This window comes from Planococcus sp. TJ-302 (genome assembly GCF_058268455.1).
In genome coordinates this window covers 1-50,270 of record NZ_JBZDOI010000007.1, presented here as the reverse complement: position 1 = coordinate 50,270, position 50,270 = coordinate 1, and the positions used below count along the sequence as shown (strand labels likewise).

Annotated in this window: 46 protein-coding genes, 1 tRNA gene and 2 rRNA genes; 44 read left to right on the top strand and 5 right to left on the bottom strand. The window is 49.0% G+C overall.

The features are described from left to right. The 12 genes from rrf to rsmI form a co-directional block, all read left to right on the top strand. A 5S ribosomal RNA gene (gene rrf / locus AC4EHB_RS16945) occupies positions 1 to 94 on the top strand; the annotation flags it as partial. 154 nt (positions 95 to 248) lie between these two features. Then, positions 249 to 1,679 (top strand): aminotransferase class I/II-fold pyridoxal phosphate-dependent enzyme, encoded by a 1,431-nt coding sequence (locus AC4EHB_RS16940; RefSeq protein WP_490982099.1) that lies wholly within the window; start codon positions 249 to 251, stop codon positions 1,677 to 1,679. A gap of 64 nt (positions 1,680 to 1,743) precedes the next feature. Then, the gene (gene ppx, locus AC4EHB_RS16935; protein WP_490982101.1) at positions 1,744 to 3,276 is read left to right on the top strand and encodes an exopolyphosphatase; all 1,533 of its coding nucleotides are present in this window, start codon (positions 1,744 to 1,746) and stop codon (positions 3,274 to 3,276) included. 70 nt (positions 3,277 to 3,346) lie between these two features. Then, positions 3,347 to 5,458 carry an RNA degradosome polyphosphate kinase gene (locus AC4EHB_RS16930; protein ID WP_490982098.1) on the top strand — a complete coding sequence of 704 codons (2,112 nt, stop codon included), beginning with the start codon at positions 3,347 to 3,349 and terminating at the stop codon, positions 5,456 to 5,458. A 113-nt stretch (positions 5,459 to 5,571) separates the two neighbouring features. After that, a complete protein-coding gene (gene tmk, locus AC4EHB_RS16925; RefSeq protein ID WP_490982097.1) occupies positions 5,572 to 6,207 on the top strand; it encodes a dTMP kinase in 636 nt (211 codons plus the stop codon). Between the two features lie 87 nt (positions 6,208 to 6,294). After that, the gene (darA, locus tag AC4EHB_RS16920) at positions 6,295 to 6,624 is read left to right on the top strand and encodes a cyclic di-AMP receptor DarA (protein WP_135502387.1); all 330 of its coding nucleotides are present in this window, start codon (positions 6,295 to 6,297) and stop codon (positions 6,622 to 6,624) included. 105 nt (positions 6,625 to 6,729) lie between these two features. After that, positions 6,730 to 7,722 (top strand): DNA polymerase III subunit delta', encoded by a 993-nt coding sequence (gene holB, locus AC4EHB_RS16915; RefSeq protein WP_490976704.1) that lies wholly within the window; start codon positions 6,730 to 6,732, stop codon positions 7,720 to 7,722. A 4-nt stretch (positions 7,723 to 7,726) separates the two neighbouring features. Next, the gene (locus tag AC4EHB_RS16910; RefSeq protein WP_490976705.1) at positions 7,727 to 8,539 is read left to right on the top strand and encodes a PSP1 domain-containing protein; all 813 of its coding nucleotides are present in this window, start codon (positions 7,727 to 7,729) and stop codon (positions 8,537 to 8,539) included. A gap of 10 nt (positions 8,540 to 8,549) precedes the next feature. Continuing rightward, positions 8,550 to 8,906: a DNA replication initiation control protein YabA gene (yabA, locus tag AC4EHB_RS16905; protein WP_416143808.1), complete on the top strand. Its 357-nt coding sequence runs from the start codon at positions 8,550 to 8,552 to the stop codon at positions 8,904 to 8,906. 107 nt (positions 8,907 to 9,013) lie between these two features. Next, positions 9,014 to 9,751, top strand: a complete 738-nt coding sequence (locus AC4EHB_RS16900) for a tRNA1(Val) (adenine(37)-N6)-methyltransferase (protein ID WP_490976706.1) — start codon at positions 9,014 to 9,016, stop codon at positions 9,749 to 9,751. Further along, complete coding sequence (locus AC4EHB_RS16895; protein WP_490982096.1) at positions 9,738 to 10,007, top strand: GIY-YIG nuclease family protein; 270 nt, start codon at positions 9,738 to 9,740, stop codon at positions 10,005 to 10,007. The genes AC4EHB_RS16900 and AC4EHB_RS16895 overlap by 14 nt, the downstream gene beginning before the upstream one ends. Then, the gene (gene rsmI, locus AC4EHB_RS16890) at positions 10,004 to 10,873 is read left to right on the top strand and encodes a 16S rRNA (cytidine(1402)-2'-O)-methyltransferase (RefSeq protein WP_490976708.1); all 870 of its coding nucleotides are present in this window, start codon (positions 10,004 to 10,006) and stop codon (positions 10,871 to 10,873) included. The genes AC4EHB_RS16895 and rsmI overlap by 4 nt, the downstream gene beginning before the upstream one ends. A gap of 50 nt (positions 10,874 to 10,923) precedes the next feature. Here the strand turns inward: rsmI and abrB are convergent, their stop codons facing one another. Next, positions 10,924 to 11,202: a transition state genes transcriptional regulator AbrB gene (gene abrB, locus AC4EHB_RS16885; protein WP_135502400.1), complete on the bottom strand. Its 279-nt coding sequence runs from the start codon at positions 11,200 to 11,202 to the stop codon at positions 10,924 to 10,926. Between the two features lie 332 nt (positions 11,203 to 11,534). Between abrB and metG the strand changes: the two genes are divergently transcribed. From metG to AC4EHB_RS16795, 18 genes are all read left to right on the top strand, one after another. Continuing rightward, positions 11,535 to 13,496 carry a methionine--tRNA ligase gene (gene metG / locus AC4EHB_RS16880; RefSeq protein WP_490982095.1) on the top strand — a complete coding sequence of 654 codons (1,962 nt, stop codon included), beginning with the start codon at positions 11,535 to 11,537 and terminating at the stop codon, positions 13,494 to 13,496. A 180-nt stretch (positions 13,497 to 13,676) separates the two neighbouring features. Continuing rightward, entirely contained in the window at positions 13,677 to 14,444 is a 768-nt protein-coding gene (locus tag AC4EHB_RS16875) for a TatD family hydrolase (RefSeq protein WP_490976710.1), read from the top strand. An 89-nt stretch (positions 14,445 to 14,533) separates the two neighbouring features. Beyond that, a complete protein-coding gene (locus AC4EHB_RS16870) occupies positions 14,534 to 15,901 on the top strand; it encodes a ubiquitin-like domain-containing protein (protein WP_490982094.1) in 1,368 nt (455 codons plus the stop codon). A gap of 154 nt (positions 15,902 to 16,055) precedes the next feature. Continuing rightward, positions 16,056 to 16,616, top strand: a complete 561-nt coding sequence (gene rnmV / locus AC4EHB_RS16865; RefSeq protein ID WP_490976712.1) for a ribonuclease M5 — start codon at positions 16,056 to 16,058, stop codon at positions 16,614 to 16,616. Continuing rightward, the gene (gene rsmA, locus AC4EHB_RS16860; protein WP_490976713.1) at positions 16,613 to 17,494 is read left to right on the top strand and encodes a 16S rRNA (adenine(1518)-N(6)/adenine(1519)-N(6))-dimethyltransferase RsmA; all 882 of its coding nucleotides are present in this window, start codon (positions 16,613 to 16,615) and stop codon (positions 17,492 to 17,494) included. The genes rnmV and rsmA overlap by 4 nt, the downstream gene beginning before the upstream one ends. 159 nt (positions 17,495 to 17,653) lie before the next feature. Continuing rightward, entirely contained in the window at positions 17,654 to 17,917 is a 264-nt protein-coding gene (gene veg, locus AC4EHB_RS16855) for a biofilm formation stimulator Veg (protein ID WP_071152415.1), read from the top strand. A 148-nt stretch (positions 17,918 to 18,065) separates the two neighbouring features. Next, complete coding sequence (gene ispE, locus AC4EHB_RS16850) at positions 18,066 to 18,929, top strand: 4-(cytidine 5'-diphospho)-2-C-methyl-D-erythritol kinase (protein WP_490976714.1); 864 nt, start codon at positions 18,066 to 18,068, stop codon at positions 18,927 to 18,929. A gap of 56 nt (positions 18,930 to 18,985) precedes the next feature. Beyond that, positions 18,986 to 19,813, top strand: a complete 828-nt coding sequence (purR, locus tag AC4EHB_RS16845; RefSeq protein ID WP_490976715.1) for a pur operon repressor — start codon at positions 18,986 to 18,988, stop codon at positions 19,811 to 19,813. 1 nt (position 19,814) lies between these two features. Then, the gene (locus tag AC4EHB_RS16840; RefSeq protein WP_490976716.1) at positions 19,815 to 20,192 is read left to right on the top strand and encodes a RidA family protein; all 378 of its coding nucleotides are present in this window, start codon (positions 19,815 to 19,817) and stop codon (positions 20,190 to 20,192) included. Positions 20,193 to 20,421: 229 nt separating this feature from the next. Continuing rightward, positions 20,422 to 20,706 (top strand): septation regulator SpoVG, encoded by a 285-nt coding sequence (gene spoVG, locus AC4EHB_RS16835; protein WP_135502416.1) that lies wholly within the window; start codon positions 20,422 to 20,424, stop codon positions 20,704 to 20,706. A gap of 193 nt (positions 20,707 to 20,899) precedes the next feature. Continuing rightward, entirely contained in the window at positions 20,900 to 22,273 is a 1,374-nt protein-coding gene (gene glmU / locus AC4EHB_RS16830) for a bifunctional UDP-N-acetylglucosamine diphosphorylase/glucosamine-1-phosphate N-acetyltransferase GlmU (RefSeq protein WP_490976717.1), read from the top strand. Between the two features lie 15 nt (positions 22,274 to 22,288). Then, a complete protein-coding gene (locus AC4EHB_RS16825) occupies positions 22,289 to 23,257 on the top strand; it encodes a ribose-phosphate diphosphokinase (protein ID WP_135502420.1) in 969 nt (322 codons plus the stop codon). 120 nt (positions 23,258 to 23,377) lie between these two features. Continuing rightward, positions 23,378 to 24,025, top strand: coding sequence for a 50S ribosomal protein L25/general stress protein Ctc (locus AC4EHB_RS16820; RefSeq protein WP_490976718.1), 648 nt, complete (start codon positions 23,378 to 23,380; stop codon positions 24,023 to 24,025). Positions 24,026 to 24,139: 114 nt separating this feature from the next. After that, positions 24,140 to 24,703 carry an aminoacyl-tRNA hydrolase gene (gene pth / locus AC4EHB_RS16815; protein ID WP_490976719.1) on the top strand — a complete coding sequence of 188 codons (564 nt, stop codon included), beginning with the start codon at positions 24,140 to 24,142 and terminating at the stop codon, positions 24,701 to 24,703. Between the two features lie 76 nt (positions 24,704 to 24,779). Further along, positions 24,780 to 28,313: a transcription-repair coupling factor gene (mfd, locus tag AC4EHB_RS16810; RefSeq protein ID WP_490982093.1), complete on the top strand. Its 3,534-nt coding sequence runs from the start codon at positions 24,780 to 24,782 to the stop codon at positions 28,311 to 28,313. Between the two features lie 39 nt (positions 28,314 to 28,352). Next, positions 28,353 to 29,945, top strand: a complete 1,593-nt coding sequence (locus AC4EHB_RS16805; protein ID WP_490982092.1) for a putative polysaccharide biosynthesis protein — start codon at positions 28,353 to 28,355, stop codon at positions 29,943 to 29,945. Positions 29,946 to 29,951: 6 nt separating this feature from the next. Further along, positions 29,952 to 31,415: a bifunctional methyltransferase/pyrophosphohydrolase YabN gene (gene yabN, locus AC4EHB_RS16800; protein WP_490982091.1), complete on the top strand. Its 1,464-nt coding sequence runs from the start codon at positions 29,952 to 29,954 to the stop codon at positions 31,413 to 31,415. Between the two features lie 2 nt (positions 31,416 to 31,417). Beyond that, the gene (locus AC4EHB_RS16795) at positions 31,418 to 31,708 is read left to right on the top strand and encodes an RNA-binding S4 domain-containing protein (protein WP_490976723.1); all 291 of its coding nucleotides are present in this window, start codon (positions 31,418 to 31,420) and stop codon (positions 31,706 to 31,708) included. Positions 31,709 to 31,807: 99 nt separating this feature from the next. Here AC4EHB_RS16795 and argF read toward each other — a convergent pair whose 3' ends face one another. From argF to AC4EHB_RS16780, 3 genes are read right to left on the bottom strand one after another with little or no spacing between them, the layout of a single operon-like run. After that, positions 31,808 to 32,752 (bottom strand): ornithine carbamoyltransferase, encoded by a 945-nt coding sequence (gene argF / locus AC4EHB_RS16790; RefSeq protein ID WP_490982100.1) that lies wholly within the window; start codon positions 32,750 to 32,752, stop codon positions 31,808 to 31,810. A 2-nt stretch (positions 32,753 to 32,754) separates the two neighbouring features. Beyond that, positions 32,755 to 35,850 carry a carbamoyl-phosphate synthase (glutamine-hydrolyzing) large subunit gene (gene carB, locus AC4EHB_RS16785; protein ID WP_490982090.1) on the bottom strand — a complete coding sequence of 1,032 codons (3,096 nt, stop codon included), beginning with the start codon at positions 35,848 to 35,850 and terminating at the stop codon, positions 32,755 to 32,757. Then, positions 35,843 to 36,913, bottom strand: coding sequence for a carbamoyl phosphate synthase small subunit (locus AC4EHB_RS16780; protein WP_490976725.1), 1,071 nt, complete (start codon positions 36,911 to 36,913; stop codon positions 35,843 to 35,845). Before AC4EHB_RS16780 ends, carB begins: the two co-directional genes overlap by 8 nt. A gap of 279 nt (positions 36,914 to 37,192) precedes the next feature. Between AC4EHB_RS16780 and AC4EHB_RS16775 the strand changes: the two genes are divergently transcribed. Both AC4EHB_RS16775 and AC4EHB_RS16770 read left to right on the top strand, forming a co-directional pair. Further along, complete coding sequence (locus AC4EHB_RS16775) at positions 37,193 to 37,615, top strand: FtsB family cell division protein (protein ID WP_490982089.1); 423 nt, start codon at positions 37,193 to 37,195, stop codon at positions 37,613 to 37,615. Positions 37,616 to 37,746: 131 nt separating this feature from the next. Then, positions 37,747 to 38,178 (top strand): S1 domain-containing RNA-binding protein, encoded by a 432-nt coding sequence (locus AC4EHB_RS16770; protein ID WP_490976727.1) that lies wholly within the window; start codon positions 37,747 to 37,749, stop codon positions 38,176 to 38,178. A 166-nt stretch (positions 38,179 to 38,344) separates the two neighbouring features. On the opposite strand, the gene AC4EHB_RS16765 is transcribed toward AC4EHB_RS16770, so the two are convergent. Next, positions 38,345 to 38,418: transfer RNA gene (locus AC4EHB_RS16765), tRNA-Met, on the bottom strand. A 122-nt stretch (positions 38,419 to 38,540) separates the two neighbouring features. On the opposite strand from AC4EHB_RS16765, the gene tilS reads away from it, so the two are divergent. From tilS to AC4EHB_RS16705, 12 genes are all read left to right on the top strand, one after another. Next, entirely contained in the window at positions 38,541 to 39,950 is a 1,410-nt protein-coding gene (gene tilS / locus AC4EHB_RS16760) for a tRNA lysidine(34) synthetase TilS (RefSeq protein WP_490982088.1), read from the top strand. 14 nt (positions 39,951 to 39,964) lie between these two features. Next, positions 39,965 to 40,516, top strand: coding sequence for a hypoxanthine phosphoribosyltransferase (gene hpt / locus AC4EHB_RS16755; RefSeq protein WP_490976729.1), 552 nt, complete (start codon positions 39,965 to 39,967; stop codon positions 40,514 to 40,516). A gap of 120 nt (positions 40,517 to 40,636) precedes the next feature. Then, positions 40,637 to 42,646, top strand: a complete 2,010-nt coding sequence (gene ftsH / locus AC4EHB_RS16750; RefSeq protein WP_490976730.1) for an ATP-dependent zinc metalloprotease FtsH — start codon at positions 40,637 to 40,639, stop codon at positions 42,644 to 42,646. Positions 42,647 to 42,760: 114 nt separating this feature from the next. Next, positions 42,761 to 43,540, top strand: coding sequence for a type III pantothenate kinase (locus tag AC4EHB_RS16745; RefSeq protein WP_490982087.1), 780 nt, complete (start codon positions 42,761 to 42,763; stop codon positions 43,538 to 43,540). 1 nt (position 43,541) lies between these two features. Continuing rightward, entirely contained in the window at positions 43,542 to 44,423 is an 882-nt protein-coding gene (hslO, locus tag AC4EHB_RS16740; protein WP_490982086.1) for an Hsp33 family molecular chaperone HslO, read from the top strand. Then, on the top strand, positions 44,407 to 45,354 hold the full coding sequence (locus AC4EHB_RS16735) for a peptidyl-prolyl cis-trans isomerase (RefSeq protein ID WP_490982085.1): 948 nt from the start codon (positions 44,407 to 44,409) through the stop codon (positions 45,352 to 45,354). Before hslO ends, AC4EHB_RS16735 begins: the two co-directional genes overlap by 17 nt. A gap of 129 nt (positions 45,355 to 45,483) precedes the next feature. Then, positions 45,484 to 46,422: a cysteine synthase A gene (cysK, locus tag AC4EHB_RS16730; protein ID WP_490976733.1), complete on the top strand. Its 939-nt coding sequence runs from the start codon at positions 45,484 to 45,486 to the stop codon at positions 46,420 to 46,422. Positions 46,423 to 46,548: 126 nt separating this feature from the next. Continuing rightward, positions 46,549 to 47,355: a dihydropteroate synthase gene (gene folP / locus AC4EHB_RS16725; RefSeq protein ID WP_490982084.1), complete on the top strand. Its 807-nt coding sequence runs from the start codon at positions 46,549 to 46,551 to the stop codon at positions 47,353 to 47,355. Next, on the top strand, positions 47,355 to 47,720 hold the full coding sequence (gene folB, locus AC4EHB_RS16720; protein ID WP_490976735.1) for a dihydroneopterin aldolase: 366 nt from the start codon (positions 47,355 to 47,357) through the stop codon (positions 47,718 to 47,720). The genes folP and folB overlap by 1 nt, the downstream gene beginning before the upstream one ends. After that, a complete protein-coding gene (folK, locus tag AC4EHB_RS16715) occupies positions 47,717 to 48,205 on the top strand; it encodes a 2-amino-4-hydroxy-6-hydroxymethyldihydropteridine diphosphokinase (RefSeq protein ID WP_490982083.1) in 489 nt (162 codons plus the stop codon). Before folB ends, folK begins: the two co-directional genes overlap by 4 nt. Before the next feature lie 138 nt (positions 48,206 to 48,343). Beyond that, the gene (gene lysS, locus AC4EHB_RS16710) at positions 48,344 to 49,828 is read left to right on the top strand and encodes a lysine--tRNA ligase (RefSeq protein WP_490976737.1); all 1,485 of its coding nucleotides are present in this window, start codon (positions 48,344 to 48,346) and stop codon (positions 49,826 to 49,828) included. A gap of 380 nt (positions 49,829 to 50,208) precedes the next feature. Beyond that, positions 50,209 to 50,270 (top strand): 16S ribosomal RNA (locus AC4EHB_RS16705); the annotation flags it as partial.

Here is a 50,270-nt window from a genome sequence, read left to right as displayed (position 1 = left end):
CCACACCCGTTCCCATCCCGAACACGGCAGTTAAGCTCTTTTGCGCCGATGGTAGTTGGGGGTTTCCCCCTGTGAGAGTAGGACGTCGCTGGTCTAGAGAAAGAAAACCGTTGCCTTAACCGGCAACGGTTTTTTTGTGCGTCCGGACATCATCCGGGTAACTAAGTGCCTAACGGTCCGCTGCGTTAGTGTAAAATATGCGGATTCGATATAATGGACATATTACGAACCACAGAAGGATGAAACCTATGACACAGCGAAGACCTTTAGTTGATGCTTTGGTGAATTTTCAGCAGCAGCATCCGATTTCCTTTCACGTGCCGGGCCATAAGAACGGCACGCTTTCTGGACTTCCCGACGCGTTCAAGTCTGCGCTTGCATATGACTTTACGGAACTTACGGGTCTGGACGATCTCCATTATCCCGAAGAAGCGATAGATGAGGCACAGAAGCTCCTGGCAGAGGCTTATGGGGCACAACAGAGTTTTTTCCTGGTTAATGGATCGACCGTCGGCAATTTCGCGATGGTCTTTGCGGTATGCGAAAAAGGGGACATGCTCCTCGTACAGCGAAATTCGCATAAATCGGTATTCCATGCACTTGAATTGGCTGGCGTCGAGCCAGTTTATCTGGCCCCGGAATGGAACGCCGATTCCTTGTCAGCGGGCTCTCTGCGGCTGGAAGACGTGAAGAAAGCAGTAGAAGCCTATCCAAAGGCGAAAGCCCTTATGCTAGCGCATCCCGATTATTACGGCATGGCAGCGGCAGACCTGGGCGCGATCATCCTGTATTGCCATGGGAAAGGCATGCCAGTATTGGTTGACGAGGCGCATGGCGCCCATTTCCTGGCGGGTCAGCCTTTTCCAGAATCTGCGTTAACTCTCGGAGCTGATGCTGTCGTCCAGTCAGCCCATAAGACCTTGCCGGCAATGACGATGGGGTCATTTTTGCATGTGCAGGGGAACTTGGTGGCAAGCCGGAAAATCAAAAAGTATTTGCGGATGCTGCAGTCAAGCAGCCCTTCCTATCTCATAATGGCATCGCTTGACGATGCGCGGGCATACATCGAAAATTATTCGCAGCCCGACATGCGCAGCTTTTTAGAAAAACGTGAGCTATTTGTGGAAGCGCTAAAAAGCATTCCGCAGCTTGAAGTGTATGAACCTGACGATCCGCTGAAGTTGATGCTAAGGGTTGCGCACCACAGCGGATTTCAGCTGAAAGAGCAGCTTGAAGAAATGGACATCCACGCGGAATTGGCGGATCCGTACCAAGTGCTGCTGATTTTGCCTTTATTGAAACAAGTGCATTCGTATCCTTTTGCGGAAATACGGAGCCGTGTGAAAGAGGCGGTCCGGGCTGTACTGCAGGAAGAGCGGAAAACAGTAGGCATGGCAGTGCCAGAATTGCCGAAAATCAGCATACCGGATATGCCGTTCGGCGCTCTCGATATGGAAGAGACGGAATGGATTCCTTATGCAAAAGGGCTTGGACGGATTTCAGCGGAGATGGTTGTGCCTTATCCGCCCGGAATTCCACTGGTGCTGCCAGGAGAACGATGGACGCTTGATAAATTGGAAATCTTGGCTGATTATTTGGCAGCGAGCGCTCAAATTCAAGGTGAACACCGCCTTGAAGAAAAATTAATCTGTGTACTGACGGCTGAGAAAGGCCGCTAAACCTATAAATTCGGGTAAAGTAAGGTATATCGAAATTTCAACAGGTCAGGATGTGGGGAACATGATGGATAAGGATAAATACGCAATCGTCGATATCGGCTCCAATACAATGCGTCTGGTTATTTACACGCGTGACAAAAGCGGACGGCTGACAGAAACAGAAAACGTCAAAGCGGTGGCCCGCCTGCGCAGCTACCTGTCAGAATCAGGCAGTATGGAAGACGAAGGAATTGATGTACTGGTGGATACATTGAAAAGTTTCCAAGAAGTGACGAGGCACCATAATTTGGATGAAGTTAAATGCGTCGCGACAGCGGCCGTTCGGCAGGCCAATAACCAGCAGGACATAGTGGCGCGTGTCAAAAAAGAGACGGATTTCGACATTCGGGTGTTGTCTGAGTATGAAGAGGCCAATTACGGCTTTTTGGCTGTAGTCAACTCGACGCCGTTTGAAAGTGGAGTTACCGTGGATATCGGGGGAGGCAGTACAGAGCTGACGTTCTTTGATAACCGCAAATTAATTTATTTTTATAGTTTTCCGTTCGGCGCATTGTCGTTGAAAGAGCAGTTTGTCAAAGGCGATATGCCGACAGGGGATGAGCTTAAAAAGCTGCGTGCTTTTTTGAAAGAACAGTTCCAGACCTTGCCATGGCTGAAAGATAAAAAACTGCCGCTTATCGGCATCGGGGGAAGTGCGCGGAATATGGCGCAGGTCCATCAGGAATACATTGAATATCCGCTCGCAGGCGTCCATCAATACAAGATGTCAGCGGCCGACGTTAAAATGGTCAATAAGATGCTGCTGTCGATGGATTTTCAGGAGATCCAGCGCGTGGAAGGATTGTCGAAAGACCGTGCCGATATCATCATTCCGGCTATTGAAGTGTTTACGTACTTGATGGATTACATCAAGGCGGATGTGTTTGCTTTAAGCCGCAAGGGGCTGCGGGACGGCGTCTTCTACGAGCAGCTGACAAAAGATTTCGAGATGCCGATTTTCCCGAATGTCGTTGAGGAAAGTTTTTATGAGCTGGCCATCGATTACGACATCAATTTAAAGCATGCCTCGCAAGTTAGTACGAATGCGATGATGATGCTGCATGAACTGGAAAAGCACGGAATCGGTCCGATGAGCCAAAAAGATGAAAAGTTTATCCGGTTAGGCAGTTCGCTGTACAATCTCGGTTCTTATATCGATGCAGAAGCGAGCCATCAGCACACATTTTATCTGCTTGCGAATCGTACGATTGACGGATTATTGCATAAAGAACGCCTGACGGTAGCGCTGATCGCCTCGTTCAAGAACAAGGAACTCTTCAAGCGCAATGCAACGATTTACCAGGACTGGTTCGGGAAAGATGAGCTTTCGAAATACAGCTTGTTCGGCTCGATTGTCAAATTGGCCTATAGCTTGAATGCCACTAAACGTGACATCATCCAATCGATTTCCGTAGAGCCCGAAGGCGGCGATTTGGTATTCCAGATCCTATGTGACAACGATTGGGGACCGGAGCAATACCAGGCGGAAAAACAGAAGAAACATTTGGAAAAACAGCTGAAGAAATCCATTGAGCTAAAATTCATCCGGAAAAACTAGCCGTACCGCCCGGTCAGGATTGATTGGTGGGATGAACGATGGGAATTTCAAATAAAAGGTGGTGGAATTTGTGGGTACGACCAATAAACAGGCTGTCGACTTGAACGATCCTTCCTATTACAATAACCGCGAACTTAGCTGGTTGGCGTTCAATGAACGCGTGCTGCAAGAAGCGCTGGATGAGCGGAATCCTTTGCTGGAACGAATGAAATTTTTGGCGATTTTCAGTTCGAACCTTGATGAATTCTTCATGGTGCGTGTGGCAGGGCTGCAGGATCAAGTGAAGGTTGGATTCAACAAGCCGGAAAACAAGGCGGGCATGACGCCTCAGCATCAATTGAAGGACATCGCCAATACGACTCACCAGTTAGTGGATGTGCAATATGAGACATGGAACAATGTGCTGCTTCCGCAATTGAAGGAACAAGGAGTCAGGTTTCTGAAAATCGCTGAATTGAGTTCCAAAGAACTGAAAGATGCGGAAGCTTATTTTGACGAACAGATTTTCCCGGTGCTTACGCCTATGGCAATTGACGCTTACCGGCCATTCCCCATGCTGCTCAATAAAAGCATAAACTTGGCGATTGTGCTGAAAGACAATGACCATGAGGCGGAAATGCGCTTTAAAACCGCCATTGTCCAAATGCCTGCTGTATTGGACCGGCTGGTGATTTTGGGAGGGAAAGCGGGAAAAGAGCGCATCGTCTTGCTTGAAGACATCATCGGCCATTTCATCGGCAAGCTGTTTCACGGCTTTTCGGTTTTTTCCGTATCGGTATTCCGCATCACCCGCAACGCTGACATGGCCATTCATGAGGAAGGCGCGCGGGATTTGCTGAAAGAAATCGAGAAAGAGCTGCGGAAACGAAAATGGGGCGCTGCAGCGCGGCTTGAAATACAAAAAGAGGGCTTTGATCCGGAAGTGCTTGCCTACCTTATCGACGAACTGGAAATAGACCAAAAAGATGTCTATGAAGCCAAAGGACCAATCGATTTGACGCTGTTTTTTAATTTTTATAAGAAAATGGCTAAAACCCATGGCAAGCTTGTGTTTGAAAATCGGATATCCCAGCCTTCCCGCGACTTGGAGTCTGACGAAAACATTTTTGACAAAATAATGGAACAGGACATCTTTCTCCACCATCCGTACATATCGTTTGAACCGGTCGTGGAGTTTGTTTCCGGGGCTGCAGATGATCCGGACGTCTTGGCGATTAAGCAGACGCTGTACCGCGTCAGCGGGGATTCCCCAATCATCAAGGCGCTGAAAAGAGCGGCGGAAAACGGCAAGCAAGTGACCGTGCTTGTGGAGCTGAAAGCCCGCTTTGACGAGGAGAACAACGTCCAATGGGCGAAAGAGCTCGAACAGGCGGGCTGTCATGTCATTTACGGCATGACGCATTTGAAAACACATAGCAAAATCACCTTGGTGGTACGCAAGAAAAACGATCAAATCGAGCGCTTTGTACATCTAGGCACTGGCAATTACAACGATCAGACAGCGAAAGTCTATACCGATATGAGCTTGTTCACGTCAAAAAGAGAGTTTGGGGTCGATGCCACGAACTTCTTCAACTTTTTGAGCGGCTATACCGAAAAGCCGGAATTCCACCATTTATCGGTTGCGCCGTTCACAATACGAAAAGATTTTGTGCGCCTGATAGCGGAAGAAATCGATTACCACACTAAATACGGCAACGGCCGCATCATCCTGAAGATGAATTCATTGACGGATAAAACATTGATCAAGCGCTTGTACGAAGCTTCGATAGCAGGCGTCCAAATCGATTTGATCGTACGGGGCATCTGCTGCTTGCGCCCAGGGATCAAAGGCATCAGCGACAATATCCGTGTGCGCAGCATTGTGGGCCGTCTGCTCGAACATAGCAGGGTCTTTTATTTCTATCACAACGGCGAAGAAAAGACCTATTTGTCATCCGCGGATATGATGACGCGCAATATGGAAAACCGTATCGAAATTCTATTCCCTGTCTATGACGCCAAGATTAAAGCGGAAGTGAAGCACATCCTGATCATTTCTCTGAAAGACAATGTCAAAGCGCGTGAACAAGACAATAAAGGGCAATACCAGTACGTCAAACGCAAAGGCGGAGAAAAAGAGATCAACTCCCAGGTGATCCTATACAACGAAGCCTATCAAGTCGCGGAAGATGAAGAATAATGCTGGGGAAGGGCGCCTAATTGGCGCTTTTTTATTGCAGGCGGGCGAAAAAAAACGGCAATTGCTGTATAGTTGAAAGAGTTTAGAACAACAGGAAAACAGGTGAAGACAGAATGGGTTATTTGATCACACTGGAAGGCGGAGAAGGTTCCGGCAAAACCAGTATTTTAAAATTAATGGCGGACATTCTCGCACAGCAAGGGCATCCAATTGTCTGTACGCGGGAACCGGGCGGCATTGAAATTGCCGAACAGATCCGCCGGGTCATCCTTGACCGCAATAATTCAAGCATGGATCCGCGCACCGAAGCGCTGCTTTATGCAGCGGCGCGCCGCCAGCATCTTGTAGAAAAAGTCATACCGGCGCTGGAAGCCGGAAAAATCGTTTTATGCGACCGCTATATCGACAGCAGCCTCGCCTATCAAGGGTATGCTAGAGGCCTTGGCATCGAGGAAATCTATACGGTCAATAAGTTTGCCATCGATGACTACATGCCGGATTTGACGCTGTATTTTGACGTCGAACCGCAAGTGGGGCTAGCGCGGATTGAAAAAGATGCGGGGCGTGAAATCAATCGGCTGGATGTGGAATCGATGAAATTTCACGAAACCGTGCGGGAGGGCTATCAAATTCTGGTCGGCCAATATCCAGAGCGCATCCAGGTCATTGATGCCGGCAACAGCATCGGAAAAGTCCTCGAAGATGCCCTTGCCGTTGTAGCGGATTTTATGGGCAGCCGGAAGAACTGATAACACGCCGGAAAGATATACAGCGTAAGTATTTGTTCATGTTATAATAGAGAAAGTAGAAAACATTTCTTAAGGGAGTGAGTGCTGATGAAACTCGTCGTAGCAGTCGTGCAGGATCAAGATAGCAACCGTCTATCCAATGCGTTAACAAAAAATGATTTCCGGGCTACCAAACTTGCCAGTACGGGAGGTTTTTTACGCTCAGGAAATACGACTTTCCTAATTGGTGTCGATGACGGGCTCGTGCCGAAATTGATGGATTTGATCCGCGATAATTGCCGTGCGCGCGAGCAGATGGTAGCACCTGTTTCTCCGATGGGCGGCAACGCCGATTCGTATATTCCGTACCCGGTGGAAGTGGAAGTTGGCGGAGCGACGATTTTCGTCTTGCCAATCGAGCAATTCCATCATTTCTAAACTTTGCAACCACACATCACCGGCCCTTTTCAAGCCGGTTCATGACACGCCCGTGCTCCATTTGGAACACGGGATTTTTTACAACGTAAGGATGAAGGTGACATTGTGCAAAAAACGATAGAAGAGCTGCAAGAAATTCAGCCCGTGGTCATGAAGAGACTGCAAGGCGCTTTTGAAAAAGACCGCCTTGCCCATGCATTTCTTTTCGAAGGTCCCGCCGGCTCCGGCTTAACGGAAATTACACACTTTTTCGTCAAACTCCTGCTGTGCGAAACGCCTTCGCAAAATGTTCCATGTGAAACATGTCGAAGCTGCCATTTATATAATACAGGAAACCATCCGAACATCGTTTTCATCAAACCGGATGGCCAGAACATCAAAATCGACCAGATTCGTGAGTTGATTTTTAGCATGAATAAGACGGGCTTTAGTTCGGGCCGTAAAATATATGTCATCGAAGAAGCGGATCGCATGAACAACGCGTCCGCTAACGCACTGCTGAAATTTTTAGAGGAGCCGGAATTCAATGTGACGGCGATCCTACTGACTGAGCGGGTCAATGCCATCATGTCGACGATCCGTTCGCGCTGCCAGCTCGTGTCATTCCAGCCGTTATCGAGGCCGAAGCTGATTGAGCAATTGCTCGCAGGCGGAATGACGGGTTCAATGGCGGCGACGGTGAGTATGCTGACACAGAGCGAAGAAGAGGCCGTTGAGCTAAGCTTGGATGAAGCATTCATCCAGCAGCGCAAGACTGTGTTAAAATTAGTGGAAACCGTCAATGGCAATGTCCACGAAGCTCTTTTATTGCTGCAGTCGGAATGGCTTCCGCTGTTTAAGGAAAAAGAAGATGCCGAAAGAGGGCTGGACATGTTATTATTTGCATATCGGGACATCGCTTCGGCAAAAGCGGATCTTGAAACCGCTCGGACGTATCCGGATATGGAACAAACTTGGAAGCAGATGGCGCTTCAGCGTTCTTTTGCGGTATTGTCCAAGCAATTGCAGGCCATTTTATGGGCCAAGCAGCAATTGCCGCGCAATATGAATCGGACGCTGCTGATGGAGCAATTGATGCTGAATCTGCAGGAGGGGTAAGCGAGTGTATAATGTCATAGGTGTCCGCTTTAAAAAAGCGGGTAAAATATATTATTTTGACCCAGGTGAATTTGCGATTGAAAAAGACGATTACGTCATCGTTGAAACGGCTCGGGGAGTGGAATACGGCAAAGTGGTCGTACCGATGAAAGCAGTCGGGGAAAACGATGTGGTATTGCCGCTTAAGCAAGTGGTGCGCGTAGCAAGCGGCCGCGACCGCCAGCAAGTGGAAGAAAACCGCCTAGAAGCGGGGCGCGCTTTTGAAATGGGAACGGACAAGATTGAAGAGCATAAGCTGGACATGAAGCTCGTGGATGTTGAATATACATTCGACCGCAATAAAGTGATCTTTTACTTTACTGCTGAAGGGCGCGTCGATTTCCGCAACTTGGTGAAGGATTTAGCGTCGATTTTCCGGACGCGCATCGAGCTTCGCCAAATCGGCGTGCGCGATGAAGCGAAAATGCTTGGCGGCATCGGCCCTTGCGGACGCATGCTTTGCTGTTCGACATTCCTCGGCGATTTTGAGCCGGTGTCGATCAAAATGGCAAAAGACCAGAACTTGTCGCTGAACCCGTCCAAAATTTCGGGTCTATGCGGCAGGCTTATGTGCTGTTTGAAATACGAAAACGATGAATATGAATTAGCGAAAAAAGAAATGCCGGATGTCGGCAGCCGTGTGGGGACACCGGATGGCGACGGCCGCGTGGTCAGCATGAACATTTTGGAACGTGTATTGAAAGTTCGTCTGGCTGAGCAGGAACAGACACTTGAATACGCATTAAGTGAGATAATGGACCAAGGAACGAGAGCGTGAGGTGGTTTAAGTGAAAGATAAGAATTTTTTAGATACGGTCATGGAATTCGAGCAGCAATTGGAATCGATGCAAGAGCAGTTCCGGGAATTGAAATCGGTCGTGGCGCATACGATGGAAGAGCATCATGCGCTGCAGCTGGAAAATCATCACCTGCGTGCCCGTCTGGATGAACTTCATCAGGCGGTGCCGGAAGCTGTTGCAGATCCGGTGAAGTTGAAAAAAGCGGTCATGGATATCGGCGAAGGCTATGATAACCTGGCGCGCCTGTACCATGAAGGCTATCACGTCTGCAATGTACATTTCGGCAGCTCGAGAAAAGGCGACGATTGCCTGTTTTGTTTATCTTTTTTAAACAAGCAAAATTAAGGCTGGATTTGCTGAGCGCTTAAAGCACCAGCACGGCTGACCAATAAGAAAGGCTTCCGACACCTTGCGTGGCGGCAGCCTTTTGTTATGTAAGAGGAGTTGGAAAGATGTTATTGGACGACGAAAGGCTCGATTATTTATTGGCGGAAGATTTGCGGATTATTCAAAGCCCCTCGGTCTTTTCCTTTTCGCTTGATGCGGTGCTGCTGGCGCGGTTTGCGTATGTGCCGCTGAAGCGCGGGGCGATTGTGGATTTGTGCACTGGTAATGGGGCCATTCCGCTGTTTCTCAGTGCACGGACGGAAATGCCGATTATCGGGGTGGAGCTGCAGGAGCGCTTGGCCAATATGGCAAAGCGCAGCATCGACTATAACGGGCTCAGCCACCGGATCGACATCATCCAAGGCGACGTCAAAGAAATACCAGCGCAGTTGGGCATTGAAAAATTTGATGTAGTGACTTGCAACCCTCCGTATTTCCCGGCGCATGAAATGAGCGACAAGAACATCAGCGAGCATATGGCGATTGCGCGCCACGAACTGCACCTGACACTCGATGAATCGGTTGCTGCCGCGAGCAAGCTGCTGAAGCAGGGAGGCAAAGCGGCATTTGTCCACCGTGCGGGGCGTCTTATTGACATCATCACAGCAATGCGCGCCAATCGGCTGGAGCCGAAGCGGGTTCGGCTGGTTTACCCGAAAGCCGGAAAAGAGGCGAATACGCTACTGATTGAAGGCATTAAAGACGGCAAGCCGGATTTGAAAATTCTGCCGCCGCTGATTGTCTACGGCGATGATGGGGAATACACAGAAGAAGTGAGAGCGTTGCTATATGGAAGCCAATAAGCATTATTTTTACGTGCTGGAATGCGCGGATGGTTCCTATTACGCCGGGTACACCAACGATTTGGAGAAGCGCCTGGAAGCCCACAATTCGGGCAAAGGCGCAAAATACACACGGGCGAGAGGGCCTGCTGCTTTGATTTACCAGGAGCAGTTTGAAACGAAGCCGGCCGCGATGAAAGCGGAGTATGCATTCAAGCAATTGCCGAAACCGAAAAAAATCCGCTATATCGCGGACAGAAAGGAAGACGGCCAATGAAATCGCAAAAAAGTTTCCAGGAAGACCAAGCGACCTTGTATCTCGTAGCGACGCCGATCGGCAATCTGGAAGATATGACCGTGCGTGCTATCCGGATTTTGAACGAAGTCGCAGTTATCGCGGCGGAAGATACACGCAATACAAAAAACCTCTGCAATTATTTCGATATCCAGACAAAGCTCGTCAGCTACCACGAACACAACCAGGAAAGCGGCGGCTATAAGATCCTGTCGTACTTGCGGGAAGGGAAGTCGGTGGCATTGGTCAGCGACGCTGGCATGCCATGCATTTCAGACCCCGGAGAAGACATCGTCAAGCGTGTACTTGAGGAAGATTACCCGGTCGTGCCGGTACCGGGTGCAAATGCAGCACTCAGTGCGTTGATTGCTTCCGGCATTGCGCCCCAGCCGTTTCTGTTCTACGGATTCTTGTCCCGCGGAAAAAAAGACCGCCTCACTGAATTAGAGGCATTGAATCAGAAATCGGAGACCCTGATTTTCTATGAAGCGCCGCACCGCTTGAAAGACAGTTTGAAGAGCATGCAAAAAGCATTTGGCGATGAACGGCGAATCGTGCTGGCACGCGAAGTGACGAAGAAATTCGAAGAATTCCTGCGCGGCACGGTCGGCGAAGCGGTGGAATGGGCGGATGAAAATACAGTCCGCGGTGAATTTTGCGTCGTTGTCGAAGGCAATGCTGAGCCTGATGTGGTGGAAACTGAGAAATGGTGGACGCATCTGCCGATTGCGGAGCATGTTGCCGAAGTGATGGAGAAAAAGGATGTCTCATCGAAAGAAGCGATCAAAGAAGTGTCAGTTGAGCGGGGCCTCTCCAAAAGGGAAGTGTACCAAGCGTATCACATATGAAAAAACCGGAGTGCACAGGCACTCCGGTTTTTTACGATAATAGCTGGGTTTTATTTTTTTAAGTGGCCTTGAATTTCTTTGACAAGCATTTCTGCGCCTTCAGGGCTTAAAATCAATTTTCCGCCTACAAGTTGCATGTTTTCATCTGACACTTCGCCAGTAACTGCACAAGTCATATTCGGCAAATACTTTTTCAAAATAATTTTATCGTCATCTACATAAATCTCCAAAGCGTCTTTTTCAGCGATTCCTAGCGTGCGTCGCAATTCGATTGGAATTACCACTCGTCCTAGTTCGTCTACTTTACGTACAATACCTGTTGATTTCATATCATTCTCTCCCCTCAAATTTGTCGGATGTTTTCGCCAAAATTCGACAATTACCACTTCCTGTCATAAATCATACCAAGTAATGGCAATTGGGTCAATAAAAAACTATCGCTCTCATAATAAATTTTACAAAAATGTGACGCTAAATTGATAAAAATACTTTTTATCTACTATTAATTTCCAAAATAACTAAATTTGCTCTTTATTTAACAGAAAAATAAATAATCTGAAATATGAGATATTGTCGAATTGACATTCTGATATGAAATATTGTACAAAATTGGCTCTTTCGTTAAAATAAGAACTATACCAAAAAACTGGAGGAATTTTTCGTGACTGCTAAAAACAATACTTTTTATATAACGACCCCGATTTATTATCCAAGCGGAAAATTCCACATCGGTACGGCTTATACAACCGTCGCTTCTGATGCAATGGCTCGCTATAAACGCTTGAAAGGTTTCGATGTCCGGTTTCTTACAGGAATGGATGAACATGGCCAGAAGATTGAGGAGAAGGCAAAGGAAGCCGGCAAAGCGCCTCAGGCTTATGTTGACGAAATGGCGGAAGCTGCAAAAAAAGTATGGTCAATCATGGACATCAGCTATGATGACTTTATCTGCACGACCGAAGAGCGCCATAAAAAAAGCGTCGAAAAAATCTTCCAAACGTTCTTGGACAACGGCGACATCTATAAAGGGGAATATGAAGGCTGGTATTGTACGCCGTGCGAGTCTTTCTATACAGAAGCTCAGCTTGTCGACGGCAATTGTCCGGATTGCGGGCGCCCGGTCCATAAAGTGAAAGAAGAATCGTATTTCTTCAATATGAAGAAGTATGCAGGCCGTTTGCTGGATTATTATGAAAACCATGCAGAATTCATCGAACCGGAATCGCGCAAAAATGAAATGATCAATAATTTCATCAAGCCGGGCCTTGAAGATCTATCGGTATCCCGCACGTCGTTCGACTGGGGCATTCCGGTTCCTGGAGATCCGAAGCACGTTATCTATGTGTGGGTCGATGCGCTATCGAATTACATTACGGCGCTTGGCTACGGTTCCGAAGATGACACGCTGTTCAATAAATACTGGCCGGCAGATGTCCACGTGGTCGGCAAAGACATCGTCCGTTTCCATACAATTTATTGGCCGATTTTCTTGATGGCACTTGATCTTCCATTGCCGAAGAAAGTTTTTGCCCATGGTTTTATCATGATGAAAGACGGCAAAATGTCGAAATCAAAAGGCAATGTCGTATATCCGGAAATGCTTGTGGAGCGTTACGGTTTGGACGCGACGCGTTATTTCCTCTTGCGTGAGCTGCCATTTGGTTCGGACGGCGTGTTCTCGCCGGAATCATTTGTGGAACGCACAAACTACGATTTGGCGAACGATCTCGGAAACTTGTTGAACCGCACCGTCTCGATGATCAATAAATACTTCGACGGCGAAGTGCCGCAAATTAAAGGGCATGTCACTGAATTTGATGCAACGCTTCAGCAAGTGGCGAAGCGCACGGTCGGCGTCTACGAAGAACATATGGAAAAAATGCAGTTCAGCATCGTGCTAAGCGAAGTGTGGACATTGATTTCGCGCACCAATAAATATATAGATGAAACGCAGCCGTGGGTTTTGGCGAAAGATGAAAGTTTGAAAGCGGAATTGGCTTCTTCGATGGCTCATTTGGCGGAGAGCCTGCGCATGGCAGCCGTTATGCTGCAGCCGTTCCTGCCGAACGCACCGAAGCAGATTGCAGAGCAGCTTGGTTTGTCCCAAGACGCGCTAGCATGGGAGACATTGGAGCATTTCGGCTTTATCCCCGAAGGCATCAAAGTTGTTTCCAAAGGGACGCCGATTTTCCCGCGCCTTGAAGTAGAGCCGGAAGTGGCGTATATCCGCGATCAAATGCGCGGGGATATAACACCTGCAGAACCGGAGCAAGCAGCAGAAGAACTGCCGGAGCAAGAGCCGGAGATCAGCATTGATGACTTTATGAAAGTGGATCTTCGCGCAGCGACGGTAATCGCTTGTGAAGCGGTGCCGAAAACGTCGAAATTGCTGAAATTGCAGCTCGATATGGGGTATGAACAACGCCAAGTGGTGTCGGGCATTGCCGAGCATTACAAACCGGCCGAATTGGTCGGCAAAAAAGTGGTGGTGGTCGCTAATTTGAAGCCGGTGAAATTGCGCGGCGAATTGTCTCAAGGGATGATTTTAGCAGGTCAAAAAGACGGGTTCTTAACGCTGGCGGCAGTGGATGAAAACCTGCCAAATGGCGCGAAAATAAAATAAACATTATATTGGTTGCTCTTCTTTTTACTAGGAGAGCGCCTTTTTTATTTGTATTTTATTAGGCGAATATTAGTAAAATGATATATAAAAAACATGTTTTGTTATACAAATGTAATGTTGGTGTGAAGAAAGACACGGAAAAAACAATTAAAATAAGGTTTAATGTGAGGAGAATGCTTGATGTTCGTTGATACCCATGTACATTTGAATGCAGACCAATATGATGAGGATTTACAAGAAGTCATCGATAGAGCTTTAGAAAATAATGTTACTAAAATGATTGTGATTGGGTTTGATCGCAAGACGATCGAACGAGCCATAACGCTTGCTGAGCAATACGATTTTATATATGCAGTTGTCGGCTGGCATCCAGTTGACGCAATCGACTGCACCGAAGAAGATTTGCGCTGGATCGAAGAGCTGGCGGCACACGGCAAGGTTGTCGGAATCGGAGAGACTGGCCTGGATTACCATTGGGACAAATCACCGAGAGACATTCAGCAAGAAGTGTTCCGAAAGCAGATTCGCCTCGCGAAAAAAGTGAAGTTGCCGATTATCATACATAATCGAGAAGCTACGGAAGATGTACTCCGGATATTGAAAGAAGAAGGCGCCGAAGAAGTCGGAGGCGTTATGCATTGTTTCGGAGGCAGCGTAGAAACTGCGCGTGAAAGCATTGCAATGAACTTTATGATCTCGCTCGGAGGGCCGGTAACGTTCAAGAACGCTAAAAAGCCGAAAGAAGTGGCGGAAGCGATTTCTTTGGACCATCTGCTGATTGAAACAGATGCGCCTTATCTGGCTCCCCATCCATATCGCGGAAAACGCAATGAACCATCTTATGTCCCACTTGTCGCGGAAGAAATCGCTCGGCTGAAAGGCATTTCAATTGAAGAAGTGGCAGCCGCCACAACCAAAAATGCCGAACAGTTTTTCAAACTGGCATAGAAAATCATCCAAGAGGTTCAGAATTGCTTGGATTTGCGCCTTGAATTCGGGTCTTTACAATCACTCAAGTGAAAGAGGAGGAGTTATTTTTGACGAAGTCATCAACTAATGGGAAGTCTGTAAATGCGCTAAAGGGTAAATCAATTGTTGTCGCCATTGCTACGGTTTTGATGTTTGCAGCTGTTTTAACGTTCGCGATTTATGAAGGAACTAAAAACACGGTGTCCATCACGGCTAATGGTGAAACGACAGAAGTGAAGACCCACGCAGAAACAGTTGGGGCATTCCTGAAAGAGCAGGAAATCAAAGTTTCCGAACATGATTATTTGAGCCATACTGCCGATACGGCAATTGAGAAAGATATCGCGCTCGAATTTGAGCAGGCGAAAGAATACACAGTAAATGTTGATGGCAAAAAAGCTGCGGCATGGACAACAAACAATACCGTAAGAGAGATCTTGAAGAAAGCGGCTATTGAAATTACCGAACATGATAAAGTGTCACCTGAATTAGATGAAGAAATAGATGCGGATACAGCTGTTTCTGTAGAAAAAGCTTACGAGGTTACAGTCCTTGATGGTTTGGAAGAGAAAAAAGTATGGTCCACTTCGACTACTGTCGCTGACTTTTTAAAGCAAAACAAGATTTCTTTAAGCGAACTTGATCGAGTTGAAAACGGAATGGATGAAATGGTTCTTCCGAATTCAGAAGTTAAAGTTGTTCGTGTAGAAAAGGTCACCGATGTAGTTGAGGATTCTGTAAAGTTTGCTGTTGAATCGAAGAAAGATTCTTCAATTCTTAAAGGCAAAGAAAAAGTTGTCCAAAAAGGCCAAAACGGCGTTGTTTCAAAAACTTATGAAGTGATCAAAGAAAACGGCAAAGAAGTAAAACGTGAACTTAAAAACAAAAAAATAGTAAAAGAGCCGAAAAAACAGCTGACGGCTGTCGGCACTAAAGTTATTGTTGCAAGCGTGTCGCGTGGAGCAAGAACAAAAGCTGAGGCGCCAGCGCCAAAAGCAGCGGCGCCAGCGCCAAAAGCAGCGGCGCCAAAAGTAGCGGCACCAAAAGCTGCTGCACCAAAAGCATCCGCGCCAAAAACAGCGGCACCAAAAGCGGCAGCACCGAAAACAGCTTCAGTAGCAGCTTCAGCACCTGCTGAGCCGGCTGGCAGAACTTTGATCGTGTCTGCAACAGCTTATACAGCTAGCTGCACAGGATGCTCGGGCATTACAGCTACAGGCATCAACTTGAAAGCGAACCCTGGATTGAAAGTCATCGCTGTAGACCCTAACGTAATTCCCCTAGGCTCTAAAGTGTATGTGGAAGGCTACGGCTATGCTGTCGCTGGAGACACAGGCGGCGCAATCAAAGGAAATAAAATCGATTTGTTCATGGCGAAGCAATCTTCGGCAATCGCCTTCGGACGCCAACAAGTAAAAGTAACAGTTTTAAATTAATTCAAAAACACCAAAGGCTTTCCCGGGTGCTCCCCGGGAAAGCCTTTTACATGTTTAGCAGCGCAGGTGTAAAATAGAAGGAAACTTCAGTGGAAAGCCTCTTGCCGGGAAATCGGAAGGTGGCGAAATACGATGCTTGAAATGAGGAAAATAGATGAAGATCAAAGAAATAATCGTGGTGGAAGGCAAAGATGATACAGTAGCTGTCAAAAGGGCAGTGCATGCCGACACCATTGAGACGAACGGTTCGGCCATTTCGAAATCGACGCTTGAGCAAATTGCGCATGCCCAGAAAAAACGGGGAGTCATTGTTTTTACCGATCCGGATTATCCGGGCCGTCGGATCCGTGCTATTATTGAAGAACATGTGCCGGCGGTCAAGCATGCTTTTTTAGCGAAAGAAAAGACCATAGCGAAAAATGGCAAAGGTCTTGGCATCGAGCATGCAGCGGATGAAGACATCCGCGAAGCCTTGTCAGCGGTCTACACAACGATTCAAAATGGCGAAGCACCGGAAATCACCATGGAAGATTTGATTGAAGCGGCGCTGGTTGCGCACCCGCGTGCTAAAATGCGGAGAACACAGCTCGGGGAGATGCTGCAGATTGGCTATACCAATGGCAAGCAGCTGCAGAAAAGGCTCCACATGTTCGGCATCACGAAACAGCAATTCATCGAAGCGGTAATCGCTTTAAACCAGGAGGAACACGAATGAACAAAGATATAGCAACACCGATCCGTACCCAGCAAATAATGGCCAAGCATGGTTTGACTGTCAAAAAGAGCCTGGGGCAGAATTTTTTGATCGATCCTAATATCCTGCGCAATATTGTCGGCAAAGCGGAGCTGACGAAAGAATCGGCGGCTATTGAAATCGGCCCAGGCATCGGCGCGCTAACGGAACATTTAGCGCGTGCCGCAGGCAAAGTCCTGGCGTTTGAAATCGATCAACGGCTCTTGCCAGTTCTGGAGGATACGCTATCGCCTTACGATAACATCTCCATCATCCATTCCGACATCCTTAAAGCTGATGTGGAAGCGGCCATAGAGAAAGAGCTGGCGGGTTATAAAGACATCGTGGTGGTAGCCAATCTGCCTTATTACGTGACGACGCCGATCATTATGAAATTATTGCTGGAAAAATTGCCGATCCGCGGCTTGGTGGTCATGCTTCAAAAAGAAGTCGCTGAACGCATAACGGCAAAGCCAGGAACAAAAGCGTACGGTTCGCTGTCGATTGCCATCCAATACTATACCGATGCGGAAATGGCGCTGACTGTACCGAAAACGGTGTTCATGCCACAGCCTAACGTAGACTCTGCTGTCATTCGTATGGCGAAGCTGCCTGAGCCCCGCGTGAAAGTCATCGATGAGGATTTTTTCTTCACCGTAACGCGAGGATCATTTGTCCAGCGCCGCAAAACCATTTTAAACAACCTTCAAAGCGCTATGCCAAATGGCAAAGAAAAGAAAGAGCTGGTTTTAAAAGCGTTGGAAGAGGCAGGAATCGAGCCTTCACGCCGCGGAGAGACATTATCGATTGCGGAATTTGGGCTGTTGGCGGATAAATTGTATCCTTATTTCGCGCAATAAGGGAGAATCTGTTACAAAAATGGCACATATAACCCGTTTTTTGAGATATTTCGGATAAAAAAATATTGACATTATCAGTAGAACGCTGATAAAATTAGAAATTTGCTTGACTAAAGGGTCAAATTCTGTTAAACTTTGTCTATAGTGAGGTGTAGACAAATGCCCAAAACTTTGGCGGATATTAAAAAATCGTTAGACCTGCATTTAGGGAAACGATTGCTTTTAAAGGCAAACGGAGGACGCAAGAAAACGGTCGAACGCGCCGGAATCCTGCGCGAAACGTACCACTCCGTGTTCGTAATTGAGCTTGATCAAGATGAGCATGCATTTGAACGCGTGTCTTACAGCTACGCAGACATCTTAACAGAAGCAGTAGAAATTACTGTGTATGAAGGAACAGAAGACGCACTCGTTGTTAAATAATGAACTATATCCATAATTTTCTTTAAAAAACTCACCGCCTGTTGCACTCAACAGGCGGTGAGTTTTTTTGTTTATTTACCCCAACCCTCCTGAAGCGTGCCCCGTGTGTTAAAATAGTTTTCATTAGACTATAAAAGGAGGCAGTGGGATGCTCTACGTAAAGGCACCTGCCAAAATCAACTTAACCTTGGACGTTTTATACAAGCGGCCAGACAATTACCACGAAATTGAAATGATCATGACCACAGTCGACTTGGCTGACCGGATTGGCCTAAAAGCGACCGAAAGCGGCATACATATTGAATCCGCCGACCGTTTCGTGCCGAACGACTCGCGCAATCTAGCGTATCAGGCTGCCCAATTATTGAAAGATACATTCAACATCAAATCGGGCGTCATCATTTCGCTCGATAAGCAGATTCCGGTAGCTGCAGGCCTTGCAGGCGGCAGCAGCGACGCCGCAGCGACATTAAAAGGCCTTAACCAATTGTGGCAGCTGAACTTGTCGTTGGATGAGCTGGCGGAACTCGGCGCTAAAATCGGTTCGGACGTTTCGTTCTGCGTTTATGGCGGCACGGCCCTGGCGAAAGGCCGCGGCGAAATCATCGAACACCTTCCCGCTCCGCCACATTGCTGGGTCGTCTTGGCAAAACCGACGATCGGCGTTTCCACAGCAGACGTTTACGGTGCGTTCAAGCCTGCCAATGCAGAACATCCGGACACAGGCAAAATGATCGAAGCGCTGGAGCAAGGCGATTACCAGGCAATGTGCGATCATTTGGGCAATGCGCTGGAAAGCGTAACGCTGGAAATGCATCCCGAAGTGGCACAAATCAAAGAACAGATGAAAAAATTCGGTGCAGACGCTGTATTGATGAGCGGCAGCGGACCAACCGTCTTCGGACTGGTACAGCAGGAAGCACGGATCCCTCGCATCTATAACGGCTTGCGCGGCTTTTGCGGCGAAGTCTATGTGGTGCGCTTGATCGGTGAACGGGAGACACTTGCCTAAAGACGTACATTTATGGTAAGTTTTCTATAAATTATTCGTGTTTAGGAGAGTGCAAAATGAAGTGGAAGCGCAGTGAACGGTTAGTTGATATGACACATTACCTTTTAGACCATCCGCACAAGCTCATCCCGCTGACTTATTTTTCAGACCTCTACGATTCCGCTAAATCCTCGATCAGCGAGGATTTGGGAATCATCAAAGAGACGTTTGAAGAACGCGGGATCGGCTTGTTGATGACAGTGCCGGGAGCGGCTGGAGGCGTTAAATACGTTCCGAAGCTTCAGGCAGACGAAATCAAAGGCATTATGGCTGAATTGATAGAAGAACTGGGCCATTCCGATCGGCTGTTGCCAGGCGGCTATCTTTACATGACAGACGTTTTGGGCAATCCGGGCATCATGAACCGGGTAGGGAAAGTGTTCGCTACGGCATTTGCTAATGAGAAAATCGATGTCATCATGACGGTGGCGACAAAAGGCATTCCGATTGCCCATGCGATTGCCCGCCATTTGAACGTGCCAGTCGTTATCGTCCGCAGAGACAGCAAGGTGACAGAAGGATCGACCGTCAGCATCAACTACGTCTCAGGCTCTTCCCGCCGCATCCAGACGATGGTACTGTCCAAACGCAGTATGAAAAGCGGCCAGCGTGTGCTGATCACCGATGACTTCATGAAAGTCGGCGGAACGATGAACGGCATGAAAAATCTGCTGGAAGAATTCGATTGCACACTGGCCGGCGTAGCAGTGCTCGTCGAGGCGCAGCATTCTGATGAACAGCTTGTAGAGAAATACCTATCACTCGTCAAATTGCACGAGGTCAGCGAAAAAGAACGGACCATCGCATTGGAAGAAGGAAACTATTTTACTAATGGAGGTTTTTGATATGGAATTTGTAGCAACGGATAAAGCAGCGGCAGCCATTGGACCTTATTCACAAGGGGTCATTGCGGGAGATATGTTTTACAGCTCAGGCCAGATCCCATTGACGCCAGAGGGCAGCATGGTCGAAGGTGCTATCGGCGAACAAGCGCATCAAGTGTTTGCCAATCTGCAGGCAGTTTTGGCGGAAGCAGGTTCTTCGCTAGGGCAAGTGGTGAAAACGACGGTCTTTATCAAAGACATGAACGATTTTGCTGAATTGAACAAAGTGTATGCTTCTTATTTCGGCAGCCACAAGCCGGCGCGCTCAACTGTAGAAGTGGCGCGCTTGCCAAAGGACGCAAAAGTTGAAATCGAAGTCATCGCGTTGATCGCGAAGTAAATCTAATCGAGTACAAGAAGCTGCCGAGAAAATTCTCGGCAGCTTTTTTCGTCTAAATATATTGAATAACTTGAACTAGAGAAGTTGATGTTACGTGCAACTCCGGACGCTCTATCCCAATTAATTAATTTTTCTAATAAATTATGTAATTTTTAAAGGAGTTTAGTCCTTGAAAGCGAATTAGTTAATTAGCAATAAAAAAGCATCTTAGACGAAAGGTGGTGAGAAAATGGAAGTAACTGATGTCAGGCTTCGCCGGGTCCAAACCGACGGCCGCATGCGGGCGATCGCTTCCATCACGCTGGACAACGAGTTCGTCGTGCATGATATCCGGGTGATTGACGGCAACGAAGGGCTTTTTGTAGCAATGCCGAGCAAACGCACACCGGATGGAGAATTCCGGGACATTGCGCATCCGATCAATTCGGGTACCCGCAATAAATTGCAGGAAGCGATTTTGGCTGCATATGAACAAAGTGAAAATGAGCCGGTTTTTGAGGAAGCTGGCGTATAAATGTGAGACCTCTAGAGCCTTCTGTTATTAGAATAGGCTCTTTTTTTATTGGGCAGCTTTTTGTCATTGTATTGTCATGCTCTGAAACCTTGAAAAATCAAGGTTTTTCCGCTATAGTCAAGAAGGAAATAGTGACAAGATCTACTATAGAGAGAAAATAGATAATACATTTCACGTTAGGAGGAGCACCCAGATGACCAATACATATGCAGTGATTTTAGCAGCAGGGCAAGGGACGCGCATGAAATCGAAGCTTTATAAAGTGCTTCACCCTGTCTGCGGCATGCCGATGGTGGAACATGTCGCAAATAACGTCAGCCGGTTGGGCGTAGAAAAAATCGTCACGATTGTCGGCCACGGCGCTGAAAAAGTACAGGAACAGCTCGGCGCGAAAAGTGAATACGCGCTTCAGGAGGAACAGCTTGGAACGGCGCATGCCGTGCAGCAGGCCGCTTCAATGATTGAAGGGCTGCCAGGGACGACATTGGTTGTTTGTGGGGACACGCCGTTGATCCGCACGGAAACGATGGAAGCTTTGCTAGCACACCATAAAGAACAACAAGCAAAAGCGACAATTTTGACAGCGATTGCAGACAATCCGTCAGGCTACGGCCGCATTATCCGTGGCGAAGCGGGCGAAGTTGCGAAGATTGTTGAGCAAAAAGACGCTTCTGCGGAAGAACAGCAAGTAAAAGAAATCAATACAGGAACTTATTGCTTCGATAACGAAGCGCTTTTTGAAGCGTTGAAATTGGTATCGAATAACAATGCCCAAGGCGAATATTATTTGCCGGACGTTATTGAAATCCTTCAAAAACAAGGTGAAGTTGTCGCTGCCTACGCAACGGACAGCTTCGATGAAACACTCGGCGTCAATGACCGCGTCGCGTTGAGCGAAGCGGAACGCTTTATGCGTGCACGCATCAACGAAAAGCATATGAGAAACGGCGTGTCGATCATCGATCCCGCAACAGCCTATATCGGCGCTGAAGTGGAAATCGGGCGCGACACCGTGCTTCAGCCGAACGTCATCCTTGAAGGCCGTACGGTCATCGGAGAAGATTGCTTTATTTCTTCGGGGACCACGATCTCCAATAGCGCAGTCGGCGACCGTACAAGCATCCGTTCATCGCATGTCTATGACAGCTCGATTGGACAAGACGCGGCAGTCGGTCCATTCGCGCATCTGCGTCCGGAAACGGAACTCGGCAACGAAGTGAAAATCGGCAATTTCGTCGAAGTGAAGAAAGCGACACTCGGCAATAAAAGCAAAGTCTCCCACCTGAGCTATATCGGAGACGCGAAAGTCGGAACCAACGTCAATATTGGCTGCGGCACCATTACAGTCAATTACGATGGCCAAAATAAATTCCTCACTACTATTGAAGATGACTCGTTTATCGGGTGCAACTCGAACCTAATTGCGCCCGTAACAATAGGCCAAGGCTCTTATGTCGCTGCGGGATCTACAATTTCCAAAGATGTGCCAAGCGAAGCGCTTGCCATCGCACGTGCCCGCCAGGAAAACAAAGAAGGCTATGTTAACAAACTACACCTTAAAAAATAGGAGGCTACACACAAGATGAGTTATCAAATTGATCCAGCAACTACAAAAATGAAAATTTTTGCTTTGAATTCCAACCAGGAACTAGCGGAGGAGATTGCCAAAGAAGTCGGCTTGCCGCTTGGAAAAAGCTCGGTAACCCATTTCAGCGACGGTGAAATCCAGATCAATATTGAAGAAAGCATCCGCGGCTATGACGTCTTTATCGTCCAATCGACTTCACAGCCAGTAAATGAAAACTTGATGGAGCTTTTGATCATGATTGATGCGGTCAAACGCGCTTCTGCGCGGACTGTCAATGTGGTTATGCCTTATTACGGCTATGCCCGCCAAGACCGCAAAGCGCGTTCACGCGAGCCGATCACTGCTAAACTCGTGGCAAACCTGTTGGAAACTGCTGGCGCTACACGCGTCATTGCACTGGATCTTCATGCACCTCAAATTCAAGGGTTCTTTGATATCTTGATTGACCATTTGTTGGCCGTTCCTCTTATTTCGGATTATTTCCTGAAAGAAAGCGGCATCGACCTTGCCAATGTCATTGTCGTATCGCCAGATCATGGCGGAGTGACACGCGCGCGCAAAATGGCAGACCGCCTGAAAGCGCCGATTGCCATCATCGACAAACGCCGTCCGCGGCCGAATGTGGCTGAAGTCATGAACATCGTCGGAAATGTTGAAGGCAAGACGGCCATCATCATCGATGACATTATCGATACAGCTGGAACAATATCCATCGCTGCCAGCGCTTTGATCGAAAGCGGTGCGAAAGAAGTCTACGCTTGCTGTACGCATCCTGTACTTTCAGGTCCTGCAGTCCAGCGCATCAATGATTCTGTCATCAAGGAATTGATCGTAACGAACTCGATCGCGCTTCCGGAAGAAAAGCGTTCACCTAAAATCAAGCAGCTTTCCGTAGCGAAATTATTGGCGGAAACGATTGTCCGCGTACACGAGCAGAAATCCGTCAGCACGCTCTTCGACTGATAGCTGGACGGCATCTGGAACTTCCAAAGGTTTGAATTAGCAGCTGGAAGGGTACTTCACTATATATGACTATATAATGGTATACTGAACATGAACAATATAACTGGAGGATGAGAACATATGGGTACAAAATTATCAGCACAACAAAGAGAAAGCAAAACACCAAATTCACAATTAACGGAACTTCGCGGTAAAGGCGATGTGCCGGGCGTAGTATACGGATACCAGACTGAAACACTTTCGGTTTCTGTATCTGAAGCTGATTTGATCAAAACATTGCGTGAATCAGGACGCAACGGCGTTATCAACTTGGAATTAGGCGGAAAAACTTTGAATGTCGTATTAAGCGATTTCCAACGCGATGCTTTGAAAGGCAGCTTCAAGCACGTTGACTTTTTAGCGGTTAACATGAGCGAAGAGCTTGAAGTAGCAGTAGCAGTCCACACAACTGGCGAAGCAGCTGGCGAAAAAGAAGGCGGCGTTGTGAACCAGCCAAATCGTGAAGTTAATGTAAAAGTGAAGCCTTCGGATATTCCGGATTCACTTGAAGTTGATGTATCGGCACTTGAAATCGGCGACCATTTATCTGTCGGCGACATCCGCGACAAAGTATCTTATGAAATTTTAGATGAAGACGACTTCCTATTGGTTTCTGTTACAGCACCGACTGTAGAAGCAGAGCCTGAAGAAACGGAAGAAGGCGCTGAAGGTGAAGCTGGAACTGAAGCAGCTGAAGGCGAATCTACTGACGAGTCAAAAGAAGCGTAAGCGAATCTGCATCATTGAAAACAAGGGGCTGTCATCTGACAGTCCCTATTTTTCTGCTTTAAAGCGCCTTTATGGTAAAATGGTAGACAGCGAAAAAGCAAAGGAAGATTAATGATGAAATTAATTATCGGCTTGGGCAATCCAGGCAAGGCATATGAACAGACACGCCACAACATCGGGTTCAAAGTGATCGATTACTTGGCAATGAAATGGAACGCTCCGCTCACGCAGTCGAAATTCAAGGGCATGTATTCCGTCATTCATCGGCCTGAAGGCAAAGTGATGCTGTTGAAGCCGCTGACGTTCATGAACCTGTCCGGTGAAAGTGTCAGCGCCTTGATGGATTATTATAATATAGATATAGACGACATTGTCGTCATTTACGATGACCTGGATTTGCCGACGGGGCAATTACGGCTGCGCCAAAAAGGCAGCGCTGGTGGCCATAATGGCATCAAGTCGCTGATTCAGCATCTCGGATCGCAGCAATTCAACCGGATGCGCATCGGCATCAGCCGTCCGCCAACCGGTATGAAAGTGCCCGATTACGTGTTATCGCGGTTTTCTGACGCCGAAATTCCTGAGATGGTGCAAGCCGTGGAAAAAAGTGCGGACGCTTGCGAATTGTGGCTGTCCAAACCTTATGTAGAAGTCATGAACCAGTTTAACGGCTCATAAAATTGCTTTGGCGCAAAATGCGTACAGAGCTTTTTGTTGTTTGCCGACCAATTGCATGTTGAAAGGAGGAATCTTCATGGATCCGATATTGCAGGTGTTTTCAGAGGATTCTCATACGCAGAAATTCATTACGGACTTGCAGAATGGCCAAGACCATCAGCTCATTTCCGGACTTTCCGGCAGCGCACGTCCGGTATTTTACCAGACGGTCTGGGCGCAGACACAAGCGCCGCTGCTGATTGTCACACCGAACTTGCTGCATGCGCAGCGCGTCTATGACGATTTGACGAAATTGATGGGCGACGAAATGGTGCACCTTTATCCGGCAGATGAATTGATTGCAGCGGATGTATCATTTTCAGGACCGGAATTGCGTGCCCACCGCATAGATACGCTTGACCACATGGCGAGCAACGGCAAAGGCATTTACATCACACCAGTAGCAGGCATGCGCAAATTGATGCCATCGCATAAGCAGTGGGCAGATTCCACATTGCGCGTCAAAGAAGGCGAAGAGCTTGATACGGAACAATGGATGCTCAAACTGGTGGCAATGGGATACTCGCGCACGCCAATGGTGACGACACCTGGAGAGTTTGCGCTGCGCGGCGGAATCCTCGATATCTACCCGTTGAACTTTGAGCATCCGGTACGTATTGAATTGTTCGACACGGAAGTCGATTCAATCCGCTCATTCTCTGCGGAAGACCAGCGTTCGCTCAAAAAGGTCAAGTCGCTGTGCATCCTGCCGGCGTCTGAATTGGTCTTATCGAAGCCGCAGCGTTTGCAGCTTGCCGACAAGATTGAAGCGCAGCTCGCGAAATCGCTGAAAACAATCAAAGCAGAAGATACGAAAGAAGCATTGCTGCTGCATATCCAGCATGATATCGCAATGCTGCGGGAAGGCAATGTGCCCGACCAGGTAGCGAAATATGCGGCGCTTGTGGAAACGCAATCGGCCTTTTTGGCGGATTATTTCCCGGCAGACGGCTTTATCTTTTTTGATGAGCTCGGACGCATCCAGGAAATGACCGAAACGCTGGAACGCGAAGAAGGCGACTGGATCGTGTCGCTGCTGGAAGAAGGCAAATTCCTGCATGACCTGAGGCTGTCTTACACGTTCCGGGAAGTGCTCCAAAAAACCAAGCAAAAAGTGACGTTCCTTTCGCTGTTTGTCCGGACATTCCCATCCGTTCAGATCAAAAAGTCAATCGTCTTTTCGTGCAAACCGATGCAGTCGTTCCATGGCCAGATGAATTTATTGAAAGCGGAAATGGAACGCTGGCAGCTCGCGAAATTCCAGACCTTCATCATTGCGGAAGGCAGTGAACGTTTGGAAAAAGTGCGTTCGGTGCTCGAAGATTATGGTATGGAAGCGGAAATTTTCAATCTGCAGACAGAAGTGCAGGGCGGCCATATCTATTTGGTCGACGGTGATTTGTCGTCTGGTTTTGAAATGCCGCTGCAGCGGATTGCGGTCATTACAGACGCAGAGATGTTCAAGCAGCAGGCGAAGAAAAAGAGCCGTCCGCAAAAGCTGACGAATGCTGAGCGCATTAAAAGCTATTCGGAAATAAAACCCGGGGATTACATTGTCCATGTCCACCATGGCATTGGGCGCTATGTTGGCATCGAGACGCTTGAAATCGGGGGCACCCACAAAGATTACTTACACATCATTTACAAAGCCGATGATAAATTATTTGTTCCGGTCGACCAGATCGACCTGATTCAGAAATACATCGCTTCGGAAGAAAAAGAGCCGAAGCTCCATAAGATGGGCGGGGCGGAATGGCAGAAGACGCGCAGGAAAGTATCGGCTGCCGTCCAGGACATTGCAGATGACCTCATCAAATTATACGCGGAACGCGAAGCCCAGAAAGGCTACGCGTTTGCCGAAGAGCAGGACATGCAGCGCCAATTCGAGGCGGAATTCCCATATGAGGAAACTGTCGACCAGCAGCGCTCAATCAATGAAGTAAAGCGCGACATGGAAAACGAACGGCCGATGGACCGGCTTGTCTGCGGCGATGTCGGCTATGGCAAGACCGAAGTGGCGATCCGCGCGGCATTCAAAGCCGTGCTTGACGGCAAGCAAGTGGCCTTCTTGGTGCCGACGACGATTCTTGCGCAGCAGCATTTCGAGACAATGACTGAACGCTTCAAGGATTATCCGATCACGGTAGGGCTCATGAGCCGCTTCCGTTCGAAAAAACAGCAGGCGGAGACGTCTAAGGGCTTGAAGAACGGCACTGTCGATGTCGTAGTCGGGACGCACCGGATCTTATCGAAAGACATTGCCTACAAAGACCTAGGCCTCTTGATTGTCGATGAAGAGCAGCGTTTTGGCGTAACCCATAAAGAAAAGATCAAACAAATGAAAACCAATGTCGATGTGTTGACGCTGACGGCAACACCGATTCCGCGCACGCTTCACATGTCGATGATCGGTGTCCGTGATTTGTCTGTCATTGAAACGCCGCCGGCAAATCGCTTCCCTGTGCAGAGCTATGTCATGGAGCATAACGGTGCATTGGTGCGCGAAGCCATTGAACGCGAAATGGCGCGCGGCGGCCAGGTGTTTTATTTGTATAACCGCGTTGATGATATGACCCGTAAAGTGGAGGAAATCCAGGCGCTCGTGCCGGAAGCTCGTGTTGGCTATGCGCACGGGCAGATGTCGGAATCGGAACTGGAATCGACGATTCTCAGCTTCCTGGACGGCGAATATGACGTCTTGGTGACGACGACGATCATTGAGACGGGCATCGATATTCCGAACGTCAATACGCTCATCGTCTACAACGCCGACCGCATGGGCTTGTCGCAATTGTACCAATTGCGCGGCCGCGTTGGCCGTTCGAACCGTGTTGCGTATGCGTATTTCATGTACCAGCGCGATAAAGTGCTGACGGACGTCGCTGAAAAAAGGCTGATGGCCATCAAGGAGTTCACAGAACTGGGCTCCGGCTTTAAAATCGCCATGCGCGATTTGTCGATCCGCGGAGCGGGCAATCTGCTCGGTTCGCAGCAGCATGGCTTTATCGATTCGGTCGGCTTTGACCTTTATTCGCAGATGCTTGAACAAGCGATTGAAGAGCGCCGCACGGGCAATAAGAAGGAAGTGGTACCGGAAATTGAGATTTCACTCGATGTTGATGCCTATATTCCGGACAGCTATATCGGCGACGGCTACCAGAAAATCCAGATGTACAAGCGCGTAAAAGGCATTACCGACGTCGAAGAAGTGGCGGAGCTGCAGGATGAGCTCATTGACCGTTTCGGCGACATGCCGATCGAAACGGACCGCCTGCTGCGCGTCGCCCGCATGAAAGTATGGGCACGTGTTGCGGGAGTAGAATCGATTAAGCGCACTAGCACAATCACGACGGTCAAACTGACCGAAACCGGCACGACTTCGATCAACGGCGGCAAATTGGTGGAACAATCCGCTGTATTTGGCCGCGCCGTCGGCTTCAGAATGGCGGGCCAGCAATTGGCGATGTCGATTGATGACGCGAAGACCGGCAAAATACATCCATTCGATGTTCTTGAAGGCATGATCAAACTGCTTCCAGAATCATTGAAAGAAGAAAAACCAGTCGGTTAATTCGAATGAATGTTAAAACGAAGAAATGGGTGGAGCCCGTTGAACAATGAAGGAACGATGAAAACATTCATGAAAGGCGCTGTGCTGCTGACGCTAGCGGGCTTCGTCGTTAAGTTGCTCAGTGCGGTCTACCGGGTGCCGTTCCAGAACATGGTCGGCGATCAAGGCTTCTATATTTATCAGCAAGTGTATCCGTTCATCGGAATTTTCGCGGCTTGGACATCGTACGGTTTTGCTGTCGCGGTGTCGAAAGTGCTGGCAGATGCATCTGACGGCGACCAAGGCGGGATTTTACGCATCGCGTTCGGCTTTATCGCGGCCGTTTCGATCCTGGTGTTCGGAGGGCTGTATTTCGGCGCTGGCCGCTTGGCAGACTGGATGGGCGATCCCTTGCTTGCACCGCTTCTGGAAGCTGGTGCTTTCGCCGTGCTGCTGATGCCTGTGCTCGCCGTGCTGAAGGGGCTCTTCCAGTCGCGCAACGACATGGCGCCAGTCGCCTATGCGCAAGTGGCGGAACAGGCGGCCCGTGTGTCGGTGATTCTGATCGGTACATGGATTGTAGTCGCAAACGGCTTTTCGCTGTATGTCGCCGGCCAGACAGCAATGTTCGGAGCGGCAGCCGGCGGTATTGCCGGTGCACTCTTGCTGGCCGTCTTTTTCAGAAAAAGGCTCATTCCTTTCCCGCGGGCGTCCGCTTTAAAAAAATGGCCGATCATCAAAGCTTTAGTGGCTGTATCGCTCAGTGTCAGCATGAGTTCACTGATTTTATTGTTTTTTCAGCTCGCGGATTCATTTATGGTATTCCGTTTGTTGACGGAAAACGGCATGGGGCGCATGGCGGCGATGGAACAAAAAGGGGTTTACGACCGCGGCCAGCCGCTCGTCCAATTCGGCTTGCTGATTGCGTCGTCGCTGGCGCTCGCAATCGTGCCGCTCGTCGCCCATATGGCGAAAAAGCAAGGCGGCCGTTCGGCGGAAGTCTATGCGCAGCTCGCATTCCGCATTTCGTTTCTGTTTGCGGTGGCCTCAGCGGCAGGCTTGGCATTTGTTATGCCTTATGTTAATGAAATGCTGTTTCAGACGCGTGACGGCTCGGCGGCATTGATTGTTTTCAGCTGGCAAATCGTCTGGATGTCGCTCATCCTCGTCATTGCCGCCATGCTGCATGGACTCGGTAAAGTGAAAGTGCCGGCCCTGCTATTGGCAGGTGGCCTGGCGGTGAAAGTTATTGGCAACGCCTTGCTGGTGCCGTTATGGGGAGTGTCCGGTGCAGCGCTGGCGGGTAATATCGGCTTAGCGGCAATTGTTGCAGGCTTGTTCTGGTATTTTAAGCGGGTCTGGCCGATCCGTTTTGCGCCGCGCCGCTATTACGGCTGGATTTTTCTGGCTTCAGCTGCGATGGGAGTGATTGTCACAGGCTGGGCTTTGTTTGCGGACATGGTTCTGTTTGATGCTTTTTCCAGCCGCATGCAAGCGCTTTGTACGGCATTGACAGCAGTGGCCCTCGGTGCAGCCGTATTCATGGCGTTGATTGCGAAAAGCCGCATCATCACGGAAAAGCAATGGTACATCATGCCATTCGGCCGTAAAATAGCGGGGCTCCAGTTACTGATCAGAAAACAGAAAAGGTGATGACAAATGAACACCATACATGTAATCGGCCTCGGCGCTGGAGATTTGGACCAGCTGCCATTCGGCGTTTATAAAAAATTAAAGCAAGCAACGGAATTATATGTACGGACTGCGGACCATCCTGTCTTGGGCGAATTAGCGCAAGAAGGCGTCAGTTGGACATCGTTTGACGAGGTCTACGAAAAGCATGATGCGTTTGAGCCGGTTTATCAAGAAATTGCCGATACGCTCATCGCGCTCGCGCAGCAAGGGACGGTCATGTATGCAGTCCCTGGCCACCCGCTCGTTGCGGAGCAGACAGTGCAGCATTTGATCACAGCAGAAAAAGAAGGGCGCTGCCGCTTGTCAATCGAAGGAGGGCAAAGTTTCCTCGACGCCATATTTGGGGCATTGCGCATCGATCCGATCGAAGGCTTTCAATTGCTGGACGGCACAGCGATGCACAGTGATGACGTCAATATGGCGCAGCATGTGCTGATCGCCCAAGTCTACGATTCCTTCAGCGCTTCAGAAGTGAAGCTCGCGCTGATGGAGAAATACCCGGAAGATTATCCGGTGACCATCGTCACTGCAGCGGGTTCAGCGGATGAAGTGTTGAAGACGGTCGCGCTGTATGAACTTGATCGTTCGACGGAAGTGAACAACTTGACGACGATCTACGTGCCGCCGGTAGAAGCGCAGTTGGACCGCATCAAGGAATGGCAGACATTCCGGGCAATTATCGCCACATTGCGTGGTCCCGATGGCTGTCCGTGGGATCGTGAGCAGACGCATGAGTCGCTGCGGCCGTATTTATTGGAAGAGGCGCACGAATTGCTGCAGGCGATCGATGAACAAGACGATGAAGCGATTGCTGAAGAACTCGGCGACGTTCTGCTGCAAGTTTTTCTGCACGCGCAAATCGGACAAGACAACGGTTATTTCCAGCTTGAAGATGTCCTGGCGTCGATCAGCAGCAAGATGATCCGCCGTCACCCGCATGTTTTCGGCGACGTAAAAGTCGGCGGTGCGGATGATGTGGTCGCGAACTGGGAAAGCATTAAGGCACAGGAAAAGCCGGCAACGGCATCGCTTTTGGATGGCCAGCAGCGTTTCAGTTCAGCCTTGGAAACCTCATACAATTACCAGAAAAAAGCGGCGGAAGCCGGCTTTACCTGGCCCGATGCAGACGGTGCGTGGAATAAATTCAATGAAGAATGGCAGGAATTCCAGCAAGAAGCGGCGAAAGGGACAAAAGAGCGCCAACTCGATGAATTGGGTGACTTGCTGTTTACATTGGTCAACATCGCGCGCTTTTATGGCTTGTCTCCGGAACAGGCGATGATCCAGGCCAATAGCAAATTCCGCAAGCGCTTCGGGCACGTTGAAAAACGCGTTACGGAAGGAACCGGAAAATTCAGCGACTACACGCTCGAGCAGCTCGATCAATTTTGGAACGAAGCCAAAGCATTGGCAAGAAGGGAAGACTGACTATGCGCCTCGATAAATTTTTGAAAGTCTCACGTTTGATCAAGCGCCGCACGCTGGCGAAAGAGGTGGCCGACCAAGGTCGCATCACTGTTAACGGATCGAAAGCCAAAGCGAGCTCCGTCATCAAAGAAAGCGATGAACTGCAAATCCGCTTTGGCCAAAAAGTGGTCACTGTGCGCGTCGACCAAATCAAAGAAAACGCCAAAAAAGATGAAACGGCGAATATGTATACGATCTTAAAAGAAGAAAAGCTGGATAAAGTCGAACCCCAGTTTATCGATGACGAAGCGTAAGAGTTAAAAGCGCAACACATGAAAAAGCTGCACCAGAGCCTATTGCTCCGGTGCAGCTTTTTCTATTGGAGGAATCAATGAATGCGTATGGTGAAGCAATCACTTGCCCATAAGCGCAACAAGCAACGCCTTTTGTGTATGCAGGCGGTTTTCCGCCTCTTGGAACACTACCGAGTTCGGCCCCTCAAGAATGGCAGTGGTGACTTCTTCTTCACGATGGGCCGGGAGACAATGCATGAAGATGTAATGGCTGTTGGCATGTTGGACCAGTTCTTCGTTGACCTGGAAATGCTTGAAATGCTCCATGCGTTCAAGCGCTTCCGCTTCTTGGCCCATGCTGGCCCAGACATCCGTATAGATGATGTCGCAGCCGGTTACTGCTTCAACGGGGTCTGTCGTTACGTGAATGTTGGCGCCGGTTTCCAGCGCGATGCTTTGCGCCAATGCTACCATGTCCGGTTTCGGTGCATAGGCGGCAGGAGAAGCGATGGTGATGTCCATGCCGACTTTCGCTGCGCCGATCATCAATGAATTCGACATATTGTTGGCGTCGCCGATATAGGCCATTTTCTTGCCGGCAAGAACGCCGAAATGTTCCTGGACCGTTAACAGGTCGGCGAGCACCTGGCATGGATGGAAATCATCCGTTAAACCGTTGATGACCGGCACTTTGCTATTGGCGGCAAATTCCTCGACCGTCGCCTGGTGGAATGTGCGGATCATGATGCCGTCCAAGTAGCCGGATAGGACTTGAGCTGTGTCAGCGATGGTTTCGCCGCGGCCCATCTGGATGTCGCGTGTGCTCAGGTGCATTGCGTGCCCGCCGAGCTGCAGCATGCCCGCCTCGAAGGATACGCGCGTGCGCGTCGATGATTTCTCGAAAATCATTCCGAGCACTTTGCCTTGCAGCAAGGGCAGGTGTTTGTTTTCAGGCTTTTTTAAATCCGCCGCAAGCGCCAGCAACTCCAAGATTTCTTCGGTGCTGTAATCTTTCAGCGACAATAAATGATTCTGGGTCAGTTGTGTAGCGGACGTCAATGTCATCGTCATTTCGCAAGCACTCCTTTCGTAGGTCCGTTGATGAGTTTCACAGCTTCTTGGAACGCAGCAATGGTTTCGCGGCGCGTCCAGACGTGAAGGCGGCGGAGGGCTGCTTGGGCCGCCTGTGCTTTGTCGGGTTCCAGTGTCAGGTCGATATAGGCTTTTTTATTATCCGTCGCCAGCCATTTTTCGAATGGCAGCGACTCTTCTGTATGGAAGGCGAAGCCGTGCTTCAGCCAAAAATCCAAGTCGATCAATGGCAACGATGCATCGGTGATGAAAATCGTGCCGCCGCCGTCTAAGTCCGCCAATTGCTGCGAAGCGCCAACCAGCGCTTTGTGCATCGCAACGGTGGCATCTGGGCTTTGGCCGATGACCTCGCCGGTCGACATCATTTCAGGCGACAATACCGGCGACAGGCCAGGCAGCTTGATATGGGAGAACACCGGTGCTTTTACCGTATATTCCGGCTGGCCGTTAAAGTCCTCCTCGATTCCCAGTTCTGCGTATGGAATGCCGAGCATGAGGGCAGTGGCATGCTTCACTAGGGGAACACCGGTTACTTTGGAGCTGATCGGTGCTGTGCGCGATGCCCGCGGGTTGATTTCCATGACGAACAAACGGCCTTGTTCATAGACGAACTGGATGTTGAACAATCCTTTATACGCCATATTGGCAGCAATGTGCTTCGCAGTGCTTGAAATCTCTTCAAGTTCGTGCGCAGACAGCGTGATCGGCGGCGTGATGGAAATGCTGTCGCCGGAATGGACGCCGGTGCCTTCGATGTGTTCAAAGATGGCGGATACCCAGACGTTTTCGCCGTCCGTCAAGATGTCGGCTTCGACTTCTTTGCCGGTGATGAAATGGTCGACCAATACCGGGAACACAGCTTTTGTCTGTGCCAGCCATTGCGCAAGCTCGGTTTCATTATGCAAAACGTTCATCCCTTTGCCACCGATGACATAAGACGGTCGAAGGAGGACCGGGTAGCCGAGCTTTTTAGCGAATTGCGGGACTTGCTCAGGGGTTGCGGCCGTGTAGCTGGGGATAGCCGGAAGCCCGATCGACTCGAGAAACGCATAAAACCGGTCGCGGTCTTCCATCTGGTCCAGCAGATCGACGGTTGAACCGAGCACGGTGATGCCCGCTTGTTCCAATTCGGCCGCGACATTCAATGAAGTCTGCCCGCCGAACTGGACAATGACGTTAGTGATGCCTTCAAAGTCGAGGACATTCAGGATGTCTTCCGCTGCCATTGGTTCGAAATACAGCGCATCGGCGATTTCGTAATCCGTACTGACCGTTTCCGGGTTGTTGTTGATCATTACCGCTTCATAGCCGAGTTGCTGCAAAGCCACAACGCTGTGGACGCAGCAATAATCGAACTCGATGCCTTGGCCGATGCGGATAGGGCCAGAGCCGATAACTGCCACTTTTTTCGGATTGGCTGAACGCTCGTCGGAAGAACCGTTCCAAGTGGAATAAAAATAATTCGTCTGCGAGCGGAATTCCGCTGCGCACGTATCGATGACGCGGTAAGCGGGCGACATGTCCCAACTTTTGCGCTGCCCCCAGATTTCAGAAGGGGAGATGTCCCATAAATCGGCGAGCTGCCGGTCGCTGAAGCCGAGTGATTTCGCTTGCAGCAGACGCTGGTAGGTCATATCGTTCCATGACAGCAATTGAAGTGTACGCCATTCATCGACGATGCGTTTCAGCACATGGAGGAAATAAGGCGAGATCGCCGTCAGTTCGTGGAGGTGGGCCATGCTTTTATTGCGCACCAGCAATTCGAACAGCACGAACAAGCGGCGGTCATCTGGCGCGGCGGCGAGCTCTTCCAAGTGGGCTGTCGGCATTTCTGCCAAAGCTGGCAAGCGGAAGCCGTCGAGCGGAAGGTCAAGCGAGCGCATCGCTTTTTGGAATGCGGCTTCCATGCTGCGTTCGATCGCCATGACTTCGCCTGTCGCTTTCATCTGGGTGCCAAGTGAACGGTCGGCATCCTGGAACTGGTCGAATGGCCAGCGCGGAATTTTGACGACGGCGTAATCGAGCGCAGGCTCGAAGCTGGCGAACGTCGTGCCGGTCACCGGATTCTTCAATTCCGAGAGCAAATAGCCGAGTGCCAGCTTGGCGGCGATTTTGGCGATCGGATAGCCGGTCGCTTTTGATGCCAGTGCAGACGAACGGCTGACCCGCGGATTTACTTCAATCAAGTAATACGTGGAGTTTTCCGGGTGGAGCGCAAATTGCACGTTGCAGGCGCCGATAATGCCGAGTGCCTCGATAATATGGATGGATGCGGTGCGCAGCAAATGGTATTCGCGGTCATTCATCGTTTGGCTCGGCGCCACTACGATGGAATCGCCAGTATGGACGCCAACCGGGTCCATGTTTTCCATATTGCAGATGGTGATACACGTTCCGGCAGCATCACGCATGACTTCGTATTCGATTTCCTTATAGCCCGCGATACTTTTTTCCACGAGGCATTGTTTGATCGGGCTCGCGCTCAGCCCTTGCTGGACGAGCGGGATGTAAGCCGCTTCATCCTGTGCGATGCCTCCGCCAAAGCCGCCTAATGTATAAGCGGGACGGACGATGAGCGGATAGCCGGTTTGTTCGGCGAAATGAAGGGCGCTGTCGGTCGAGTAGACGATGGCGCTCTGCGGCACAGGTTCATGGAGCTTGTGCATCAATGCGCGAAATTGTTCACGGTCCTCGGCTTGTTTGATCGATCCGATATTGGTGCCAAGCAGGCGTACGCCATACTCTGCGAGGACGCCGGCATCTGATAATGCCATCGCCAAGTTCAATCCGGTTTGTCCGCCGACTGTCGCCAATAAACCGTCCGGGCGTTCTTTGGCGATGATGGCAGTGACGCTCTGGGGTGTCAGTGGTTCAAAATAAACTTTGTCCGACATGCTCTTGTCTGTCATGATAGTGGCCGGATTATTGTTGATGAGGATCACTTCGATGCCTTCCTCTTTGAGGGCCAGGCATGCCTGGGTGCCGGAATAATCGAATTCTGCGGCTTGGCCGATGACAATCGCTCCTGAGCCGATTACCAATACTTTTTTTATGTGGTGCTGCTTAGGCATGCATTTTCACCTTCTTTTTCTGTTGGGCTGTGGATAAGAAGTGGCTGAACAACGCCAGATGGTCAGCGGGGCCGGGAGCCGCTTCCGGATGGAATTGGACCGTCAGGAGCGGCAGCTCTTCATGGAACAGCCCTTCGATGCTGCCATCGTTGACGTTTTTATAGAGAATAGATAATGGCGTTTCGCGGATGCTCGCGTCTTCAACCACGTAGCTGTGATTCTGTGAGCTCATCGATACGTGCTGCGTTTTCACGTTGATGACGGGATGATTTGCACCGCGGTGGCCGAATGGCAATTTAGCAGTCTTGGCACCGAAACTGGAAGCTAGGACCTGATGGCCGAGGCAGATGCCAAATGTCGGATAGCGTTCTGCCCAGTCCCGGTAGACCGGAAACAGCGGGGCCAGCGCAGCCGGATCGCCAGGGCCGTTTGAAAACAGCAGGCCGTCAAGCCCGAGTCCATCCAGCCTCTCAGTCGGCAAGGTATGTGGAATAACGCTGACTTTGCAATTGTGCTGCAGCAATTCCGTTAAGATTGACGATTTATAATGGAAGTCGATCAAGCCGATGTGAAGGGGGCCTTCGCCAAACTCGACCACTTCAGTGGAGCTGTCCGATACCGCAAAAAAATCGGTTTGCACTGGCTGCCATTCGTCTGTCCCTGCGAAAGCGGAAGCCAAATGCGATTGCATCGTCCCCGATTCGCGCACCGCTTGGATGATAGAGCGAGTATCGGCTCCGCTGAGTATCGGCACCTGCGCTTTCCGGGCGAATTCCGCAAGCGGCATCGCCCCTTTTTCGACAGGCCCGTCGTAAAGCTCGGCTACGATAATTCCTGCGGCTTGGATTTTTTCCGATTGGATATGCGCCGCCTGGACGCCGTACTGGCCGATCAATGGATAAGAAAACACGATGACTTGCCCTTTATAGGAAGGATCCGTCAATACTTCCTCGTATCCAGTCATTCCGGTAAAAAAGACGATTTCCCCTTGTACGTGCCCGGCATCACCATGCCAATGCCCTGAAAAGTCTGTGCCGTTTGCAAGTGACAACAATCCTGCCATAATTTCGCCTCCTATCGTTTATTCACTAATAATGTATATTTATTAACTCGAAAAAAGTAAATTTTAAATAAATACTAGTAAATTAGCCTTTGTTAAGAGTTACTAATATTATAGACTGCATAAAAATTAAGTCAATAGTATTTTTATTAATAAATTTTCAGCTGTTTTCGAACAAAGTAGTGAAAATGCTGTAAAAACGGCAGGAAATGCAAAAAAATCTTATAAAATTTCCCAATATCGTGTATAATGGCATCAAAGTGAGTAGGAGGAGGAGAAGTCATGGCTTTGAAGACGAAGAAGAACGCAGGCAGTCCGGAAGTCGCTTCAATTCGAAATGACTATGTCCGCTCCGTTGAACGGCAGGAAAAACGCCAGCAGGCGCATAAAGTCCGCCTTTTCAGAAGGCTCTCGGTATTCGGGGTGCTCGTATTGCTGGCCACCATCTGGATTGGGACCACGATTTATGCGCAGTCGCAGAGCATTGCAGAGAAAGAAATGCAGCGCGCTGAAACGCTGGCGGAGCTTGAGGAAGTCGAAAAAGAACAAGCGCAGCTCGAAGAACAGATCATGCTGTTGAACGATGACGAGTACATAGACAAATTGGCACGCAAGGAATACTTCCTATCGAATGAAGGCGATATCATTTTCACAATACCAAATGCGGACAATAAAAATGAAGAAGATGAAGATAAAGAAGAGTAGTCAGTTGACACTCTTTTTTTGCTGGTTATAATAAAAAGTGTTATACTAAAATTCGGGCAACGTCCCACATAAAAGAGTTTTTTGGCCCCGTATGGCGGTCATCTTAATTTTTAAGGAGGAGCATTTTTTTTATGTCGATTGAAGTAGGCAGCAAGTTAGAAGGTAAAGTAACAGGTATCACAAATTTCGGAGCATTCGTTCAGTTACCAACTGGTGCAACAGGCCTCGTGCATATCAGTGAAGTCGCAGACAATTACGTCAAAGATATTAACGATCATCTTAAAGTCGGCGAAATGGTGGAAGTCAAAGTGATGAATGTGGAAGCAGACGGCAAAATCGGTCTGTCCATCCGCAAAGCGAAACCACAGCCAGAAGGCGCACCAGTGCGTCCGGAACGCCCGCAGCGTCCACGTCCGAGCAATAACCGTTCGTTTGAACGCGCACCAAAAGAAAACTTCGAGACGAAAATGGCGAAGTTCTTGAAGGAAAGTGAAGAAAACGCAACTTCATTGAAACGCGCTACAGAATCCAAGCGCGGCGGCCGCGGTGCAAAAAGAGGCTAACTTGCTAGCTGTTTTAATAGCATAGGAAAATGCTTCATGACAGCTTAACAATTCATATCGAAACGCTTCTCCTTCGAGGGGAGCGTTTTTTTTATAAGGTGCAAAGTGCAACTGAACACAAAAAAAGCAGCATCCTTTGTCAGGATGCTGCTTTTAACAACGATGATGGCGGCAGAGGGGATCGAACCCCCGACCTCACGGGTATGAACCGTACGCTCTAGCCAGCTGAGCTACGCCGCCTTTGTTCAAACGAACATTTCAAATCATACTATCTAAACGGCGGAGTGTCAATTAGATTTGGAAAAAAGTTTCAGGGCTTTCTTTTTATATAGATGCAAAAATGGCCCGGGAGAGGTGAGCGCATGGAAACGTACGAAAAGAAAATGGCAGCCTATATCAAAAAACACCGGTTGCTGACACCGGGAGACCGGATCCTCGTTGGCTGTTCCGGCGGCATTGATTCGCTCGTGCTGGTGCATTTCTTGAAAATGAACGAGCGCGCTTTCGGGATTACGGTGTCGGCCGTGCACGTTGACCATATGCTGCGCGGCGAGGAATCCTGCAGGGACCGCAGCTTCACTGAAGAAACATGCCGGCATTGGGAAGTCGCTTGTTTCAGCCGATCCATACCAATCCCGGCGATTTTGGAAACGTCAGGCGGTAATAAACAGCAGGTGTGCCGCGATGAACGCTACGCTTATTTCAAAGATGTGATGGCAACCGAGGAGGCGGAGAAGTTTGCAACTGCCCACCACGCCGATGACCAGCTGGAGACGGTGCTGATGGCCGGCATGAGAGGGTCGTTGCAATCCGGCCTGTTCGGCATGCCTTTGCGCCGTCCGTTCGGCGAAGGGGAGCTCATACGACCACAGTTTGCGGTGACGAAAGATGAGATTGTGGATTATGCCCGGCGCCACGGCATTGTCCACCGGGAAGATTCCAGCAACGCGGAACCTTTTTACACCCGCAACCGCGTCCGTGAAGCGATCGTCCCTTTGCTGAAAAAAGAGGAGCCGTCCGTTTCGGCGCATTTCGTCGAACTCGCTGAAACAATCCAGGAAGACCAGCGCTTTCTGGAAGGGTTGGCTCATGAAAAAGTGCTTGGACTGGTTCATTGGACAGAGGGCCGGCTGTGCCTGTCGGCTGAAAGTTTCAGAAGCGGAGCACTTGCTTTACAAAAAAGAATGGTTCTAATACTATTAAACTATCTATATAATGGGCAGCAAGTGTCGATAACAAAACAATTGGCCGAACAGGTGCAAAACGCCATGCAAGGTTCAGCCGGCACTGTTTTTCTGCATTTGCCGCATAATTATATGATGACACGCCAATACGACGCGGTGTTCTTTAGCCGACAGCCGGTCCATCCGGCAACTGCAAAAGATGCAATGCCCATTACAGGTGACTGGTCTGAGGAAGTGAAAGGATTTCGTTATAAAAGTGTCCCTTTGCTGCAGGTTGAAAAAGAAGAGAATGCTGTATTTTGGTATTTCGCCGCATCTAAACACGACGGGATGTTCATCAGAAACCGCAAACCGGGAGACCGGATCAAACTTGCGGGCATGCAGCAGCCGAAAAAAGTGGCGCGCTTGATGATTGATGAGAAAGTCCCTGTTTGTGAAAGAGAGAATTGGCCGGTCATTGCAACGGAAAAAGATGAGGTATTGCTGATTCCAGGACTGCGCCCCTCCAGTCTTTTCAGCCGCGAACCGCGTGCTGGCGACGACTGGGTATTGATAGAGCACCACGAGAAAACGCAAAAAGCGGATTAACTAGGAGGCCCACCATGCTACAAAAAGACATTGAAGAAATATTGATCACGGAAGAAAGTTTGCAAGAGAAAGCGCGGGAGCTTGGAGCAATCCTTACGCGCGACTATCAGGATAAATACCCATTGGCAATCGGAGTACTAAAAGGTGCGATGCCATTCATGGGCGATTTGATGAAACGCATCGACGGTTATGTGGAAATGGACTTCATGGACGTTTCAAGCTACGGCAATGCGACTGTTTCTTCAGGCGAAGTGAAAATCATCAAAGATTTGAACGCCAGCGTTGAAGGCCGCGATCTATTGATCATCGAAGACATCATCGACAGTGGTTTAACGCTCAGCTATTTAGTGGATTTATTCAAATACCGTAAAGCGAACTCGATCAAAATTGTCACGCTGTTGGATAAGCCATCTGGCCGTAAAGTGGATTTGAAAGCCGATTATATCGGATTTGAAGTTCCGGATGCGTTCGTTGTGGGCTATGGTTTGGACTATGCGGAAAAATACCGTAATCTTCCATATATTGGCGTCTTGAAACCTGCTGTTTACAGCGGAGATCAAGAATAGTCAAAGGAAGTTCACACAATACGGATTCACCCGCAAAGCTAAGGGCTTTTCGTTGTAAGCGGAAATGCTCGTATGGTAGTATTTAGTATAGTTTTTGGAAACTTTATGAGGAGGCTTGGGATGAATCGAATATTTCGGTACACCATATTTTATCTACTGATCTTCCTAGTTATTATCGGTATTTTGGGGACGTTCAATAACAGTAACCAACCGACTAACGAAATAGGATACAATGAATTCTTGGAAGCTGTCCAAGGCGGGACGATCGAAGAAATTACCATCCAGCCTGACGCAAATGTTTACGAAGTGACAGGGAAATTGGATGGTTATGGCGACGAGGAAACATTCGTCACCAATATTCCAGTGGAAAACGAAGCATTAATTACACAGATTGATGAAATTGCTACATCTGAGGGTGCCGAAGTTGATTTTTTGAAAGCCCCGCAGACAAGCGGATGGGTTCAATTCTTCACAGGCATCATTCCATTCATCATCATCTTCATCCTCTTCTTCTTCTTGCTTAACCAATCACAAGGTGGCGGAGGCGGCCGTGTGATGAACTTCGGTAAAAGCAAAGCGAAGCTGTATGATGATCAGAAACATAAAGTCCGCTTTAATGACGTTGCTGGAGCAGATGAAGAGAAACAGGAACTTGTGGAAGTTGTCGACTTCTTGAAAGATCCTCGCCGTTTCGCTGATATCGGCGCGCGCATTCCAAAAGGGATTTTGCTTGTCGGACCTCCGGGTACCGGTAAAACACTTTTGGCCCGTGCGGTTGCTGGAGAAGCGGGCGTTCCCTTCTTCTCAATCAGTGGTTCGGATTTCGTTGAAATGTTCGTCGGCGTCGGGGCTTCCCGTGTCCGTGACCTTTTCGAAAATGCGAAGAAAAATTCACCGTGTATCATCTTTATTGATGAGATTGATGCGGTTGGACGCCAGCGTGGCGCAGGCCTAGGCGGCGGACACGATGAGCGTGAACAGACATTGAACCAATTGCTTGTAGAAATGGATGGCTTTGGCGCAAACGAAGGCGTCATCATTATCGCAGCTACAAACCGTCCGGATATCTTGGATCCGGCACTTCTTCGCCCAGGCCGTTTCGATCGCCAGATTACAGTTGGCCGTCCGGACGTTAAAGGACGCGAAGAAGTCTTGAAAGTCCATGCACGCAACAAACCGCTTGAAGCGACGGTCGACCTTAAAGCGGTCGCCCAGCGCACCCCTGGATTCTCAGGAGCGGATTTGGAGAATTTATTGAACGAAGCAGCCCTGGTGGCGGCTCGCCGCAATAAACTCAAAATCGACATGTCCGATATTGATGAAGCAACGGACCGCGTCATTGCGGGACCAGCTAAAAAGAATCGCGTCATTTCGAAAAAAGAGCGCAATATCGTGGCATTCCATGAAGCCGGCCATACGGTTGTCGGATTGGTGCTTGATGATGCGGAAACCGTCCATAAAGTGACGATCGTCCCTCGCGGACAAGCTGGCGGCTATGCTGTCATGCTTCCGAAAGAAGATCGCTACTTCATGACGAAACCGGAATTGCTTGATAAGATTTCCGGCTTGCTCGGCGGGCGTGTGGCAGAAGATTTGAGTTTCGGTGAAGTTTCGACCGGGGCGCATAATGACTTCCAGCGTGCGACGGCCATTGCGAGAAGCATGGTCACTGAATACGGAATGAGCGATAAGATCGGGCCGATCCAATTCGGCCAGGCACAAGGCGGGAATGTCTTCCTTGGGCGCGATTTCAACTCAGACCAGAATTATTCAGATGCCATCGCGTTTGAAATCGATCAGGAAATCCAGCGCATCATCAAAGAGCAGTACTTGCGCACGAAAGAGATCCTTACTGAAAAGAAAGATCTTCTATCGTTGATTGCGAATACTTTGCTTGAAGTGGAAACGCTGGATGCGGGCCAAATCCTTCACTTGAAAGATCATGGGACGCTTCCGGAACGTTCTTACGAAGCATTGAATGGCAATTTCGAAAAAGATGCTGTCGATTTGTCGAAAGACGATGAAGCAGGGGAAGCAACGGGTGCTCCGAGTGATCCTTCAGCTGGCGATTTGCCGAAAGAAGGCAGATCCGGTGAAGCCGTAGGACCGATTCAGGAAGACCGCAAATAAGACTTGTTAAGACCGATCGACCTTTCCTTTTTGGGAACGGCCGATCGGTTTTTTTATTTCTCTGAAAATATGGTATGATGTGTTGGAAAATCGTTGATAAGTGAGGGCTCAAATATGATTTTAGTAATGGATGTCGGAAACACGAATATTGTTTTGGGTGTCTACGGGGAGCAGCTGCTGCATCATTGGCGGCTTGAAACGGATCGCCACAAAACGGAAGATGAATACGGCATGCAAATCAAAATGCTGTTGAATGACGCCGGTCTCGAATTTGAAGCGATCGGCGGCATTATCATGTCTTCTGTCGTGCCGCCAATCATGTTTTCGCTGGAGCGGATGTGCCAGAAGTATTTTCACATCAAGCCGATGGTTGTCGGGCCGGGCGTAAAAACCGGTCTCAACATCAAGTATGATAACCCGCGGGAAGTCGGAGCGGACCGGATTGTCAATGCGGTCGCGGCCATCCATGAATACGGAACTCCACTAATCATTGTCGATTTCGGAACGGCGACTACATATTGTTATATTGACGAACGCCAGCAATACATGGGCGGAGCGATTGCGCCGGGCATTGGCATCTCCACTGAAGCGTTGTATAACCGAGCATCGAAACTGCCGCGCATCGAGATTTCGCGTCCAGCAAACGTCGTAGGAAAAAACACCGTATCAGCTATGCAGGCCGGTATCGTCTACGGCTATGTCGGGCAAGCGGAAGGCATCATTGCTCGCATGAAAGCGCAGAGCAAACAAAAGCCGGCTGTCATCGCGACAGGAGGCATGGCTTCGCTGATTGCGGCAGAATCGTCTATGATCGACAAGGTGGATCCGTTTTTGACATTGAAGGGCCTTTATTTAATTTATAAACGCAATCAGGCGTTGGAAGGGAACGATTGACATGGGAGATTATTTAGTGCGCGGACTGGGCTTTAACGGCAGCGTTCGGGCGTTTGCCGCTGATGCGACAGAAACTGTAGGGGAAGCGCAGCGCCGCCATCAGACTTGGCCGACAGCGTCTGCTGCATTAGGGCGCGCCATGACGGCGGGTGTCATGCTTGGCGCCATGCTGAAAGGCGATGACAAAGTAACATTGAAAATTCAAGGGGGAGGCCCGATCGGTGCCATCTTGGTCGACAGCGATGCTGATGGCAAGGTGCGTGGATACGTAACGAATCCACAGACCCAAATCGATTCGTCAGTGAAAGGCAAGCTTGACGTCAAAGGAGCGGTTGGCACCGATGGCATGCTGTCAATCGTCAAAGATCTCGGTATGAAAGAGAATTTCACGGGCCAGACGCCAATCGTCTCCGGGGAAATCGCTGAAGACCTGACTTATTATTTCGCGATTTCTGAGCAGGTGCCGTCATCGGTCGGCTTAGGCGTCTTAGTGGATACCGACAACTCCATTCTTGCTGCAGGCGGGTTCATCATCCAGTTGATGCCCGATACGGACGACGAAACAATCACAGCGATCGAAAAAAGATTGGCTCATATCGAACCCGTTTCCACGATGATTCAGCGCGGTTTGACGCCGGAAGAAATTTTGGAAGAAGTGCTTGGAGAAGGAAATGTACAGATTTTGGATAAAATGCCGGTAAAATTTGAATGTAATTGCTCTAAAGAACGTTTTGCAGAAGGAATCTTGGGACTCGGTGAAAAAGAAATCCGTGAAATGATCGAAGAGCAAGGGATGGCTGAAACGCAATGCCATTTCTGTTTGGAAAAATACCATTATTCTAAAGCGGAATTGGAAGCGCTGATCGATGAGCTACATGCGTAATCCGCAACGTCCTGCCGCATCACCGGCGACTGCAGGGCGTCCGCCGAGAAGAAGATTGAAGACGGGTCCGCTGTTGGTCCTGTTATTATTGTTGTTTGTCGGAAATCTGCTGTGGTTTATTGCTTGGCTGATTCCGGACGGAGGAGGCAGCAGTGAAGAAGTCGCCGCTGTCCAAGGAGATCCGATTACGCGCCAGGAATGGATGGCGGCAATGGAAGAGCAGCATGGCCGCGATACCCTGCTCGGGTTGGTCAATCAAAAAGTCATGGCTACTGCAGCGGAAGAATACAATATAGAAGTCAGCGATAAAGAAATCGATCTCGAACTGGCGATGCTTCGCACGGCGCAAGACGGCTCTGATATGGCGCTGTATGCAGAAAACGGGGCAAGCTTGCGCGAGCAAGTGAAATCGCAATTGATTCTGGAAAAAGTACTGACAAAAGATATTGTGGTTGAAGACCAAAAAATCGAAGCGTTTTATCAAGAAAATCAGGCGCTTTATGACGTCGAAGACGGTTATCGCACAAGCATGATGGTCGTTGAGTCAGCGAGTGAGGCCGAAGCAGCGCTGAAAGAACTTGAAAACGGTTCTTCCTTTGAAGCGTTGGCCCGGGAAAAATCTGTCGATACCGCATCTGCTAGCTTAGGTGGCGACATCGGCTACATTTCCCCGGACCAGCCGTCTGTCGATCCGGCCGTTGCAAAAGCGGTTCAATCTTTAGGTGCAGGCAAGTGGTCTGAGCCATTGGCATTGAAAGACGGTCGACTAGCGATTGTAGCAGTGGTCGATAAAGCGGAAGGCCGAAAGTTCTCCTTCGAAGAAGTCAAAGGCCATATTGGCCGCGAACTCGCGCTTGAGCAGCTGCCGCAATCGGTTACTCCAGAAGCTTTTTGGAAAGAATTCGACGCGCACTGGTTTTACGGACAATAAAACAAAAAGGCATTTCTCATGAGGAATGCCTTTTTTTGGTGTATACAATTTGACAGAAAATGAGAAACATTGATACGATAAGGAAAGATTAATGCTTACAAAACTACTAGGGATTAGGAGTGTTGAGAAATGGCGCGTATAGGAAATTCCGTTACCGAATTGATTGGCCAAACACCAATTGTCAGATTGAATCGCCTGACTGGCCCTGAAGATGCAGAGGTTTATTTGAAATTGGAATACTTCAACCCTGGCAGCAGCGTGAAAGACCGCATTGCTTTAGCAATGATTGAAGCTGCTGAAAAAGAAGGCGACTTAAAGCAAGGCGATACGATCATTGAACCGACAAGCGGCAATACGGGAATTGGCTTGGCGATGATTGCGGCTGCCAAAGGCTATAAATCCGTATTGGTTATGCCAGAAACGATGAGCATGGAGCGTCGCAACTTATTGCGCGCATATGGTGCAGAATTGGTTTTGACTCCAGGTCCTGATGGTATGAACGGTCCGAACGGCGCCATTAAAACAGCTGAAAAACTGGCAGCTGAAAATGGCTGGTTCATGCCACAGCAATTCAAGAACGAAGCGAATCCGGAAGTTCACCGGCTGACAACTGGCCCGGAAATCGTGGAATCGATGGGCGGCCAATTGGATGCGTTCATTTCCGGAATCGGTACAGGGGGCACCATCACTGGAGCAGGCCAAGTATTGAAAGAGCATTACCCAGGCATTCACATTGTTGCAGTGGAACCGACCGACTCTCCTGTATTATCAGGCGGCAAGCCGGGCCCTCATAAAATCCAGGGCATCGGCGCCGGATTTGTGCCAGAAGTCCTCAATACGAAAATTTACGATGAAATCATTCAAGTGACGAATGACCAGTCGTACGAAACAGCCCGCAAAGCGGCACGCGAAGAAGGCATCCTCGGAGGCGTTTCCTCTGGTGCAGCAATCTACGCGGCATTGCAAGTAGCCAAAAAGCTGGGCAAAGGCAAAAAAGTGCTGGCGATCATTCCGTCAAACGGCGAACGTTATTTGAGCACTCCACTTTACCAATTCGAAGAAAATTGAATCGTTTCAAAAAGAGTATGCACATGCATGCTCTTTTTTTATGGCGAAAATGCCGTTATTCGCGATAAGATGGAGAGAGTGAATATTTCCCGGGCAATAATACGGCACAGAACTGGAGTGTAATAGATGGATTTGAGCAGTAAAACATGGGTGATGGGCATATTGAATGTAACGCCGGATTCTTTTTCCGACGGCGGCAAATATACGACGGTCGAACAGGCAGAGTCGCGGGCCCGCCAAATGATCGAAGACGGAGTGGATATTATTGATGTAGGGGGTGAATCCACACGGCCGGGCTATACGATGATTTCCGATGATGCGGAAATCGCTCGTGTCGTTCCTGTCATCAAAGCGCTGAAAAAAGAATTTGACGTGTTGATATCCATTGATACATATAAAGCGGCAGTGGCAGAAGCGGCTATCGAGGCGGGTGCCGATATCATCAATGATATCTGGGGAGCGAAATATGAACCCGCCATTGCAGCGGTCGCCGCGAAATGGGATGTGCCCATTATTTTAATGCACAACCGTAACGATACGCCATACAAGAATTTTTGGCCGGATGTCCAGCAGGATATAAGCGACAGCGTCAAGATTGCGATTGATGCCGGCGTCCGCAAGGAACAGATTTGGCTCGACCCAGGCATTGGCTTCGCCAAGACAGCTGAGCAAAATATTGAAATGATGCAGCGTTTGGAAGAGTTTGTGGCACTCGGCTATCCGGTGCTGCTTGGAACTTCGCGCAAGTCGCTGATTGGAAAAGTGCTGGGGCTGCCTGTGGATGAACGGCTTGAAGGTTCGCTTGCCACTGTCTGCTTCGGCGTTGACCGCGGCTGCCAGATTGTCCGCGTCCATGATGTAATAGAAACAAGCCGTGCGGTGCGCATGATGGATGTACTAACGGGGAAAACGAAATACAAGGAGGCGGAATAATGGATTTCATTCATGTGAACGATATGGAGTTTTACGGCTATCACGGTGTATTCCCAGAAGAAACCAAACTGGGCCAGCGTTTTCGTTTGACAGTATCGCTGGCGGTCGATTTGTCTATGGCTGGTGAAACGGACGATCTTGTACACACTGTCCATTACGGCGAAGTTTACGAAGCATGCCGGGAGATTGTTGAGGGACCGCCGAAAAAGCTCGTTGAAGCGGTAGCGGAAGAAGTCGCTTCCCGAATTTTATCGCAATTCCCGCTCGTCAAAGGCATCCGAGTCCAGATGGTCAAACCTGATCCGCCGATTCCTGGACATTACCGGTCGGTCGCGATTGAATTGTCGCGAGGAGAATTCATATGAACGACAGCTACCTGTCGCTCGGCTCGAATATGGGAGACCGATTGGAGATGCTGAAGCAGGCTGTCCATTTGCTGATGGAACATCCAGCGATAGAAATTGCGGCCATTTCTTCCTTATATGAAACAGAACCGGTCGGCTTTACAGCGCAAGACTCGTTTTTAAATATGGTTGTCCATGTCAGGACTGGTCTGTCGCCTCTGGAATTATTGGATTTCTGCCAGGAAGTTGAACAGCAGCTTCAGCGCAAGCGGGTCGTCAGATGGGGACCGCGGACTATAGATCTCGACATTTTGCTCTATAACCAAGAAAAAATTGCATCAGAGAGATTGGTCGTTCCGCATCCGCGGATGCACGAACGGGCTTTTGTGCTAATCCCGCTTTTGGAAGTGAACCCTTCTCTTGAAGGAATGCCGGAGCCGCCTGAGCAAGACGTCAGATTATGGAAAACCTATAGCGGACTTAAAGAATTTATTGGTAAAACCTAGACGAACGGTGCAGTTTAAGCTGGAAATAAGAACTGCCACAACTTTGTGGCAGCTTTTTTTATGTAGCCTCAGAGGAAATTGTGTACAATAGAGAAATACATGAATGATCAAGGTGTTGAAAATAAAGGAGTGTAGAACATGTCAGAAGAGCTTAACGACCAAGTATTGGTGAGGCGCCAAAAGATGCAAGCGTTCCGTGATAACGGGATGGACCCTTTTGGTTCGCGTTTTGAACGTACTCACCTGTCAGAAGAAATCATTAACGAATACAGCGAGCTTTCAAAAGAGGAGCTTGAAGAAAACCCACATGAAGTGATAATTGCAGGGCGCGTTATGACAAAGCGCGGAAAAGGCAAGGCTGGATTTGCGCATCTTCAGGATCTGAAAGGCCAAATCCAAATATATGTCCGCAAAGACGCAATCGGCGACGAAGCGTATGAATTTTTCAATACAGTTGATCTTGGCGATATCCTTGGAGTAAGAGGGACAATCTTCAAAACGAATGTTGGGGAACTCTCTGTTAAAGCGAAAGAAGTCTTCTTCTTAACGAAAGCCCTTCGTCCGCTGCCTGAGAAATTTCATGGCCTTAAGGATATTGAGCAGCGTTACCGCCAGCGTTATTTAGATTTGATTACAAGCGAAACAAGCAAAGAGACATTTATTCTGCGAAGCCGGATCATTCAATCGATGCGCCGTTACCTGGATGACCAAGGCTTCTTGGAAGTGGAAACGCCTATGTTGCATTCTATTGCTGGTGGAGCAACCGCGCGTCCATTCATCACTCACCATAATGCGCTCGACATGCAGATGTTTATCCGCATCGCCATCGAACTGCATTTGAAGCGTTTAATCGTCGGCGGTTTGGAAAAGGTCTATGAAGTAGGACGGGTATTCCGCAATGAAGGAGTTTCAACGCGGCACAATCCTGAGTTCACGATGCTTGAACTATATGAAGCTTATGCGGACTATAACGATGTCATGGAATTGACTGAAAATCTGATTGCGCATATCGCCCAGGATGTATTAGGTGCAACTACAGTCCAGTATGGGGAGGACCAGATAAACTTGGCACCGGGCTGGAAACGACTGCACATGGCTGACGCCGTGAAAGAACATACAGGAGTAGACTTCTGGGAGCAGATGACGAAAGATGAAGCGCATGCTTTAGCGAAAGAACATAACATTGAAGTTAAACCTACTATGGAAGTAGGCCATATCTTGAATGAGTTTTTCGAGCAGCGTGTAGAGGAAGAGTTGGTTCAGCCTACTTTCGTTTATGGCCATCCAGTGGAGATCTCTCCACTGGCTAAAAAGAATCCGGAAGACGGGCGTTTTACAGATCGCTTCGAATTGTTTATTGTTCGCAGAGAACATGCAAATGCCTTTACAGAATTGAATGATCCAATCGATCAACGCGAGCGTTTTGAAGCTCAGTTGATTGAAAAGGAAGCAGGCAACGACGAAGCGCATGAAATGGATGATGATTTCATCGAAGCGCTGGAATACGGCATGCCGCCTACGGGAGGTCTTGGAATTGGGATTGACCGTCTAGTTATGCTGTTGACTAATTCAGCTTCGATAAGAGACGTTCTACTATTTCCTCAGATGCGTTCGCGCGACTGATAAGCATAGAAATGAAATAATTACTCAACCGGTTCGAGTGGAATACTCTCGAATCGGTTTTTTATTTCAAATAAGCCTTGCGCTAAGGCTAGAGGGGTGATATATTAATTGATGTCGTGTTTTTGGCATCTAAATCACACGAAGAAAATATGAAACTTATTATTGACTTCCAAAAAAGAAGCTGGTAATATTGAAAAGTCGCCAATTGAAGCGGCACAAACATGAACCTTGAAAACTGAACAGCAAAACGTCAACAACACGCAACGGCCGCGCAAAACGGCCCGCGCACAAACTACTGATCAGCATCACGCAGATCAAAAGCGAATCGTGCGTCTTCGGACGGCGATACGCCAGCAGTATTGAGCAATCAACACTACTCTATAATGGAGAGTTTGATCCTGGCTCAGGACGAACGCTGGCGGCATGCCTAATACATGCAAGT

Bases quoted from the DNA above. Each gene is read 5' to 3' on its own strand.
- AC4EHB_RS16940 (WP_490982099.1), top strand. From the start codon at position 249: ATGACACAGCGAAGACCTTTAGTTGATGCTTTGGTGAATTTTCAGCAG.
- ppx (WP_490982101.1), top strand. From the start codon at position 1,744: ATGGATAAGGATAAATACGCAATCGTCGATATCGGCTCCAATACAATG.
- tmk (WP_490982097.1), top strand. From the start codon at position 5,572: ATGGGTTATTTGATCACACTGGAAGGCGGAGAAGGTTCCGGCAAAACC.
- darA (WP_135502387.1), top strand. From the start codon at position 6,295: ATGAAACTCGTCGTAGCAGTCGTGCAGGATCAAGATAGCAACCGTCTA.
- AC4EHB_RS16900 (WP_490976706.1), top strand. From the start codon at position 9,014: ATGTTATTGGACGACGAAAGGCTCGATTATTTATTGGCGGAAGATTTG.
- AC4EHB_RS16895 (WP_490982096.1), top strand. From the start codon at position 9,738: ATGGAAGCCAATAAGCATTATTTTTACGTGCTGGAATGCGCGGATGGT.
- rsmI (WP_490976708.1), top strand. From the start codon at position 10,004: ATGAAATCGCAAAAAAGTTTCCAGGAAGACCAAGCGACCTTGTATCTC.
- abrB (WP_135502400.1), bottom strand. From the start codon at position 11,202: ATGAAATCAACAGGTATTGTACGTAAAGTAGACGAACTAGGACGAGTG.
- AC4EHB_RS16875 (WP_490976710.1), top strand. From the start codon at position 13,677: ATGTTCGTTGATACCCATGTACATTTGAATGCAGACCAATATGATGAG.
- rnmV (WP_490976712.1), top strand. From the start codon at position 16,056: ATGAAGATCAAAGAAATAATCGTGGTGGAAGGCAAAGATGATACAGTA.
- rsmA (WP_490976713.1), top strand. From the start codon at position 16,613: ATGAACAAAGATATAGCAACACCGATCCGTACCCAGCAAATAATGGCC.
- veg (WP_071152415.1), top strand. From the start codon at position 17,654: ATGCCCAAAACTTTGGCGGATATTAAAAAATCGTTAGACCTGCATTTA.
- ispE (WP_490976714.1), top strand. From the start codon at position 18,066: ATGCTCTACGTAAAGGCACCTGCCAAAATCAACTTAACCTTGGACGTT.
- purR (WP_490976715.1), top strand. From the start codon at position 18,986: ATGAAGTGGAAGCGCAGTGAACGGTTAGTTGATATGACACATTACCTT.
- AC4EHB_RS16840 (WP_490976716.1), top strand. From the start codon at position 19,815: ATGGAATTTGTAGCAACGGATAAAGCAGCGGCAGCCATTGGACCTTAT.
- spoVG (WP_135502416.1), top strand. From the start codon at position 20,422: ATGGAAGTAACTGATGTCAGGCTTCGCCGGGTCCAAACCGACGGCCGC.
- glmU (WP_490976717.1), top strand. From the start codon at position 20,900: ATGACCAATACATATGCAGTGATTTTAGCAGCAGGGCAAGGGACGCGC.
- AC4EHB_RS16825 (WP_135502420.1), top strand. From the start codon at position 22,289: ATGAGTTATCAAATTGATCCAGCAACTACAAAAATGAAAATTTTTGCT.
- AC4EHB_RS16820 (WP_490976718.1), top strand. From the start codon at position 23,378: ATGGGTACAAAATTATCAGCACAACAAAGAGAAAGCAAAACACCAAAT.
- pth (WP_490976719.1), top strand. From the start codon at position 24,140: ATGAAATTAATTATCGGCTTGGGCAATCCAGGCAAGGCATATGAACAG.
- mfd (WP_490982093.1), top strand. From the start codon at position 24,780: ATGGATCCGATATTGCAGGTGTTTTCAGAGGATTCTCATACGCAGAAA.
- yabN (WP_490982091.1), top strand. From the start codon at position 29,952: ATGAACACCATACATGTAATCGGCCTCGGCGCTGGAGATTTGGACCAG.
- AC4EHB_RS16795 (WP_490976723.1), top strand. From the start codon at position 31,418: ATGCGCCTCGATAAATTTTTGAAAGTCTCACGTTTGATCAAGCGCCGC.
- argF (WP_490982100.1), bottom strand. From the start codon at position 32,752: ATGACATTGACGTCCGCTACACAACTGACCCAGAATCATTTATTGTCG.
- carB (WP_490982090.1), bottom strand. From the start codon at position 35,850: ATGCCTAAGCAGCACCACATAAAAAAAGTATTGGTAATCGGCTCAGGA.
- AC4EHB_RS16780 (WP_490976725.1), bottom strand. From the start codon at position 36,913: ATGGCAGGATTGTTGTCACTTGCAAACGGCACAGACTTTTCAGGGCAT.
- AC4EHB_RS16775 (WP_490982089.1), top strand. From the start codon at position 37,193: ATGGCTTTGAAGACGAAGAAGAACGCAGGCAGTCCGGAAGTCGCTTCA.
- AC4EHB_RS16770 (WP_490976727.1), top strand. From the start codon at position 37,747: ATGTCGATTGAAGTAGGCAGCAAGTTAGAAGGTAAAGTAACAGGTATC.
- tilS (WP_490982088.1), top strand. From the start codon at position 38,541: ATGGAAACGTACGAAAAGAAAATGGCAGCCTATATCAAAAAACACCGG.
- hpt (WP_490976729.1), top strand. From the start codon at position 39,965: ATGCTACAAAAAGACATTGAAGAAATATTGATCACGGAAGAAAGTTTG.
- ftsH (WP_490976730.1), top strand. From the start codon at position 40,637: ATGAATCGAATATTTCGGTACACCATATTTTATCTACTGATCTTCCTA.
- AC4EHB_RS16745 (WP_490982087.1), top strand. From the start codon at position 42,761: ATGATTTTAGTAATGGATGTCGGAAACACGAATATTGTTTTGGGTGTC.
- hslO (WP_490982086.1), top strand. From the start codon at position 43,542: ATGGGAGATTATTTAGTGCGCGGACTGGGCTTTAACGGCAGCGTTCGG.
- AC4EHB_RS16735 (WP_490982085.1), top strand. From the start codon at position 44,407: ATGAGCTACATGCGTAATCCGCAACGTCCTGCCGCATCACCGGCGACT.
- cysK (WP_490976733.1), top strand. From the start codon at position 45,484: ATGGCGCGTATAGGAAATTCCGTTACCGAATTGATTGGCCAAACACCA.
- folP (WP_490982084.1), top strand. From the start codon at position 46,549: ATGGATTTGAGCAGTAAAACATGGGTGATGGGCATATTGAATGTAACG.
- folB (WP_490976735.1), top strand. From the start codon at position 47,355: ATGGATTTCATTCATGTGAACGATATGGAGTTTTACGGCTATCACGGT.
- folK (WP_490982083.1), top strand. From the start codon at position 47,717: ATGAACGACAGCTACCTGTCGCTCGGCTCGAATATGGGAGACCGATTG.
- lysS (WP_490976737.1), top strand. From the start codon at position 48,344: ATGTCAGAAGAGCTTAACGACCAAGTATTGGTGAGGCGCCAAAAGATG.